This is a genomic window from Pseudomonas medicaginis (assembly GCF_965119365.1).
In the GTDB taxonomy this organism is placed as follows: domain Bacteria; phylum Pseudomonadota; class Gammaproteobacteria; order Pseudomonadales; family Pseudomonadaceae; genus Aquipseudomonas.
In genome coordinates this window covers 3,720,491-3,778,161 of record NZ_OZ221631.1, presented here as the reverse complement: position 1 = coordinate 3,778,161, position 57,671 = coordinate 3,720,491, and the positions used below count along the sequence as shown (strand labels likewise).

Sequence of the window (57,671 nt, the reverse complement as noted above, 5' to 3'; positions counted from 1 at the left end):
AAAACATAGCCGAGGGTAAACTTTCAAAGTCTGAAACACGCTTCTACAATTCGCTGTCCTACGAGACCGAGTCAGAAGCGCGGTTGTTCCTCTCCACCCGCTTGCGCTGGAACATGAGCGGCCAACTTGAACCCGGTGAACCTGGCCAGACGGCACTTTCATCGATCAGCGATGGGCGCAAGATTTATGACAACTACCCTTTGCAGTTCGACCTGCGTGAACTCTATTACCGACAGGCGTTAGGCCAGGAAGGCACCCTGACCCTGGGCAAGCAACAAGTCGTCTGGGGGCAGGCAGATGGGGTGACGGTGCTGGATATCGTCAACCCGATGAACTACCGCGAATTCATCCTCGAAGACCCGGAGGAAGCCCGCATTCCGACGTGGATGGCCAATATCGTCGTGCCTGTCGGCCCGTTCGATATGCAGGTGCTATGGATCCCCGACCAGACCTACACCGACTTTCCCAATTACAACGAAGGTGAGTTTGCCATTCGTTCGCGACGACTGATCCCCGCCGCGCCTACAGGGCTAAGCCTGCCGGTACAACGTCAGCGCGCCGAGCGGCCCGACCGGCCGATAAAGGATTCCGACGTGGGCATTGCCCTCACGTCCAGCGTCGACTCCTGGGATTTTTCCCTGAACTACATGTATCACTACAACGACGCGCCGTTTTTTGAAACGCACATGGTCATGACAGGCACAGGCCCGGTGATCAATGTTCGCGAACGCTACGAAAGAACCCACACGTTCGGCGGCAGTGCCAGTACTTCAATCGGCGATTATGTATTACGCGGCGAATTGGCTCATGCGACCCAGCGCTCAGTCATCGACTACGATCCGCGCAGCAAAGATGGTCGATTCCAAACCAACGACACCAGTTACGTGCTCGGACTTGATTATTATGGTGTCACCGACAGTGTCTTCAGCGCGCAGTTCTACCAAAGTATCCTGGGCGAAACTACGGGCTACCTACCGCGTAAAAAAGTCGACAACATAATGACATTCCTTTATCGGAAGGACCTGCGTCATCAACGCGACAGTTTTGAAGCGCGCTGGCTCACCAACAACAACGACGGCGACGGATTGGTTCGATTTCAATACACCTCCAAACTGACTGAAAATATTAAGGGCACTGTCGGCCTGGATGTGTTTTACGGAGACCGCAATGGTTTATTCGGACAATTCGAAAACAATGACCGTGTTCAAGTAAAGCTCGACTTCTACTTCTAATACCCAACAGCCAACGCCCCCAAACATACTTGGGAAAGACTGCCTGCGAGAATAAAAAATGCTGACCATCAATCATACATTCAGCAATGCACTTAAAAACAACACTGCGCGATGGACGTTCGCTGACACACAGCAGTCCTATAGCATTGAAGCACTCGGCTTGCTCGTAGATAAATGCGCAGCAAAACTGGCCACTCAAGGCTTGCAGGAGCAGGCCCGCGTCGGCTTGATCCTCAATAACAGTATCGAGTTGGTCGGTTATCTGATGGCGTGCTGGCGATTAAATCTGGTCGCCGTCCCGCTGCGGACCAAGTCAGGTAAATATGTGAATTACGCCGATTTCCTGTCCGGCTGCAATCAGTCGTGCAGCTTCCAGTTGCTGTTGTGCGACAAGGCAATCGGCAACGACGACATCGCGCTGTGGCGCACGGAAACCGGGCTGAATATTCACTCTGAACCGACATTCGACCCGCCTGCCCTGCCCACCGCGCCGGCAGTGGCCGTGGCTAAACCGCAGGACATGGCGATCATTCAGTTCTCGTCGGGCAGTACCGGTTTCCCCAAAGGCGTGATTGTGACCCACGCCATGATCATCAATCAGCTCCAGCACATTGAGCACTCCCATACCACCAGCCGCCATGGCGTCAGCGTGCAAAGCAGCGCCTCGTGGACGCCGATCCACCACGATATGGGCCTGTTCACCGGTGTGCTGTTCCCGATGTTCCGCGGCTGCAACCATCTGCTCGCCACCCCGGATTACTTTATGCGCAATCCGGCCCGCTGGTTCAAGCTGTTGTCTGAACATCAGGTCGACCTGAGCTTTATCACCAACTCCGCACTGGTGGCGGCTCTGCGTACGGTTAAGCGCTTGTACGACGATGAACACGTCGACCTGTCTCGCCTGCACCTCTACATCTCGGCAGAAAAAATCAGTGCCCTGGTACTCAGGAAAGTGCAGGAGCGCTTCGCCCCGCTCAAACTCGCCCCGGAGCATATCCACTCCGCCTATGGCATGGCGGAAAACAGCCTTGGCGCCAGCGCGAGCAAACGGGGCACGCTGAAGATCCTCGCAGTCACCATCAGCGCCGACGGGGAGGTGTGCTTGGCAAACGAAGCCGACGAAACGCGCATTGAGCTGGTTTCCTCCGGTGAAGCCAACCGCCACCATCTGATCAGCGTGCGGGATGCCAACGATCAGCCTCTGCCGGATCTCAGGCTCGGTGAAATCAATATTGAGAGCGACTGCCTCACGCCGGGCTATCTGAATATGCCCGAGGCAACCCTCGCCAAGCTCAAGGACGGCCGCCTGCGTACCGGTGACCTGGGGTTCATGCATGAGCAGGAGCTGTATTTCTACTCGCGTCAGGATGACTTGATCGTCATTGGCGGCAAGAACATCGTCCCCGAGGACATCGAAGAAACCATTGAAGATTTTGACTTTGTACGCGCGTCTGGAAGTGCGCTGCTGTCGATCGAAAACCCCCATACCGGCTTGATGGAGCTGCACTTGGTACTCGAGGGCGACGCCAACGACACCGGTAGTGAGCTGGCCAGAAAACAGCAAACCCTCACGCTGGCCGTGCTCGACGCACACGACGCGCTGTTGAACCGCGTGCACTTTTGCCCCAAGGGCAGCATCGAAAAAACCTCGAGCGGGAAAAAACGCCGGCGTGTCATTCGCCAACGCTTGATCGACAAGCAATTGGTGCCTTTTCGGCCTACCGCACCGGGGCTTGAGCCTCACGCTATTTCACACGGAGACGTGACCTGATGACCGCCCCTGCCGTTGATGCATTGAATTACACCCCACCGCCGTTGTCGTCCGTCACGCGAGATACCGTTGGCGATTGGATATACCGCTGGCTGCTTGATCGCGACTACGGCGAGGACTTGTCGATGTCGATTGATACACCTTTTTCCGAGGTGGGCATGACCTCCATGGACGCCGTGGAACTCGCCGCCGAGCTGTCCCAGGTATCCAAAGTTCCGCTGGACTCAACGATCGCCTGGCACTACCCGACTCCCGGCGAACTGGCGGGTTATGTAGCTGCCACGGCAAAGGCCGGCACGCCTGCGGTACAGCCGTCGCGCCCGATAGCCGAGCCTGCCGTCGACAAGGCCGGCCTGGGGCAGATGGATGAACAGGCAATGATGGCATTGCTGGAAAGCCTGCTCGGCCCCAAAAGCCCAACTGCTCACGGTTGACCGTCTCAAGCGGCGTGCCTGACGCCGCTCAAGACCTGCACACGCTCTAAAAATCCCTGCACGACTGGCGGCCATTGCGGCACGCCGGTCAGCTCGTGGCCACTGTTTGGCGATGCACACCGCTTTTTAATCACCCTGTTGCGGGTGAAGACTAACTTCTTGAGATCAAACCAATGAAATCGACAGACGCTAAACCCACGGGAATCAAGGAGCTTCTGGAAAACTCTGTCTACGAAATCCTCAATCTCAGGGAGCAAGTCCAGCACCTGCAATCAAACCTGAACGAACCGATCGCCATCGTCGGCATCGGCTGCCGGTTCCCGGGCGGCGCGACAACACCGCAAACCTTCTGGCAACAACTGAAGAACGGCGAATGCGCCGTGCGCAATATCAGCAATGAGCGCTGGTCGGCGGACGATTATTTCCATCCGGACGCCAGCATGGCCGGGAAGATCTACAGCCAGCACGGTGGCCTGCTGGACAACATCGATCACTTCGACGCCCAACTGTTCAAACTGCCGGCCCATGAAGCCAATCTGATGGACCCACAGCAGCGCCAACTGCTGATGGTCTGCTGGGAAGCGCTGCGCGATGCGAACCAGAACCTCGCTGACTTGAAAGGCAGCAATACCGGGGTTTTCCTTGGTTTGAGCACTAACGACTATGCGCGGCTGACCATCGACCCGCTGGCCCCGAACCTGATCGACGCCTATGCGTGCCTGGGCAATGCCCAGAGCGTGGCGGCGGGCCGCGTGTCGTACCTGTTTGGTTTCCATGGGCCAACACTGGCCCTGGACACCTCATGTTCGTCCTCGCTGCTCTCCGTGCACCTGGCCTGCGACAGCTTGCGCAAAGGCGAATCGAGCATGGCGTTGGCGGGCGGGGTGAATGTCATTCTCGGGCCGGAAAACAGCATCGGCCTGTCGCGTATGCAAGCCTTGTCCCGCCAGGGCCTGTGCCGCACCTTTGATGCTGAAGCCGACGGCTATGTACGTGGTGAAGGTTGCGGTGTCGTCGTGCTGAAGACACTGACGCAGGCACGCCTGGATAACGATCATATCTACGCAGTGATCCGTGGCTCGGCGGTCAACCATGATGGCGCCAGCAATGGCCTGACGGCACCCAACGGACGCATGCAGCAGGCCGTGATCGAAGCGGCACTCAAAGAGGCCCGGGTGAGCCCCGAGCACATACACTATGTCGAGACCCATGGTACCGGAACGCCCCTCGGTGATCCGATTGAAGCCAATGCATTACTGCGCGCGTTGCGCCAAGACGCCCCTGGCCTGCCACTGCTCGTTGGCTCGGTGAAAACCAATATTGGCCACCTGGAATCGGCAGCCGGCATCGCGGCCTTGATCAAATTGACGCTCTCGCTCAAGCACAACCTGATCCCGCCGCACCTGAATTTTTCCACGCCCAACCCTCATATCAATTGGGCGACAAACAATCTAGTGGTGCCTACCCACAGCCACGCCTGGCCACAACAGGACAAACCCCAATACGCCGGCGTGAGTGCATTCGGTTTGAGCGGCACCAATGTTCACATGATCCTGTCTTCGACGGATGACGACGGCCCGTCAGACCCGCCCGAAACAAGCCCCGGCGTCCTCAGTTTTACCGCCTCCTCGGCGCAGGCCCTCGCGCTGACCGCCACTCGCTGGCAAACGTACCTGAGCGATACCGAGCATCCTTTTACCGACGTCTGTCTCGCCAGCAATCGCTACCGCCAATCGTCGAAAAACCGCCTGGCGGTGGTGGCGGACAACGCACAGGACGCCAGCCAATTGCTCGCGCGATTTGTCACCGGCGAGTGCCCGGAAGCGGTTTATCAGGGTATTCCACCAGACAAACCCAGCGCCCCAAGCCTGATGTTCTCCGGCCAAGGCGCGCAATACATCGGCATGGGCGAGCCGTTGTACGCCAGCCAGGTGGTGTTTCAAGAGGCCTTGGACCAGTGCGACGCGCTCTATCAGCGTGAAGTCGGCCATGGCATTAAAGACGTGCTGTGGGGAAGCCTCGCATCTGAGTTGGCCGAAACCCACTACACCCAACCGGCGATTTTCTGCCTTCAATATGCATTGACCCGCCTCTGGGCCAGCCTGGGCATCACCCCCGCAGCGGTGATCGGCCACAGCCTGGGCGAATATGCTGCGGCTTGCGCCGCTGGGGTATTTTCCCTGGAAGACGGACTCAAGCTGATTATTCAGCGCGGTCAGTTAATGACGGCCCTCACCGCCCCCGGCGCCATGCTGGCGGTGCACGCCGAGCGCTCAGCCATCGAGCAACTGCTGGCACCCTTCACCGATCATGTATCGATTGCCGCACAGAACAGCCGCAACGATCTGGTGATCTCCGGCCAAGCCTTTGCTGTCACCCAGATACAACGCATGCTCGATGAGCAAGGAGTTCGCAACACGCCACTAGCGGTTTCACGGGCGTTTCACAGCATGTTGATGCAACCAATGCTGCAAGCGTTTGCTCGAGTGGCCGAGCAGGTTCACTACAGCGTGCCAACGGTACCGTTCTATTCGACCGTACTGGGGCGGCGCGTCGAAAATGAGGTATGCGAGGCTCAATACTGGGTCCGTCAGATCGCCGCGCCAGTGGAGTTCCATGCGGCACTCCAGGCTATGCTGGCGGAACAACCGCACCTGCTGCTGGAAATCGGCCCGAGTGCCACGCTGACCGACCTTGCCCGGCGCGAACTGGCCACTGACGATACGCGCGCGCTGCTCGCCTCGCTGCATAAGGGCCATGACGACAACCGCATGCTGCGTAAAAACCTCGCGCAACTCTATGTCCACGGCGTGCTGCCCACCCTCCCTGCCCCCCTGGGCAACGTGCGCAAGCTGGCACTGCCGTTTGAAGCGCTGGACGAAAAACCCTATTGGTTTGAAGGCGGTGCAAAACCTGCGGTCAAACGCCGAGCAGCCTCGGTGCCGGCGGCACCCGCCGAGTTGCAACTGTGCGTCCACCGCCAATGGCACCCCACCGGGAACTTCCGTGAACATCGACAGCCCTTGAGCGGCCGTTGGCTGCTGGTGTGCGACGTCCCTGACTTGATCCAAGCGATGCAGCACCCCGTGTTCACCCACGTGCTCGCCAGCGAGCTCGCAACGCTTGACTGCCTTACGGGCACGCCATTCGATGCCGTACTGTATGTCAGCACCGCCACAAGAACCGATGCCGGGCCGGCCGCCGTCGAGCATGTCCAGGATTTCGTTACCCTCAGCACACGCCTGTGTGCCGCGCCGTACCTCGCGTCGAATGCCCGTTTCGTCGTCGCCCATTACAACCCGAACCCTGCGGCCCGGTTGATTCATAGCGCCAGCGTCGGGCTGATCAAGACCCTGGCGCAAGAGTTCACGCACCTGCGGTTCAGCCAGGTCGACGTGCAGCCCGGCCCATCATTGGCTGAAGACGCTTTGCGACTGCTGGACTGGCTGGCAGCCCCCGCCAGCGCCGCCGTGCCCTTTGAAATGCGCCTCGAAGCCGATTACGCCTACGAATGTCGCCTCGTGGACGTGGCCTCTGCACATACGGCGCCCCTTGATATCCGGGCCGACCGCAGCTACTTGATCACCGGCGGCCTGGGCGCCCTTGGCCTGGAGATTGCCCAAGGCCTGGCGTCACAAGGCGCCGGCCAGTTGCTGCTGGTTTCCCGACGCAGCGCGCTGGACGCCTCCCAACAGGCCATCGTCGGCCGCCTGCGCGAACAAGGCTGCGATGTCAGGCTCATGTCCGTGGACATCGCCGACAGAACCGCCCTGGCCGAACTGATTGCCGAGTGCGGCCAAACGCTGTTGCCGTTGGCCGGCGTCATTCACGCCGCTGGTGTACTCAATGACTGCCGGATTGACGGCCTGAGCCGGGATGCCGTGGCCGCGATACTGGCGCCCAAGCTCGCGCCCGCCTGGTACCTGCATGAACTCACCGCTCACCTGGCCCTGGATTGCTTCGCACTGTTTTCCTCAGTGTCCGCCGTGTTTGGCAACTACGCCCAAGGGCCTTATTGCGCCGGCAACAGCTTCCTGGATGAGCTGGCGGCCTTTCGCAACGCTCAAGGATGGGTCGCGACCAGCTATGCCTGGGGCCCATGGGCCGGTGCCGGCATGGCCAGCTCCGATACAACCACCGCCGCCGCTCTGGCGGCCCAGGGCTTGGGCCTGATTACCCCTGCCGACGGGTTGAAGGCGTTCTTCTCGCTGTTGTCCGGGCCACACCACAACCCGCTGGTGTTCACGCTGCGCCAGGACGCCTTGGCCGCGTTCCAGCACAGCCCCTCCAGCCCTGCACTGATGAGGCTCTACAGCCTGTCAACCACCAAGGCGCCGGCGCCTTCGATCGTGCCGGCGGCGCAACCTCCGTTGCGCACCTACGTTGACAGAATGCGCCCCCTGCCCCCAAACGCCGCGATCGAGCGTCTATTGCGCCAGAGCATCGCCGAAGTTTCCGGTAGCCAAGAAGGCGAGCATTACAACGTCGACGCGCCGTTGATCGAAATGGGCCTGGACTCCTTGATGGCGGTGCAACTGCGCAATCGGCTATCGACCCTGACCGGCGAAACATTGCCAGTGAGCTTGCTGTTCGATTATCCAAGCCTGGGACAACTCACCGGATACCTGCTGTCGTTGCTCAAGGAACGCAGCCCGCAAGCCGTAGAGGCCAGCACCGCCGCGGATGCCTGCGCACTTGCGCGACAGGACATCGCGATTATCGGTATGGGCTGTCGCTACCCAGGTGGCGTGACCGACCCGGCGTCGTTCTGGTCGATGCTGGTGGAAGGGATCGACGGGGTTGGCGAAGTCGGCAATACGCGCTGGAACAGCGCGGAGTACTTTGATGCAGACCCTGATGCCCCCGGCAAAATGTATAGCCGATGGGGTGGCCTGCTCGACGATGTCGCCGGTTTCGATAACAGCTTTTTCAATATCAGCAGCCAGGAAGCCATCAGCATGGATCCCCAGCAGCGGCTGTTGCTGGAAGTCGGCTGGGAAGCGTTGGAGCACGCAGGCGTACTGCCTTCGACGGTGGAAAAAGGCGGGATTTTTGTCGGCTGCGGCCCCAATGAGTACAGCCACATCCTCAATGCCCCAGGTGCTCCAGCAACCAGCGCGTACTTCGCCACGGGCAATTCAATCAGCGTGAATGCCGGCCGCCTGGCCTATTTTCTCGGCTGGGAGGGCCCCGCGATTGCCATCGATACGGCCTGTTCATCCAGTCTGGTCAGCGTTGCACTCGCTTGCCAGAGCCTGCGCAGTGGCGAGTGCACGGTAGCGCTGGCTGGCGGTGTGAACCTGACACTGTCCCCCCACACCAACGTGGCGCTGTCCAAGGCCCGCATGCTATCCCATGACGGTCGCTGCAAAACGTTCGATCAAGCCGCCGACGGCTATGTGCGCTCCGAGGGCTGCGGCCTGGTGTTGCTCAAGCCGCTGGACGACGCGCTGCGCGATGGTGACAACGTGCTGGGCGTGATCAAAGGCAGCAGTGTCAACCAGGACGGACGAAGCCAAGGGCTCACCGCCCCCAATGGCCCGGCACAGGAGCGTGTGATGCGCGCCGCCCTGGCCAACGCAGGCGTCGCTGCGCACGCCGTGCAATATCTGGAGGCCCATGGCACAGGGACGCCGCTGGGCGACCCGATCGAAATGCGCTCCATCGAAGCCGTCTATGGGCAGCGGGCAGACCTCACCCCCCTGTATGTCGGTTCGGTCAAGACCAACATCGGTCACACCGAAGCCGCCGCAGGCGTGGCCAGCCTGATCAAGCTGGCGTTGATGCTGCAACACAGCACCATCGCGCGCAACTTGCACATGAACCAGCTCAACCAGCATTTCAGCGCAAATATCCTGGGCGATGCCCCCAGCGTCGTGGTCGCCGACCAACTGCGCCCATGGCCGGGCCAGCTGCCAGCAATTGGCGCGGTCAGCTCGTTCGGCTTCAGCGGAACCAACGCCCACCTGGTGCTTGCCCAAGGGTTCACTGCGCCCGTCGAGCTGTCAGCCGAACAGGACGAGCGGCCCTACTTGCTACCGCTTTCCGCGCGTACCCCGAACGCATTGGCCGCGCTCAAAGCCAAATACGTCCAGTGGCTGCAAAACAGCGAAGTGGACCTTGCCAGCCTGTGCTACGCCGCCAGCACCACACGCTCGCACTTCGAGATCCGCCAGGCGTACGTCGCGACGACGTCCCAGCAATTGTGCGAGCAACTGCAGGCCCCGTCACCGCAGGTGCCCCTAACCGACCTGCGCGGCACAACGGATACCGCGTTTCTGTTCACGGGCCAAGGCAGCCAGTATCTAGGCATGGGCCGCACGCTTTACGCCCAGGAACCGACATTCAAACAGGCGCTGGATGAATGCGCAGCACTCATGCAGCCGTTACTGCACGGCTCGATTCTGGACGTGATGTGGGCAGACGATGCGCGTCAGTTGAATGACACCTACTACACTCAGCCGGCACTGTTCGCCCTGCAATATGCCTTGGGCAAACAATGGATGGCATGGGGCGTCATGCCTGCCTACGTGCTAGGGCATAGCGTGGGTGAATATGCGGCAGCCTGCCTGGGCGGCGTGATGTCCCTTGAGGATGGCGCTCGCCTGATCTGTGCCAGGGCCAGGCTGATGGTCGAGCACTGCGAGAAGGGTTCGATGCTGGTAGTGCATGCCGACCACGCGACCACCCTGGGCCTGCTCGATGCCCTCGGTAACGTCACCGACACCCTGGCAATCGGTGCCCATAACGGCCCAGCGAACACGGTGGTCTCGGGGTGCTCGAAGACCATGCAGCGCCTGATCGCGCTGTGTGCCGAACGTGACATAGATGCCCAATCGCTGCGCGTCTCCCACGGTTTTCATTCACCGCTGATGGCGCCCATGCTGGAGGCGTTCCGCGCCGTGGCAGAGGGTATTGCGTTCCAGCCATCGTCCATCACCTTTGTGTCCACCGTCACAGGGACCGTGCTGAAGGACGAATATGCCTGCGCTGATTACTGGGTCCGCCACGTCCAGGCCCCCGTGCTGCTCGACGCGGCGCTCAACACCCTGCAAGCCCTGCAGCCACTGGCCGGGCTGGAAATCGGACCGTCCACCCAGTTTATCGGGATGGCCAGGCGCTGCCTCAACGACTCCAGCATCTACTGGTTGTCGTCCTTCAAGGCAAAAACCTGTGATCGCCAACAGATGCTGGACGCTCTCGCGCAGCTGTATATCCGCCAGCTCACACCCACCTGGCCGCAACTGTTTGCCCAGCAACGCACTTGGCCGCGCCTCACCCTGCCGACCTATGCCTTTGAGCACCGGCCGTTCTGGCCCAAGCACGACGGCCAGCAGCTTTATCCATCGCGCCAGCCCAACAGCCGAGCGCAACGTCCCGACCTGCCCAAACTGGGGCAAAAAACCACCAGTGCCACTGGCGACGTGATTTATCAATTGGGTTTTGGCGGTGAGACGCCCTTCCCGATCAATGACCACCAGCTCTACGGCACCACAGTCATTGCCGGCGCCACGCATTTGGCAATGTCCGCGCTGATTGCCGAGGACCTCAGGATTCCTCTCGGATACGAACTCAGCGATGTCACCTTTCCCGGTGCCATGGTGTTCGCGCCAGATGAAGTCAAAAGCTTCCAGTACATCGTTTCGCGCCAAGAAGGCGTCGTCGATATCGCCGGCTATAGCCGTACCGAAGACACTGAAGGTGCCTGGCAACATAACTTCGCCTGCACCCTGGCTGCGGCAACCCCGACGAAGGCAGTGGCCGTTGACCCGCAGTCCCTTGTGCAAGGCCTGGATCAGCAACTGGATGGGCCGGCGTTCTACCGCGAAATGGCGGCGGCCGGTTACGAGCTCAATGGCTGTTTCCGCTGGGTGGAACAGATCTGGCGACGCCCGGGTGAAGCCTTGTCGCGCCTACGTAAACCGGGCAGCCTGGAGCAAGGCTACGTCGTTGCGCCGGGGTTGATGGACGCGTTCTTCCAAACCACCGCGGCAGCCTCCTATGAGGCGCAGTTCAGCCTGGCGGGACGCGATACCCTATACATCCCTTTCGCAATCGACACGCTTGAGGTGCTCCAGCAGGTCAAGGGCCCGCTCTGGTGCCACGTGGTATGCCTGTCTCCTGCACCACTGAACGCCGACGATACCGCCCTTGAGGCCTACAGCCATCGGGTCAGCGTATACGACCAGCAAGGCCGGCCGGTGGTGGTCGTGGAAGCGCTGCGCAGCAAGCGGGCGCCCAAGTCGGTGCTGATCGACTCGCTCAACCAGCAACGCTCATTGGCCTATCAGCTCGACTGGGTGCCGGCTGTCGCACCTGTCGAATCAGCACGCCCGGTATCGACGGCGGCCAACCCGCTGTGGGTGATCCTCGCGGACAACCAGGGCCACGCCCCGGACCTGCAACAGCGCTTGCAGCACCTCGGCAAACGGGTGCTGTGCCTGAGCGCCGACATCGACGGTGAGCTTGATGACCACGCACGTTTTGAACCCGCGGCGTTGCCCGGGAGCCTGGCAGGTGTGATTGATCCGTGGGCCCAAGGGCAACTGATCGAGCACGTCATCGATTTGCAAGGCTTGAGCCATCCGGCAACCAGCCAGGAGAACCTGGCAGAGCAACAACGTGCCCTGCTGCTGCCCATCCTGGCGCTCCAGCAATATTGCCTGGGCACGGGAGCGGAGCCTGACTGGACCTTTGCCGTCAGCAGCACACCTTTGATCACGGACCAGCCGCCCTTGTCTGCCATGTTGCGAGGCCTGAGCAGCGTCATGGGTGAAGAACACCCTCAGGCGCGCAGCCGGCATATCGACCTGAGCACGAGTGCCCCTGCGAAGCGCATCGACCACCTGTTGGCCGAACTGGCTGTGGCGGATGACGAGCGCACTGTTCGCTACATCGACGGTGTCCGTCAGGTCGCGCGGCTGGCACACATGCCCCTCGACGCCGACGCGACGCAATCCGCCACGTTCAGAGCCGACCGCACTTACTTGATCACCGGTGGGCTGGGTGCCATCGGGCTGAGCCTGGCCGACCTGATCATCGAGCGCGGTGGCCGCCACCTGGTGCTGGTGGCGCGTAGCGTCAACCCCCAAGCGCTGACCCCGTACCTAGAGCGTTGGCAGGCACTGGATGTTTCGGTCGTGATCAAGCCCTGCGATATCGGCGAACGCGGCCAGATCACGCAATTGCTGGACGAGATCGACCGTACCTTACCCGCCCTCGACGGCGTGTTTCATTGCGCCGGGGTCTTGCGCGACGGTTTGCTGGGCGCCCAGTCCTGGGAGGATTTCCACGCACCGCTGCCCGCCAAGGTCGACGGCGCCTGGTGGTTGCACCTGGCAACACGGGAACGTGAGTTGAGCTGGTTTGTGCTGTTTTCTTCCGCCGCGACGGTGTTTGGCTCACCGGGCCAGGGCAACTATGCCGCGGCCAACGCATTCCTCGATCAGTTGGCACTCAACCGGCGTACCCAGGGCCTCGCCGGGCTCAGCGTCAACTGGGGGCCGTGGGATGGGCAAGGCATGGCGCACAGCGTCGCACGCCTGGCCAACTTCCAACGTGCCCCAGGTATCGGCCTGCTGCCGCCTCGCCGTGCCCTGGAGATGTTGTTAAGCCTGGCCGGCACCACGCAGGCCAACCCGACCGTTATCGATATCGACTGGAGCCAAGTCCACGTATCGATCAGCGAAGGTGCACAGCGCTCCACCCTGGCCAACCTCATCAGAAAGCCCGTCGGTGAACGCGAGTACCTGGCGGAGCTGGGCGTGCTGCGCAGCGACTGCGACGACCTCACGCCCTCCGAGCGCCAAACCTATATCGAGCAATTCGTGCTGCGGGTGGCCCGGGACATCATGGCGCTCAATGAGCGCCAACTGTTGGACGTCAACGAACCCTTGCAATCGGAAGGCCTGGACTCGCTGATGGCGCTTGAATTGCGTAACAAACTGGCGGGCATCGTGGGAAGAAAATTGCCTGCCACGCTGCTGTTCGACTATCCGACCGTTCGCAGCATGAGCACCTTCATTATTGAACAGTTGTACCCCGTCACCGAGGACGCGCGCGCCCTCACCCCACCACCACCCTCCGCCGGCCCCGTGCACGAAGTACACGACAACTTCAACCACCTGACCGACGAAGAACTCATCGCCCTCCTGGCAGATGAAGCACTTTGAGCCGACACGCACGCGAAAAAGGAATGCCAGCATGACGCAACACAACGATAGCCGCGCGCTCATGGAGAACGCGCTGAAGAAAATCAACCGGCTCAATGGTGACATCAAGGCACTGGACGAGCGTGCGCACGAACCCATCGCCATTGTCGGTATTGGCTGTCGCTATCCGGGCGCCGATGAAGGCGTCGAGCAGTTCTGGCGTAATCTGTGCGACGGAGTGGACAGCGTGTCGCCGCTCACCGATCAGCGCTGGAACCAGCAGCGCTTCTTCGATCCGCAGGCGCCGCGTCCGGGTAAAACCTACTCGCCCAACGCCGGGCTGCTCGCCGATGTGCTGCGTTTCGACGCCCAGCTCTTCGGCATCACGCCCCGTGAAGCCGAGTGCATGGACCCGCAACAACGCACCCTGCTCGAAGTCACCTGGCAGGCCCTCGAAGATGCCGGCATGCCGCCCGACAGCGTGCGCGGCGCGAATGCCGGGGTGTTTACCGGCATCATGAACAAAGACCACTCCGATTTGCTGGTGCGGCATCTGAGCCTCGATGAAATCGCGGCGCATATGAATGCCGGCAATCATGAAAGCGTGCACTCCGGCCGCGTGTCCTACACATTCGACTTCAAGGGCCCGTGCCTCACCCTCAATACCGCCTGCTCGTCTTCGCTGGTCACGGTTCACCTGGCTTGCCAGAGCCTGCGCCTGGACGAGTGCGATTTCGCCCTGGCCGGTGGCTGCAATGTGATCCTCGCGCCGACCACCTCGGTGGCCCAGTCGCAGGCCATGATGCATTCGCCGCAAGGCCTGTGTAAGGCATTCGATGCATCGGCCAATGGATATGTGCGCGCCGAAGGCTGTGGGGTGGTGGTACTCAAGCGCCTGTCTCGGGCCGTTGCGGACGGCGATCATATCTATGCCCTGATTCGTGGTTCGGCGGTCAATCAGGATGGCCTGAGCCAGGGCATCATGGCCCCGAACGGCCCATCCCAGGTGCGGGTCATTCGCAGCGCCTTGGCGAATGCCCGGGTCAACCCCAAGGATGTCGGTTATGTCGAGGCTCACGGCACCGGTACCAAGCTCGGCGACCCCATCGAACTGCAATCCCTGGGCGCCGTCTATGGCCGTGCAGCGGGGCGTGACACAGCGCTGCGCGTCGGCTCCCTCAAGACCAATATCGGCCACAGCGAATCAGCGGCCGGTGTCGCGGGCATCATCAAGGTTGCCAAAGCCCTGCAGCAAGGCGAAATTCCGCCGCAGTTGCACTTCAATTGCGTGAACCCGTTTGTCGATCTCGATGACGAAAACATCGCCATCTGCACCGACCGCCAGGCGTGGCCGTCCGGCACCAGCGCCTCTCGCCTGGCCGCGGTCAGCTCATTCGGCTTCAGTGGCACTAATGCGCACATCATCATGGAGTCTTACAGCCCGGTGCCGAGCACACCGTCCAGCGTTGAGCAGCGGCCTCATCTGTTGTTCATCAGCGCTCGGGAAAAGCTCGCGCTCGACACGTATGCGTCGCAACTACTTGCATTCCTGGAAAGCAGCGATGAGCAGGCGCTGGCCGATATCTGCTACTCGCAAAATGGCGGACGACGTCAGTTCGAACAGCGAATTGCCGTGAGCGGGAACAACCGCGCTGAGCTGATCCACACGTTGCAACACGCTCTGGATCGCCCCCCCCAAGCCACGCAACCGATAGAAGGGGCAGGCCAGGTCGGCTGGGTCATGGGCGTCCTCACCGCTTCGGACCGGGAGCGCTATCGCGCCGTGGGCCAGAGCAGCCTGGCGTTTCAATGCGCCTACACCGAGTGCATGGAGATCGCCGGACGAACCCTGGCGATCGACCTCGATGCCCCGGTGCTGAACCCGCAGGCACAGCGCTTGGCCGACGCGGCGCTGTTTTATGGTCACGCCATCATGTGGCGCTCGTTCGGCGTGCAGCCACGCTGGATCGTCGCCCACAGCACCATGCAGGGAATGGCCGCAGTGATTGCTGGCAACCTGTCCTTGGACAAGGGTCTGCAACGCATTGCCGCCGCATCCGAACAGGTCGACGCCTGTGCCTATGTATATCGCCCCGGCCACGACGGCGCACTGCCCTACGCCGCAAGTGGGTTGCTGGAACAGGCGCTCGAACGCGAGCCCGTACAGACCGTGATTGCCCTGGGAACACTCGACCACCCACTGTGGGACCAACCGGCTGCCGCACACGTTGCACAGCCTGTCTGGGCCACCATCGCGGCCACGCTCGCTGGCTTGTACGAAGCCGGCGCACCGATCGTTCCGGCGGCCTGGGACACCCATGCTCAACGGCGCAAGCTGCCATTGCCCACCTATGCTTTCCAGGGCAGCCGTTATTGGCTCAAGCAACTGGATGCCTTGAACGACCACACGCAGGCATGCAGCACCGCACCGCCCGCCCCCGAAGCGCTGGCAGCACCGGCCGGCATGACCACCCGCGACTACGTGAAGTACCTGATTCGGCACCTGGCCAAGATGGAAGACAAACCCTTGGATGAGGAAAGCCTACTGATTGACGACATCGGTTTCGACTCACTGATGCTGGCAGAGCTGCGCACGCGCATCGAACGGACGTACCCCAACGCCGGCAAGGTGTCCCTGGAACTCTTGCACACCCAGAAACTCGGGTTGCTGCTGGACTTCGTTGAACAAAACGCCGGCACGGACACACTGCAGCCGGACATGCCTCAGACCAACCACGCGCTGGACTTCGCGATCGGCTGGCTGACGCAATGGAACAGTTCGGGGCGCCACGGCGAGACCCGGCGCATGGACAAGCGCCATGTGCATAAATCCAGCGAAAGCAACGTACTGCTCGGCGACATGGCAGCCATTGGCGATACAGGCTGGTACGCCGCCGAGCTGTTCCATGACGCGAACCACCCGTTCTTCTACGAGCACGCCCAGGATCACATCCCCGGCCTGTACCTGATTGAGGCCGCACGCCAATTCGGCATCGCCTGCACACATGTGTTCCAGGGTGTACCCCGCGAGTTTCCGTTCGTGCTGGATGACATGCGCATTCGCTTCGACAGCTTTGCCGAGCATGACGCACCGGTTTACCTGCTGGCGCAGTACACCGACCTGATGTTCAAGAACGGGCACTTGCACCGCAGCCACAGCCACTGCCACATCGTTCAGAACGGCGTGGTACTGGGCACGATTGAAGGCCGCGGGCTGATTTTGCCGCCCGCCGACTACCAGGCCGCTCGCGCACTGGAAACTACCCATTAACGCATTCCCCAGAGGGATCATTTGTGCTTGATCAAACGCAAGGTAAACCCGTCGTCGCCGTCTTCGATTTTGACCGCACGCTCACCGACCGCCACACATTCTGGCGTTTTCTGCGCCGGCTGATAGGCGGTCCACGCTTCACGCTGATCGCCATCAGCCTCATCCCTACGGCCGTGCTCCTCGCACTCAGGATCATCCCCTTGATGGCCGCCCGTGAAGTGATGATTCGCCGCTGCATGACCGGCGTCAGCGCCGAGCGCTACCGCGCCCTGGGTGTGCTGTTCGCACAGCAGGACATTCCGGGTTGGCTGAACCCCGAGGCGCTCGCTCGCCTGAAGTGGCACCAGGCCCAAGGGCACCGCTGCCTGCTGGTCAGCAACTCGGCGGATGTGTACCTGGAACCCTGGGGTAAAGCGGCCGGCTTCGACGCCACCAGCGGTTCGCGCTTCAAGGAACATGAAGGTCGGCTGACCGGAGAGCTGGATGGCCCGCACTGCCAGGCCGAGGAAAAAGTCATCCGCGTGCAGCAGATTCTCGGAACCCCCCAGGACTATGTGATTCATGCCTATGGCGACAGTGAGGGTGATCGCAATCTTCTGGAGATGGCCCAGTACCCCTATTACCGTTCGTTCGCACAGCCAGCTCAGTGACCAGGGAGGCCCGAAATGAGCCACACAGCCAATACTGCTACACCCGTACTGATCGTCGGCGCAGGCCCGGTAGGGTTACTGATGGGCTTGCAATTGCAGCGCTATGGCATCGCGCATCGACTGATCGACAAACGCCGGCAACGTCAGTCGTTCTCCAAAGCCTTCGCCATTCATTCGCGGTCCATGGAGGTGCTGGAAGACCTGGGCTTGCTGGAGCCGTTGCTGGCGCGTGCCGTTCGGGTCGAGCAGATGAATATCTACAGCAACCGCAAACGCTTGATTACCTATAATCTCGATCAGCTCGAGGTGCCCTACCCGTTCACGGCCAGCATTCCCCAGAACAGCGTCGAGGACATCCTCGAACAGCGTTACCTGGCCTTGGGTGGCCATGTAGAGCGCGGCCTGGAGCTTTACAACCTGGTGCAACATGAGCAGGCCGCGCACGCCACGCTGGTGGATCAGCACGGCCAGCAACAGGAGGTGGAGTGCAGTTGGCTGGTGGGCTGCGACGGCGGCGCGAGCCACGTCAGAAAGCTTGCGGGCATTGCCTTTGACGGCGGCGCTTATCCACGGCCGTACATCATTGCCGACGGCACGCTGTCGTGGGCCGGGGACAACCGCAGCGGGCATGTCTTCACTTCAGGCGATGGCTACATGATGCTGTTCCCTCTGCCCGACGGCAGGCACCGGGTGGTGATCGATTGTGAGGATGTCACCCTGACGACGGAAGACCTCAGCATCAAGCAGGTCAATGCCCGGTTGCATGAGCGCGGCTTCAACGACATCAGCCTGGCTGATCCGGTATGGCTGTCGGTGACGACGTTTCAACATCGCCTCGCGGCGCAGTATCGCCTCGGCCGCGTATTTCTCGCTGGCGATGCCTGCCATGTGCATAGTCCGATTGGCGGGCAAGGGCTCAACACCGGGCTGCAGGACGCCTACAACTTGTCGTGGAAGATCGCCCATGTGCTCACGGCGCGTGCGCGCCCGGCCTTGCTGGACAGTTATCAAGTCGAGCGCCGCCCCGTCGCGCAGACCGTGTTGAAAAATACCAACCAGCAAATGCGCATGCTCAATCTGAAGAATTCGCTGCTGCGTTGGCTGCGCGACACTGTCGTCCCGCGCCTAGCGACGACCCGTCGCTTTCAGGCGCGGATCATGAAACAGGCCACCGGCTTCCAGATCGACTACGCAACCGCCACCAAGGCACGGCACAGCAACGGCCTTGGCACCGGCCAGCGCATGCCTGACGGCGTAATCACCGATGCCGCCGCCGGCAGCCGGCGCGTATTCGACCTGCTCAAGGGCACTCATTTCTGCGCGCTGGTGTTCGAACCGCGCTCAGCCGCCAGTGCCTCACAACTGGAACAACTGAGCCGGGCCTTGTACGCCGAGATGCGTCATACGGATTTCCTGCGGACGTTCTTGCTGGGCGGTCCCACCATGGCAGCCCTGACGCCATCCCATGGTTTTACCGCGACGTATGCCATCGACGATGCGTTGCGCGAACAACTGGGCGTCGAGGATGGCGGGCTGTTCCTGGTTCGACCCGATGGCTACCTGGCGCTGCGTTGCGAGCTCTCGCAGGTTGAACAGTTGAAGGAGTACTTCCAGGAGTTCTATCCCTCGCCTGCCCATGCCGAACAGCGTGATGACCTTCGCGCCGCGCAACCGATCATCGGTTGATTGGCCCCTCTCATGCCCACACTTACGACTCAAACAAGGAACCGTGCTGTGACGTCCCTTTCCCTGCGCTACGCCAACTTCATATTGAGGCACAAGAAGGCCACCCTCGGGCTTCTGGTCCTGACCACCCTGTTTTTCTGCGTGCAGTTGCTGTCCCTGCAAGTCAACCCCTCCCTGTTCTTGCTTGGCAAAGACTTCAAGGGCCGGGTCTTGACGGCCGAGGCGCGCAACCACTTCAGCGGTTCGGGTGAACAGATCCTGGTAGGTGTGGTGACCCAGCAGCCGTCTATTTTCAATCCGGCCTCGCTGGCAACGATCAAGACGCTGACCCAGCAATTCTCCAAGTTGACACTCATCGACGAGAACGACAGCGAACAACTCCAAGCTGCATCCGTGGATGCACAAAGCAAAGGCCTGGTGGATCACATTCTGCAGGGAGGCTTGAATGCACAGGACAAAGCCAGCCTGAAAGAGCTGTCGGCGTATCTGGCGACACGCCAGGATTGCCCGCAAGGCACCAAGGACTACGTGACGGACCTTATCGTGCGGGTCGCACCCGTGATTAAGGTGCGCAGCCTCGCCGATGTCGAGAATATCGAGTTGGACGGCGACGCCCTGGATGTTCACGACCTGATGGTCGAGGTGCCTTCAGACCCGCAGGCACTGAACAAACTGTCGGAAGAAGTCTTCGGCAACACGATGTTCAGTAACTCGCTGATCTCGCCCAAGGGCAAAGCCTCCATGATTCAAGTCGAACTGGCGGTGGATGAAGAGGACTCGCGCAATTTGCAGCGCGCGTATGTGGAGATCCTCAGGCAGGTCAATGAAATCCCCTCCAAAGACTCCTTCCATATCGGCGGCACCGCCACGTACTACGCGGCGATCACCGATATCGTCGAGAAAGACAACAACAAGTTTCTGCCCTTTGTCGTGGTGGTCATTTCGCTATTGCTGTATATCAGTTTCCGTCGCTGGCAAGGCGTCTGGATTCCGTTGCTGATTTCTATCCTGTCGCTGATCTGGACCATGGGCCTGGTGAGTTTGGCCGGCTACAAGCTCAACATCATCACCAACATGATTCCGGTGTTTATCATCTCGATTGCGGTGGCGGACTCTATCCACTTCATCACCGCCTACTACGAGCGTGTGGTCGAGAGCGATTCGGAAACCGCCATTCGCGGCACGATGGACTACCTGTTGATTCCCATGGGCATCTGGTCGTTCACGACGTTTGTCGGCTTTATCGCCATGGCATTTACCAACCTGACGTTCATCCAGGAGTTCGGCATTTTCGTTGCCATCGGTGTGGCGTTTGCGTTTGTCATCACCATCACCCTGCTGCCGGCGATGCTGACGTATTTGAAGTTACCCGAACAACAGGTCCGTCAAAGCAACGACAACGGTTTCATGCTGCTGGTGGATCGCTTCAGTAACCTGTCCAACCGCCTGTCTCGCAAAAGCCCCTGGCCTTTGTTGAGCCTGAGCTTGGTAATGCTGGTGGGCGCGACCTACATGAGCTTGCAGGTGCGGGTTGATAACGAAAATATTTCGTCGTTTTCCAAGTCGACGTCGGTGCGCCAGGACAACGACGTCCTCAACCAACACTTTGGCGGTACGGTGCCGGTGTCGATCTGGCTGAAATCCGACACCCCGGACATGGTCAAGCGTCCTGACTTTATCCAAGCCCTGCGCTTGATCGAACAACGGCTCAAGAGCCACACCCAAATCGGCTACACGATTTCACCCGTCGACTACTTGAACCGGATCAACGAGGTGATGGCCGACGAAGCCGTCGCGCAACTGTCTCCCAGCGCATCAGAGGAGCTGATTTCCCAATACTTCCTGCTCTACGAGTTCGGTAACGGCAGCGAGATCAAGGACGTTGTGGACTACACCTACAGTAGCGCCCGCATCATCGGCATGGCCTATACCGACCGAGGTACGACCTGGGAAGCAATCATTGCCGATGTGCGTGACTACGCCACTACCGTGCTGCCCAAAGGCGTTACCCTGGAAGTGTTCGGCACCGGGGAACTTCAAGCAAGCAACATCCCCGAGATCGTCAAGAGCCAGGTCTACAGCTTTGTGTTCTCGTTCGTCCTGATTGCCTCGATGATGATTGCGATTTTCCGTTCGCTGAAATTCGGCATGGTCAGCATAGTCCCGATGATCTTTACGCTCACCTTCATTGGCGCACTGATGCATACCTTCGATATTCCGATGGATATCGGCACCGCGATGATTTGCGGCATCTGTTTCGGCGTAGGCGTTGATTACACGATCCACTTCCTCACGGTCTACCTGAGCAATTCGAAAGAACCGGGAAGCGACCATGAAGAGGTTCTGAGCAAGACCGTCAACGAAGTGGCGCGCCCGATCATGATCAACTCACTGTCGCTGGCGTGCGGCTTCGCCATTCTGTGTCTATCGAACTATGCGGCCATCGTCAACTTGGGCCTGCTGACGGCCGTGTCCATGGTGGCCTGTGCCGTCTTCACGCTGATTCTGATCCCAGCCACCTTGAGGGTAGTGGTCACGTTCGTGCCCGTCGCACACGCGACAGGAACACTTGAGCCCACTCCCCAGTAACCCACGGGCGATGCTCATGGTATCAGCGGCTATCAGGACCTATTGATGAAGCAAACATTTGTATCTTTTACCGAGCGACCCTCATCGGGCCCGGTGTTGCTGTGCTTCGGCCCGGCCGGGTGCGGCGCAAGCTTCTACCGGCGCTGGGCGAAACAGCTCGACGCGACCATTAAGGTACTGGCCATTCAACTGCCGGGGCGTGAGAGTCGCCACAAAGAGCAGCGCCCGACGACATTTACGGCGGTGGTAGAACACTTGGCCGACACCATCCACCAGCATTTGCCTGGGGACTATTCCATCTTCGGCCATAGCCTCGGCGGCGCACTCGGGTTTGCAGTCAGCCAGGCGCTGGAGGAGCGCCACGGCCGCCCTGCGCAGACGGTGATCATCTCGGCACGCACGGTACCGGATGAGACCCGCCTGACCGATATAGACCCGGAATCGTCCGACCCGCAGTTGACCGAATTCCTGATGTCCCTGGGCTGTCTGCCGCCTCAACTGGCGGCTGACGCGGAAGCCATGGCGGTGTACCTGCCGATCATTCGCGATGACTTACGTTTGAACGCCGATGCGCAGCGTCATGGATTTGGCCAGGTCAGCTCACGGTTGGTGGCTCTCTCGGGCGAGTCGGACCTGTTGGCAACACCTGCTCAAATGCAGCGCTGGTCTGAACACACCTCGCGGGATTTCACCTTGCATACCTGCCAGGGCGGACACTTTTTCATCCTCGAACAACAACCCGACATCGTCGACTTGTTGAGCCGGATCGTCACTGGTCACGACCACCTCCCTGCGGCTCGCGCACTCACCGGACACGCCCATTGAACAGCATGAAACGAACCGCCTGGATCGCAGGCGCCAACGGCCAAGTGGGCAGTGAATGCGTCGCCTTGCTGTGCAATGACGTGCGATATGAGCGGGTGCTGGGATTGGTACGACGCCCGACGACTTTTGTCCACCCGAGCTACCAGGAAAAAGTCATCGACTTTGACAACTTGCCGGCTACTGTCGAGTGGGGGCCGTGCGACGATCTCTACATAGCCCTGGGGCAATCAAGCCAGGACAAGGCGTTGTTCTTCAAAGTCGACTGCCAATACCCCGTCGAACTGGCGCTTCATGCCCAACGTCATGGCGCCAAGCACGTGAGTTATGTCTCGACCCTGGGAGCGAACTTGCACGCGCAAAACGACTATTTCCAAGTCAAGGCTCAGGCAGAAACCCAACTCAGTCAACTGGGGTTTGAAATCTGCTGCTTCGTGCGCCCGTCAATGACGTACGGAAACAAGGATAGCCGCCGTCCGCTTCAACGCCTGAGTCGCTATATCGACCACGGTTTGGGTTGGGCCTTTCTCGGCCCGTTGAAAAAATACCGTCCCGTGTCGGCCGTCTCAGTGGCCGCCAGCCTGATAGAAGCCTTGAACAGCCAGGTACTCGGTAACCGACTCATAGAGTCCAATGAAATAAACCGCTGCGTCGCCTGAATAGTGCGCAGCCCCACTTTTGCCAAATGGAATGGTACTTCGATGAAAAAACTCAGCCTTATCGCATTGATCATGAGCGCAGCAGCCTCCTCTGCCTTTGCCCAGACCTATACCGCCGAGCAGATCATGCTGCTCAACGAAGACTCCCGAAAAAGCCTGACAGAGACCAGCGACGTCTTCATTAAAATGACCGATGCCCAAGGCAATACGCGCGAACGGACGTTGAAATTGAGGATTGACGACGGTGACAAAGCCGCGCGCAAATCCTACTTGGAGTTTGTAGAACCCAAGGATGTCAAAGGCACACGTGTGCTGGCCCTGGAGAAATCCAATGCCGACGAAGACCCGGACCGCTGGATCTACCTGCCGGCCTTACGCAAGGTCCGGCGCATTGCCGGGGCAGACCAGACTCAAAGCTTCGTGGGCACCGACTTCACCTATGAGGACATGTCGATCACCGATGGCGTGGTAGGTGTCAAACATCACACCTATAAGTTGCTAAAAGAAGAAACGATCAAGGACAACAGCGGCGTCGAGCGCAAATGCTGGGTCGTCGAGGCGATTCCCACCACCAAGAAGCAGATTGAGCAAGGCTTGTACGGCAAGCGAATCATTTGGGTCGAACAGCAGTACTACACCGCGATCCAGGAACATTATTACAATAAGGCGGGTGAGTTCTTCAAAGTCCGCACCAGCTCGGACATCCGCCAGTTCCCTGCTGCAGGCGGCGCACTCGAGTGGCGGCCTAACCTCTTCTCGATGAAAAATCTCGAAACCGGGCACAGCACCCAGGTTCGCTTCGAACAGGTCCTGGATCAGCCGATTGACGCGAAGATATTCACCCGGCGCTTCATGGAAATCGGCCTGTAACCCTAGGGCTTGCACCAGGTTCGGAACGCACAGCGCCGTGTCGACCTTGAAACAGGTTTGCGGCGGTTTTAATCCCAAAACGCCGGATGCACCGCATCGGGCGTTTTGTATTTCTGGGACAAGTGCGGCCACTCCCCGTTGTAGATCAGCTAAGAAACCGACCGCTGGCAGGCATTGATCGGTGAGATCCGCCCCCTCCAGGGCTGGGCGCGCTCCAACTGTGCATCGAGTGCCAACAGGGTACTTTCCTCGTCAAAAACGAACGGCAAAGTGCGCCCCCATCGACAAGCCCGCAGCACGCCAGTGAATCAAACCCGAACAGCGCAACGCGTCATGGAAAATTCTGCGAGTCACTACCCGCCCGCTCCCAGAAATCTTCCGCAGACTGACTGAGGATTGCCTTCGGGCGGGTCAGATGAATTTCCAGCGGTATATCCCAGCTTTCGTCGAGCGCTCTGACCAAGCGCCCATCCTGGATTTCCTGCTCGGTAAGACTTTTAGGCAACCACGCCACGCCTTTGCTTTCCAGAGCCATGGACATGAGTACGGCTGCGAGATGGCTGCTGAAGAGTGGTTTGAGGTGAAGGTAATCTTCCTTGCCACGCAGTCTGTGGGCGACGATACGCCCCAGTCCAGACTCATGGGTGTAAGCGAGATAAGGCAATGCCGCGGGCGAGGTGCCAAAGTCAGTGGAAGCGCTCGCAAGCGGAACGAGGACGTCCTCCCCTACCTTCTTGCTGGTGAACTGATCAGGCGCCAGCAAAGGCGGAACGTCGGGATGGCGGTGACAGAGCAGAAACTGAACCTGACCATGTATCAGCATCTGCTCACAGACTGCCATGCTGTCCGAGTGCAGCTTCACGGCCTCGATGGGGGCACCGTTTTCCGAGCTTCGAAGCCACTTGGGGAAAAACGTAAACGACAGCGAATGAGTCGCCGCGAATTGCAACGATTTGGCGGCGACGCCAGCGACCTCTTGAGCCTCGTTACGCATTCTGTACAAGTGCCGGGCTGCTTCCTGAGCACTGGGCAAAATTTGCCTTCCTGCCTCGGTAAGGGTGGCTCCTTGTGGTGTGCGCACAAACAACTCGACGCCCATCCAATTCTCCAATGAACGCACTCTTCGACTGAAAGCTGGCTGAGTCACATGACGTGCCTCAGCGGCACGGACAAAGCTGCCGTACTCCGCAAGCGCTGAAAGATCTTCGAGCCAAACGAGTTCCAAGGGCCATGCCTCCTGTGCATAGGGTGAGGCATTAATAGCATTGGGCGGGAGACATCGCAAAGCCTAACGTGGGGCCACAAACAACAAGAGGACCCCGTCATGCGTATCGTAGACATTCGTGAAAAAACCGTTTCCATTGCCTCCCCCATTGCCAATGCCTATATCGACTTTTCCAAGATGACCTGCTCGGTCGTCGCTGTCATCACAGATGTAATGCGCGATGGCAAACCAGTCGTCGGCTACGGTTTCAACTCCAATGGGCGCTATGGCCAGGGCGCTCTGATGCGGGATCGTTTCCTGGCGCGTATCGCGGAAGCGGATCCTGACACGCTCGTCGACCCTGAACACAACAACCTGGATCCGTTCGCCATCTGGAAAACCCTGATGACCAACGAAAAGCCAGGCGGCCACGGCGAGCGCTCGGTCGCCGTTGGCACCATCGACATGGCGGTGTGGGACGCCGTCGCCAAGATTGAGGGCAAACCGCTGTATCGCCTGCTGGCTGACCGCTACCGTAACGGCGTGGCAGATGACAAGGTCTGGGTCTACGCGGCGGGCGGGTATTACTACCCAGGTAAAGACCAGACCAAGCTCAAAGCAGAAATGCAGAGCTATCTGGATCGTGGCTACGACGTCGTCAAGATGAAGATTGGGGCAGTACCGCTGGATGAAGATATCCGTCGCATCGAAGCGGTGCTTGAGGTGGTGGGTGACGGTCGTCGACTGGCGGTCGATGCCAACGGCCGTTTCGATCTACAGACCGGTATCGCTTACGCGGAAGCGATCAAGCAGTACAACCTCTTCTGGTACGAGGAGATCGGCGACCCGCTGGACTATGCACTTCAGGCTGAGCTCGCCAACCACTATGAGCTGCCCATGGCCACCGGGGAAAACCTGTTCTCCCACCAGGATGCCCGCAACCTTCTGCGTCACGGTGGAATGCGCCCTGATCGCGACTTCCTCCAGTTCGACTGCGCCCTGTCCTACGGGCTAGTGGAGTACATGCGCACCCTGAAAGTGATGGAAGAAATGGGTTGGTCTTCCCGCCGCGTCGTTCCCCATGGAGGTCACCAGATGTCTCTGAACATCGCTGCCGGCCTGCACCTGGGCGGCAACGAATCCTACCCCGATGTGTTCCAGCCTTTCGGCGGCTTCGCCGACGGAATCAAGGTGGAACACGGTTATGTCGGCCTTCCGGATATTCCGGGTGTCGGCTTTGAAGCCAAGTCCGCCTTGTACGCAGTCATGCGTGAGTTAGGCGAAGGCTGATCAATCGCTCTCTGCGGTTTCTCAAGAAGCCGCAGACTCAGGCGTCATCCACTGGCGCCAGCCACATGCCCATCACAAAAATAAAATGAGGTGCTTCCGTGGAAACTTCCAAATCCCGCTGGTACAGCCAGCTGTATGTGCAGGTGCTGATTGGTATCGTCATCGGCGCAGCAATCGGTCACTTTGAACCGCAATTGGGAGCCAAGCTCCAACCTTTTGCCGACGGCTTCATCAAACTCATCAAAATGCTGTTGGCGCCTATCATTTTCGGTACCGTCGTCGTTGGTATCGCCAAGATGGGCAGCATCAAGGAAGTCGGGCGGATCGGGGTCAAAGCGCTGATCTACTTTGAAATCCTTTCAACCATTGCCCTGGTCATCGGCCTTGTCGTGGTCAACATCGCCAAGCCTGGCGTCGGGATGAACATTCATATAGAGGCACTCGATGGCGGTGCTATTGCCAAGTACAGCCAAGCCGCCACGCAGCAGGGTGGCACGATAGATTTCTTTCTCAACATCATCCCGAGCACCTTCATTGGCGCCTTCTCGAATGGCGTCATGCTTCAGGTCATCTTGATTTCGGTATTGATGGGCATTGCCCTCGTTCAAATGGGCGAAACCAGCAAACCGCTGATCAATACCCTCGACTTGTTTCTGCAAGGGCTGTTCAAGATCGTGGCAATGGTGATGCGCCTGGCTCCGATCGGTGCCGGTGCAGGGATGGCGTTCACCATAGGCAAGTACGGAATTGGCACCTTGCTGTCACTCGGCCAGTTGCTGATCGCACTGTACGTCACGACCTTGATTTTCATCGTGGTCATACTGGGCACGGTTGCGAGATGGTCGGGCATGCCGCTCATGCAATTTCTTCGCTATTTCAAAGATGAAATTCTCATCACGCTTGGCACCTGCTCAACCGAGGCCGTGCTTCCGCGAATGATGGTGAAGCTTGAAAAACTGGGCTGCAAGAAGTCCGTGGTGGGCATGGTGCTACCCACGGGATATGCCTTCAATGCGGATGGCACCTGCATTTACCTCACCATGGCGGCGATTTTTATCGCCCAGGCCACTAACACACCGCTGACGTTTATGGATCAGATGATTCTCTTGGGAGTCTTCCTGCTGACCTCGAAAGGTTCGGCTGGCGTGGCGGGAGCCGGGTTCATCACCCTAGCGGCAACACTCACCACCATCCACTCCATTCCGCTGGTAGGCCTTGTCCTGCTTTTGGGCATCGACCGATTCCTCAACGAAGCGCGAGCTGTCACCAATTTGATCGGCAATGGTATCGGCACTATTGCCATTGCCAAGTGGGACAATGCCTTTGACGTCGAAGCCTGCGAGCGTGAGATTGCCGCAATGAAGCACGAAAAGGCCGCGCGAAAAGCATTGCTGCCGCAAAAATAATCAGCAGCGTTTACCGGTCACTTCCATTTCACCCATGGCGATGGCCGGTAGTGATCTCGTTCCCAAGAATGTCTCGAATGAATTTGGTGGAGCCGAAAAGAAAATGCCCACATTTTATCGAGCAGCACCGCCGCCAGCAGATTGGGTCGACATCATGCCCTGCCGCCCCATTCTGCGGCCTGCTACTAGAGCTTGTGACTGCCCAGCACCAGATACCGCTGCGGTGCCGCCTTGCGCAGTCGCGCTGCTAGGAACACGCCAACCAGCAGCGCTGCGGGAATGATCGCGCAGAGGCCGTATGACAAGGCCTTGCTCGCGCCCGTCAGCACATCGAAATGCACCACCGCGATAAACAGCACCGCCAATAGCGCCAGGCAAGAGAAGCCCGGGAAAATCCGCCCACGCCAGATCCCCAGCTTGAGCTCGGGGTGGCGCCGGGCAAAGACCCAGACCGCCGCGGAAGTCAGCGCCATCAACAAAATCACGCACAGCGTCGCCAGGTTGGACAGCCAGGCGAACAGTTGCAGGATCGGATCGGCATCCATGGCAGCGAAAATCAGTACCACCACGGCGGAGATCAAGCTTTGCAATGCCGACCCCATGTGCGGGCTCTGGTGGACCCGATGGGTCGTGCCCAAGCGGCTGGGCAGCAAGCCGTCACGCCCGATGGCGTAGAAGTAACGCGCCGCGGCATTATGAAAGGCCAGCAGCCCGGCGTAGATGCTGACCATGAATAGCACGCGGATGACCTGGGTCAACTGCGGGCCGACAAAATGGTCGGACATGCCATAGATAAACGTCGTGGGGTCCTGCAAGGCCTGGAGCGTGGAGACGATCTTGTCCGCCCCGACACCGATCACCATCGACCAGACCGACAGCGCGTAGAAACCGCCGATCAACAAGACCGAACAGTAGGTGGCAATCGGGATCGTGCGTTGCGGGTTCTTGGCCTCTTCGCCATAGATGGTGGTGGCCTCGAAGCCGATGAACGCCGCGAAGCAGAACAGCAAACCGATCGACGGCGTGCCGCTGAACACGTGGCTGCGATCAAACGCATCGAGGTTGATGCCGCTGTCGCCGCCTGCCCTGAGAATGGCGAAATCCAGGAGCAGGATCGCCAGGTATTCGGCGATCACAATGACCGACAGCACCCGGGCCGACAGGTCGATCTTGCGGTAACCGAGAATCGCAACGCTGGCCATCGCCATCAGCGAGTACGACCACCAGGGCAGTACCAGGCCAAAGACGCTTTCCATCGTACCGCTGACCACGCCCCCGAACATGCCATACAGCCCGACCTGCAGGATGTTGTAGGCAAACATCGCCAGGACCCCCGCCGCCCCACCGGCCAAGCCACCCAGACCGCGAGACGTGAACGCATAGAAGCCACCGGCATTGGTCACGTGCCGGGACATGGTGGTGTAGCCCACCGAGAACGCCAGTAACACTAGCAAGGCCAGGATCAGCAACGCCGGTGTGCCGGCGCCGTTGCCCAGCATGATGCCAATGGGAAAACCGCCGGCGATGACGCTCAAGGGGCTCGCCGCCGAGACCACGAAGAAGATGATGAAGCCGACACCCAGGGCCCCACGCTTGAGCTCCGTGGAGCTGTTGACCGGGAGAGGTACGCTCATGTTTTCTTGACCTTATTGTATGAGGCAGGCGTTGTAGGATCGATGCAGTCAACCGCTCACCGTCACCGAATGGCGTTATTGTTCTTGTTGCACGCTGGATTCGATCCTATGCCGCTCCCCGAACACCCCACTATCCCAAATCGGTAACCAGAGACCTCTTCTCAAAAAAACAGATGACCGTTATCCATCCGCCCATATTCAGGCATGCGCGCGGTCGTTGATGGCCGCACGGGCCGTATGGGAAGGTAATTCGGCGAACAGTTCCTGATATTCCGCTGCAAAATGGCTGAGGTGATAGAAGCCCCATTGGGCGGCGGCATCGCCGATCGAGAGATGCGACGCCCGGGTGGACATCAAGGTCCGGCGCACACCGTTGAGCCGCACGGAGCGCAAGTAATTGATCGGGGTCGTCTCGGCAACCGAGCGGAAGCTGTTCTGCACGGTACGTCGACTCACCTGGAGTCGCTGGCACAACTCGTCCACGCTGGGCACATTGTTCAGTTCCGCGGTCGCCAGGCGATGGCACTTCTCGACAATGAAGCTGCGCGTGGAACTTGGCGAACGCTGCTGCTTATCACAGGCCGGGTCCGTCATGAGTTGCAGCAGCTCATCGAGCATGGCCTGTTCCAGCTCCCGATCTTGCGCATTGTCGAGTTCTTCGTTCGAGAGCGCCTGGGAGAATGCCGCCAGCATCCGACGTCGAGCGTCAGCGTAGCGTTGCGTGGGGAGCCTGATTACCGGTTGGCGGAGTAACTGGCTGATTTCCTTGGCCGACGCAGTTTGAGCCAACGCCTGTTCGAACAATTCACGTTCGAAGGTAATGGCCAGCAGCTCCATGCCCATCGGCATGTGGAACATGAACTCTTCGCCGCCATGAAGAAAGAACAGGCTGCTCTCGTCCACCTCCCGACCCTGCATCCGAATCGAACCCGGGACGGTGATGGGTACGGCAAAACACATTTTGCCTCGGGGGGCCACGCCATGCTGCACCACGCGTTGGTTGATCTGCTCGCGGAATACATGGCACCGCCCCGTCGTCAACTGGATGAGCGAACTCTCGGCCGAACCGGCGGTTAACTGGCTGTAATCCTGGTTCCACTCCTGGACGGTGGCGGCGTGGACATGGATGTCACGAAAATGGCTGATGTTCTGATTTTTCATGATGTCGAAAGCCTCGGCCAAGATTCTTGTTTTTAGAATGCCTTGTTACGCGATATTCTCACGTTAAGAGAATTCTGCAAATTTTCTTTGCTTCATGTCAGCGCTCTGGTACTGACGCTCTAGGCGGCGCGTCCAATGTGCCGATTCGGGCTACCGGCCAGGAACGGGCCACGGGGATGATCGGGGCACTGAAACCGACATCCTGAGAGACCGTCATGATTGAAGCCAAGCTAGAATCCCTCCATTTCGCGGATGCCCCGCGGATAACCTCCACCATTCCCGGCCCCAGGACCACCGAGGCCCTGGCGTTGTCGGCGCGTACCGAATCCATGGCTCGTGGCGGCGGACGGATGCCCGTGGCCATGGACCGGGCGTTCGGTGCGACCTTCAAGGACGCCGATGGCAACACCTACATCGACCTGTCCGCTGGCGTGGGCGTCAGCAGCGTAGGTCGCTGCCACCCCGAAGTGGTACAGGCCATTCGCGAACAGTCTGAAGTGCTGATGCACGCCTTGGAGGTCAATAGCACCCGGCGCACCGAACTGGCCGCCAAGCTCTCCGAGATCGCACCCGACGGCTTGCGCGGCGACTGCATCACCTTCTTCACGCAAAGCGGCAGCGATGCGCTGGAGGCGGCGATCAAGTTCGCCAAACGCGTCACCGGACGGCACCAGATCATCGCCTTCCACGGCGGCTACCACGGCGTGTGGAACGCTTCTGGTGCGCTGACCACAGGCACGGCCTATCGCAAGGGCTACGGTGCCCAGATGGGGGGTGTCATTCACGCCCCCTACCCTTATGCCTACCGTTTTCCCTTCGACACCACCCACAAGAGCGCCGAGCAGATTGCCGGTGAGTACGTGGATTACCTGCTGAACACCCCTTACACCGCCGCCGATGACGTGGCTGCCGTGATCGTGGAACCGGTACAAGGCGAAGGCGGCTACGTGCCGCCCTCGCCAGAATTCCTGCAGCTGTTGCGCAAGGCCTGCGACCGCAGCGGCGCGCTGCTGATCGTCGATGAAGTGCAATCCGGCGCCGGACGTACCGGCAAGATGTGGGCGGTCGAGCACTCCGGCGTGAAGCCCGACATGCTCACCTTCGGCAAGGGCATTGGCAGCGACTTGCCAATGGCCGGCCTGATCATGCGTTCGGACCTGGCGGCGGCGATTCCTGATGGATCAATGCCCAACACCTTCGCCGCCAACTCGTTGTCCGCGGCGGTGGCGCTGACCAACATCGGCATCCTCCAGGACCCGGAGCTCGATCTGATCAACCGCGCTCATACGCTGGGGCTGGAAGCGCAGGAACGCATCCGTGGCTTCGACAGCCCATTGGTCGGTGAAGTCCGCGGTCGCGGCCTGATGATCGGGATCGAGCTGGTCGAGGACCCGGTCACCAAGGCGCCACTGGCACCGGACAAGATCGGCCAACTCATGGGTTACCTGTTGAGCCACGGGGTACTGATGATTCCCTGTGGACGCTACAGCAACGTGATGCGCGTCATGCCGTCGCTGACGATCTCACGCGCGCTGTTCTTCAAGGCACTGGACATCTTTGGCGACGCCCTGGCCTCCCTCAAGGGATGAGGTGTGTATACCCCGACTATTCCACATCACTCAGGGACTGCAAGATGACTCAACACTTGAACCACTTCATCGAAGGCGCGTCCTTCGAGGCCTCCGACGGCCGTCGCATCACACTCGTCGACCCCGTGACAGAACAGATCTACGGCAGCTGCGCGCGCGGCACCGCCGAGGACGTGGACCGCGCCGTAGCAGCGGCACTCACCCAACTTGAGGGTGGCGCCTGGAGCCAGCTCGACGGCGCCCAGCGTGGCCGGCTGTTGTCGAAGCTGGCGGACCTGGTGGAGCGCGACACCGATGTGTTGGCGGACCTGGACGCCAATGCCATCGGGCGCTCACCGATCGAGCCGCGCCGGCTGGACGTCCCCAACGCTATCGCCAACCTGCGCGCCGCCGCTGGCTGGGCCAATCAGCTGGAGGGCCGCACCATTCCCACCGGCGGCTACTTCGGTACCAAGGCCCTCTCGTACACGGTCCGCGAGCCGGTGGGCGTGGTCGGCGCCATCGTTCCCTGGAACTCGCCGCTGATGATCACGGTCTGGAAGCTCGCCACCTTGCTGGCAGCCGGCTGCACCGTGATCGTCAAGCCTTCGGAAGAGACGCCACAGTCTGCCCTGCACCTGGCGGCGCTGGCTCAGGAAGCGGGCTTTCCTGACGGGGTGATCAACGTGGTCACCGGCTACGGCAACGAGGTGGGGCGCGCCTTGTGCGAGCACCCGCACGTTGCCAAGATCAGCTTCACCGGCAGCCCCGAGGCCGGACGCGAAATCCAGCGCACCGCTGGCGTACTTTTCAAGCACGTGGCACTGGAGCTGGGCGGCAAGAGCCCACAGATTGTCTTCGACGACGCCTCGTTCGAGGACGCGCTGTTCGGCTGCTCGCTCGGCCTGTTCGCCAACCAGGGACAGATCTGCGCGGCTGGCTCGCGCATCCTGGTCCAACGCAACATCGCTGATCGCTTCGCCGCGGCGCTTGCGGATGCCGCGCGAGCGGTCAAGGTCGGCGATCCTCGCCAACCCGACGTACAAATGGGACCGGTGGCCAAGAAGGCGCAATGGGATCGCGTCAACCGTTACATCCAACTGGGCATCGACCAAGGTGCCACCCTGTTGGCCGGCGGCGTATCGAGCCCTGAGCGGGGCTGGTTTGTCCGGCCGACGATCTTCGCCAACGCCCGCAATGACATGGCGATCGCCCGGGACGAGATCTTCGGTCCCGTCGGCACGGTGATCACATTCGACAGCGAAGATGAGGCGATCGCACTGGCCAACGACTCCACCTACGGCCTGGCGGCCACGGTCTGGACGAGCGACCTGGTGCGAGCCCACCGCGTCGCCGCGGCGGTCAAGGTCGGCGCCGTGGGCATCAACTGCTGGAGCCCGCTGGACGCCAACCTGCCCTGGGGCGGCGTCAAGGCCAGCGGCGTTGGCCGTGAAGGCGGGTTTGGCGGCGCGTTGGCCTATACCGAGGAGAAAGTCATCACCGTACTGCTACCCAGCTGAGAACAAAAAACCGCACTGACCGGACCACCCTCCAAGCCCCTGTGTCGTAGAGGGTGGCCGTTCAAACGTGCATTCCGATGCCTTGATGATCGATGGAGAGACCGCGATGAATCCGGTAAATCAAACAACAGTTGATCGGTATCCGACGTCCCTGCGTATGTTGCACTGGGTGCGTGCCGTGCTCATCGCCGGCCTCCTCTGGGCAGGCTGGCACATGACCGGGCTCGATGACGAAGTGGCGAGCAAATATGAGCTCTACTACCCGTGGCACAAATCCTTTGGGGTGCTGGCGTTTCTGCTGGCCCTGATTCAGATCACCCTGCGGGTGCGCACTCCCAGGCTGCCGCAGCCACCAGAGACACTGGCCCGGTATGAAAGAGTTTCGTCAAGGCTTGCGCACCGTACTTTGTATGCACTGCTGGTGATCGTGCCGTTGATGGGCTATTCGATGTCGAGCACCTACACGATGAGTGACGGGGTGTTCTTTTTTGGGGTGAACCTTCCCGAGCTGCTGGGCAAGAATGACGACTGGTTCGCTGTCTTCCAATGGCTGCATAAAGTGCTCGCCTACACCCTCCTCGGCCTGATCGTGGTGCACATTGCCGGCGCCCTCAAGCACCGGTTCTTCGACCGGGACCCTCGAAGCGACGTCCTGCGCCGTATGCTGTGACTGTCACTGCTCCAGGCCCTTGCCGCTACGACACTCACTGGCTTGGCCGGCGCGGCACAGGCTCATTTCCAGATGATCTACCTCGAGGAAACGGCGCTGCAGTGCGCAGAAAAACTCGAGTTCGCCCTGGTGTTTACCCACCCCTTCTCCGGTGGCCCCACCATGAACATGGGTCCACCTCGCGCCTTCAGCCACACGAGCTCCTACGGAGGAGAAAAAATTGATCTGCGCAAATACTTGCGCCCCGTCGAGTGCCAGAGGCGCGACAACCGAACGACGGCTATCGTGCCTCGATTCCACGGGAGTTGGTGCGCTCACTGGGTGACCATATCTTCGTCCTCGAACCCGAGCCCTAACTGGAGACCGAGCTCGGGAAAAACGCCTTCGGCCAGCAAGACCATGTCACAGCCCCCAAGCGTCATTCAAAGCCCAGAGCACCTAAGCGGACGCCCAAGGTATCCTGACCATCGGCCTGCCCCGGGCCGGCTGGTGGGGCTCACCCTCAGATGTTTACCAGTGAGTCTTGGCCCTTCCTTCAGCACCTGCGACAAACAAGAACGCCAGCGCCAGGGCAACTTCGACCAGCACCGCCGGCAAGATGCCCGACTCGACATTGTCCATGGCCCATTCGACCAGCCCCAGCAACGCCAGCAGCGAGCACGTAGTGACGAACCCCGCCACCACGGCGGTTCGTCCTGGCGACGGCGGCGCATTGCGGGCCAACAACAGCGCAACCCCAATGCCCGCGTAGAGCGGTGCCGCACGCCGGCCTACCAATCCCGTGACACCGCCATCGAAAACCACACCCCAATTGGCCAGCAACGCGGCCGGCGCGAACAGCCAGATGGCCGCCAACACGAAAAACAACAGTGCCGAAAAAGTCGTCAGGTAGCGGAAGGCGCGGGAAGCATTGTTCATGCGTTCACGTCCACGACAGTGCGCCCGCGCACCTTGCCTTCCAGTACTCGAGCGGCAACGGCCGGCACCTCTGCCAACCCAACCATTTGGGTGGTGCGGGTCAGCTTGCTCAAATCAAGGTCCTGGGCGAGTCGCGACCATGCCTGCAGGCGCACCGCTTGCGGAGCGTTGACCGAATCGATACCGGCCAGGGTCACGTTGCGCAGGATGAAAGGCAGCACCGAGCCAGGCAGATCCGCGCCCTGGGCCAGGCCGAAGGCAGCGACAACGCCGCGATACTGGGTTTGAGCCAAGGCATTGGCCAGAGTGTGACTGCCCACCGAATCAATGACGCCAGCCCAGCGTTCCTTGGCGATCGGTGCGCCCGGCTGCGACAAGGTGTTGCGGTCGATGACCTGCGTCGCCCCAAGGTCGCGCAGGTAGTCGCCCTCCTCTAGCCGTCCGGTCGAGGCGATCACTCGATAGCCCAGGTCCGACAGCAGTGCGATAGCCACCGAGCCGGCGCCACCGCTGGCACCGGTGACCAGGATATCGCCTCGATCAGGGGTCAGCCCGCCATGCTCCAATGCCAGGACGCTGAGCATCGCCGTGTAGCCCGCGGTGCCGATGGCCATGGCCGCCTGGGTCGAGAATACTTGAGGGATCTTTACCAGCCAGTCACCGCTCACCCGCGCCTTCTGCGCAAAACCACCGTGGTGGGTCTGGCTCAGCCCCCAACCGTTGACCAGCACACGGTCGCCGGCCTCGAACCCCGGGTGGCTGGACGTCTCGACGATACCGGCGAAGTCGATGCCCGGAATCAGCGGAAACTGGCGAATGACGGGGGAGCGTCCGCTGAGGGCCATGGCGTCCTTGTAGTTCACGGTCGAGAACTTGATCGCGACAGTGACGTCACCGGGCATCAGGTCCTCGTCCTTGAAGTCGACCAGATGGGTCGAGATCGCTTCGCCGGTTTTGGTCGTGAGCAGCGCCTTGAATGTCATGGTTTTTGTCCTGTTCGTTCAAACGGATCGTCATCGCTGCCCTGCAGATGCAACAGACACGGCAACGGGTATGGCCAGGCCGAGTCAGTGTGCCTGAGAAGGCCGTTTGGTTTCGAGCTGCAGCGCCCTGCGGATGCCCGTGTCCAGCAAGCGCGCCGGAGCGAAGCTGCGCATGAACTGCAACTGGCCGGCCGCTTTGCCAGCGGTATAGCGCAACTTCGGATGCTCGGCACGCGCGACCTGGAGTACCACCTCAGCCACCACGTCGGGGCCGTCGGCGGTCGCCATGGCCTGGTTCACCACTTTCGTCACCTTTATCCGAATGTCTTCGTACACGTCGAGCTTGGCATCGGGTTGGAGGTTGTTGCTCTCGAATTGAGTCTTGGTATAGCCGGGCTCGACGACGGTGACCCTGATGCCGTGGGTGCGCAATTCGTGATCCAGCGCTTGCGAATAACCTTCCACCGCATGCTTGCTGGCTGAATAGAGGGCTGCGTAAGGAACAGGCACGACGCCGAGGATTGAGCCGATGTTGATGATGCGGCCGGCACCCTGGCGTCGCATGTGCGGCACCACCGCGCGCGTCGTGCGTACGATGCCGTGGAAGTTGGTATCGAAAAGGGCCTTGGCCTGCTCGACAGAACTCTCCTCCGCTGCTGCGGGCGCGATGCCGAAGCCGGCATTGTTGACCAGCAGATCAATGCGCCCCTCCAACGTCAGCAACTCGTGAATGGCAGCTTCGACGCTGGCATCGTCGGTAACATCTAGCACCAACAGTGGGAACCCCCGCTGCCCCGCCTGCCCGCCTCGTCGACTGGTGCCGTAGACGCTGTAGCCTGCGGCCACGAGCTTGTGCGCAATGGCTTCCCCGATACCGGATGAAGCGCCGGTCACTAACGCTACGCGTTTGTTGATCATCATGAATGTCCTTCCGGTTATCGACGTTATCCGGTCAGAGATCGCAACTGGGGTCCTGGATCATCGACCGGCAGCCTTATGATGATGATCATAATCGTAACGGTCAATATTTTTGATGCTGATCGACATCAATAATACCGACGGCAGCACTGCTCCAACACTTGAATGAATCAGTGCGCATGAAATCAACGAATTAATAAGGCAGTCGACGAACTCGTGGCGAGGACGCTTGTTCGCGCTTGAACGGAAACGGTTCCGGGCCCTGAATTCTTTCCCGCAGGGCCCGAAACCGTTACATCAAGCGAGGTACGGCCCCAACTCCTCCCTACGCCATTGGCGGATGTCCGCGCCGTCCAGACGTACGGTGCCGGCCAGGCTTGGCCAGACGCCGAGCAGTGCCCTGGCCAGGGTCGACTTTCCGGCGCCGCTGGGACCAATGATGCCCACTGCTTCGCCCGCGGCGACCTGAAAGCCCACGCCGCGAATAATCGGCTTGCGAGCGTCGGGGGATCCGACCGAAAGGCCCTCGACGCGAATCGCCCCCTCAGGAGCCGGTAGCGACATGCGTTCAGGCTCGGCGGCAATCTTGAGCAGCAATTCGTGCAGCCGGGCATATTGCGAGCGGGCCCCCAGAAAGCCTTTCCATACGCCGATCAACTGATCGATAGGCGCCAGCGCGCGCCCTAGCAAAATCGAGCCGGCAATCATCAGTCCGGACGAAATCTCGTGATTGATCGTCAGATAGGCGCCCAGGCCCAGCACCAGCGACTGAACGATCTGCCGGAATGTCCTGGAAACCGACGTCATGGTTGCGGCGCGGTCGCTGGCCAGACTTTGCAGCACAAGGACCTTGTGGATTCGCCCACTCCAGTGCTGGCGCAGGCTGGCAAGCATGCCCATGGACTGCACCACTTCGGCATTGCGCAAGCTCTTGTTGGTGAAGGCGGTGGCCGCCATCTGTTCGCGGTTGGCCGCTTGCAGCGGTGAGTGGGTAAGCTTTTCGTTGGCAAAGGCCAGCGCGCCCAGCAACGCTGCACTCACGACCCCCATCCAGCCGTACCAGGGATGAAACATGAACATGACAGCCAGGTAGATCGGGATCCACGGCGCGTCAAAAAACGCAAACAGGCCGTTGCCGGTCAGGAACTGGCGCAAACCGTTCAGGTCGCTCAAAGGCTGGGCCGTGGCATTCATGCCACTGGTATTGAGCGCCTGCTTGAAACTGGCGTCGAACAGACGCTGGCTCAGCAGCGTGTCCAGGCGAGTGCTGATCCGCACCATGATCCGCGAACGGACCCACTCCAACCCTCCCATTGTGATCATCAACAGCAACATGATCAGGGTCAGCATCAACAGCGTCGACAGGCTGGCGCTCCCTACCGCGCGGTCATATACCTGCAGCATGTAGAACGAAGGAACCAGCATCAGCAAGTTGACGAAAAAACTGAAAAAAACAACGGAAAGAAAACTACCTTTGCAAACGGCAAGGGCGCCTTCCAGTTCGGTCCTGGCGAGGGCTGACATGGTTCATTACCTGAGGTCCGATTCTGATCAAACCTGAAAAATCACAAGGGCACAGGTGCGTGAGCGCCTGGAATATCTTTCGGCGGGACACCACCGGAGCGCCCGCACAATCGGATCTACCGCGCTGTATCGGCACGTTTGGGCGGTTCTTAAGGGAAATTGGCGTAACGGGTATGGGTCATGCGATTACGTCGAGGTTGTGTTGAGGAAGCCTGGTAGCGAGCTTGCTCTCGATAGCGGTGGATCAGCTCCCAGGGCCGGCATTTCGAAGTGAGCCGCCGCAAGCGCGGAACCATAAGCGGCCGTTACCGCAGCTACGGATATACACACCGCCCCCAACTACCCACACTCACACCTCCCAACGACGAAACAACACGCTGGCATTGACCCCACCGAACCCAAATCCATTGGAGAGCGCATGGGTAATCGGCATCTTCCTGGCCTTCAGGCCTACCAGATCAAGCCCCGCAGCAGCCTCGTCAGGATGAACCAGGTTCAGCGTGGGCGGTACGACCTGGTCACGCAGCGCCAGCACCGTGAAGATGGCTTCAATGCCCCCGGCCGCGCCCAGCAGGTGCCCGGTAGCGGATTTGGTAGAGGTAATCGCCACACCGGAGTCCGTGCCGAACACCGAGCGAACGGCGGCCAGCTCCCCGCTATCGCCGACCTGGGTGGACGTCGCGTGGGCGTTGATATGTTGCACGTCCGAGGGGCTGACAGAAGCCTGGCGCAGCGCCTGCTCCATCGCACGCCGAGCGCCATTGCCGTCTTCCGGGCCCGCCGTCAGGTGATAGGCATCAGCGCTGGTGCCATAACCCACCAGCTCCGCCAGGGGCTTGGCGCCACGAGCGAGGGCGTGCTCCAGCGACTCGATCACCAGCAACCCGGCGCCCTCGGCCATGACAAAGCCGTCGCGATCACGATCAAAGGGCCGCGAGGCCTCTTGCGGGCGCTCGGCAAAACCGGTGGACAGTGCGCGGGCCGCCGCGAAGCAACCCAGGGTCACACGATCGATCGCCGCCTCGGTGCCACCGCAGACGGCGATGTCCGCCTCCCCGCTCCTGATCATCCGCGCCGCATCGCCAATGGCCTGGCCCCCGGCAGCGCAAGCGGTGACCGGCGCGCCCAGCGGGCCCTTGAGGCCGTGGCGGATGGAAACGTGCCCGGCCGCCATGTTGGCGAGGAATGCCGGCGCAGAGAACGGTGACAGTCGACGCGGCCCGCGAGAGTCAGTGGTGCGTATGGCATCGGCAATCGCACCAAACCCACCCACGCCGGATGAAACGATTGTCGCGGTCCGCTCCTGGTCGGCAGTTTCAGTAGGATGCCAGCCAGCCTGGTCCAGGGCCTCTTGCGCCGCTACCAGGGCGAACTCGATGAAGCGGTCCATTTTCTTGCGGTCTTTGGGCGCGATGAAGCGCTCCGGGTCGTAACCGGCAACGGGATCCTCTTCCAGGGTCGGCACCTGACCACCGACCGCGACGCCGGTGCCCTCGGCGAACACTTCGGGCAGGCTACGGATCCCGGAACGGCCGGCCAGCAGCCGTTTCCAGACCTCCTCTACGCCACAACCCAGGGGGCTGACAACGCCGACGCCCGTAACCACGATACGTGTTTGACCTGCTGGAATACTCATAGAAACCTCTTCATGTCTGTAGTCGCCCACTGGAGCGGCAAGCGATTGATCGGTTATGCCAACTTGACTGTTTCAGTTTGCACGGTCTTCGCCGGACGGATCTTGAACCAGATGGAATACATAGCCGGCAGGAACACCAGTGTCATGATCGTGCCAACGAACGTGCCGCCAATCAGTGTGTAGGCCAGCGTCCCCCAGAACACCGAATGCGTCAGCGGGATAAACGCCAGGATCGCTGCCAGCGCCGTCAGCAGCACCGGGCGGGCCCGCTGGACCGTGGCTTCGATGACCGCGTGGAACGGGTCCAGGCCTTCCTGTTTGTTGTGATGGATCTGCCCGATCAGGATCAGTGTGTTGCGCATCAGGATGCCCGAGAGTGCGATCAGGCCGACCAAGGCGTTGATCCCGAACGGCTGATTGAAGATCAATAGCGTCGGCACCACACCAATTAACCCCAGCGGTGCGGTGAAGAACACCATGATCATGGCCGAGATCGAACGTACCTGGAGGATGATGATCAGCAGCGTCAAAGCAATCATGATCGGCACCAGCGGCACGATGGCCTGGCCGGCCTTGCCGGATTCCTCGATGGCCCCCGCCTGCTCAATCCGGTAACCATCGGGCAGCGTGTCGATGATCGGTTGCAGTTGCTTGATGACGGCTGTCGATACGTCCGGCGGTTGCAGGCCTTCGGCGATGTCGCCGCGTACGGTAATAGTCGGGGTCCGGTCACGTCGGCGCAGGATCGGATCCTCCATGCGCACGTCCACTTCGCCCACCTGAGACAGCGGAATCCGCTGCCCCGCCGCCCCCACCAAGGTGAAGCCTTCGATCTGGGCCGGATCGAGGCGGATATCGCCGGCGGCGCGTCCCACCACCTGCACCGAACGGATGTCCTCGCGTACCGCCGTGATCGGCACCCCAGCCAGGAGGAATTGCAGTTGCTCGGCGACGGCACTGGAGGTCAGGCCGACCGCCTGCAAGCGATCCTGATCCAGGTTGAAATGCAGCGTCGGCGTCAGCGGCCCCCAGTCGCTGTTGACGGTCCTCATCATCGGGCTGGCTTGCATGACGTCCTGGACGCGAGCGGCGATCTCCCGCAGTTTCGACGGGTCAGGCCCCATCACCCGGTAGGCCACCGGGAAGGGCGAGTACGGACCAAAGACAATTTGCGTTGCCCTGACCCGAGCCTCCGGGGCCAGCCCTTCGGCGACCGCTTCGCGCAGACGGAATTTGAGGGTTTCCCGTGCATCCTGGCTGTCGGTCAGCGCCACGATCTTGGCGAATGATGGATCCGGCAGTTCCGGGGCCATTGCCAGGAAGAAGCGCGGCGCGCCCTGCCCGATGTAGGCCGTGACGATCTTGGCTTCCGCCTGCTTTTGCAGCCAGGCCTCGACCTTGGCGGTGGTGGCGCTGGTCTGCTCGATGGAGGTGCCATAGGGCATCTGCACTTCGATCATCACCTCCGGGCGGTCCGAGGTCGGGAAGAACTGTTTCTTCACCAGGCCCATGCCCATGATGGACACGACAAACAGCGTGGCGACCGTGCCGGCCACCAGCCATTTACGGGCGATGACCCGCGTCAGGATCCGCCGGAAGCGGTTATAGCGCGGAGTGTCGTAGATGGCCGCATGCCCGCCTTCGACCTTCTTGATGTCCGGCAACATTTTCACCCCCAGGTAAGGAGTGAACGCCACCGCGACCACCCAGGAGGCAATCAGCGCGATGCCGACGATCCAGAACATGTTGCTGGTGTATTCGCCGGCAGTGGACTGGGCGAAGCCGTTGGGCATGAAGCCAATCGCCGTCACCAACGTACCGGACAGCATCGGTGCGGCCGTGTGGCTCCAGGCATACGCGGAGGCCTTGATCCGGTCGTAGCCCTCCTCCATTTTCACCACCATCATTTCGATCGCGATGATGGCGTCGTCCACCAGCAACCCGAGGGCCAGGATCAGTGAGCCGAGGGTGATCCGGTCAAAGTTCTTGCCAGTGGCTGCCATCACCACGAACACGATGGCCAGGGTCAAGGGTACAGCCGCCGCGACCACGATCCCGACGTGCCAGCCCATGCTGATAAAGCACACGACCATCACCACCAGCAACGCGACGAAGAACTTGACCATGAACTCGTCGACCGCCGAGTTGATGTTCACTGCCTGGTCAGTGACTTTGGTCAGCGTCATGCCCAGCGGCATGCCTGCATTGATCTTGCTTGTTTCTGCATCGAGCGCCTTGCCCAGGTCCAGGCCGTTCCAGCCCTCGCGCATAATCACGCCCAGCAACAACGCTTCTTCACCGTTGTTGCGCACCAGGAAGGTGGCCGGATCTTCATAACCGCGCTCAACCGTCGCCACGTCCGAGAGCTTCAAGGTGCGGCCCTGGATAGCCAGCGGTGTGTCACGGATTTTTTCCAACTTGTCGAAGGCGCCATCCACCCGCAGGAAAACCTGTGGCCCATTGGTTTCAATGGAACCGGCGGGCGTGAGCACGTTCTGGCTGTTCAGGGCGGCGAAAATGTCCTGGGGAGATACACCCAGAGTCGCCAACCGGTCATGGGAAAAGGAAATGAAAATGCGCTCGGCCTGCTCGCCGATGATGTTGACCTTCTTCACCCCCGCCACATGCAACAGGCGCTGGCGCAGAACCTCGGCGTCACGCACCAGCCGGCGCTGCGGCTCGCCCTTGGCCTTGAGGGCGAAAAGCGCGAACGTCACGTCCGAGTACTCGTCGTTGACCAATGGCCCGATCACGCCCGCCGGCAGCTTGGTGGCTTCGTCGTCGAGCTTTTTGCGCGCCTGATAAAACTCTTCCTGCACCTGCGAAGGCGGCGTGCGGTCCAGCAGCGAGACCATGGTGAACGCCAGGCCCGGTCGGGTGTAGGTTTCCGAGCGGTCGTACCATTTCAATTCTTGCAGGCGTTTCTCCAGGGGCTCGGCGACCTGGTCTTGCATCTCCTGCGCCGTCGCGCCCGGCCAGGCCGTGATGACGGTCAATTGCTTGACCGTGAACGGCGGATCCTCTGCGCGACCCAACTTGAAGAAGGCCAGGGTCCCGGCGACAGCTATCAGAAAAATCAGAAACACCGTGATGGAGCGCTCGCGCACCGCGAGGGCTGAAAGATTGAGGCTCATTGGCGGCTCCCGGCGACCTTCACATCGTTTTGTGGAAGCAGCCTGACGGGCTCGCCTTCACGCAGCAGATGTGCGCCCAAGCCAATGATCTGTTCGCCGACATTGAGGCGACCCGTGACACGTGCTGCGTCGTCGCTCAAGCCCAGGACCTGCACTGGACGCCAAGTGACTTTTGCCGGTTCGCCGTCGATGGCCCATACGCCGGTGCCGGTGCCCGGGTCGTACAACGCAGCGATCGGCACCTGTACCACCTGCCCCTGGGTCGCGCCTTCGGCGATGCGCAGGGTGACGGTCGAACCCAACGGTGCATTGGCAAGTGCGCCTTCGAGCACATAGCGCGCTTCAAAGGTACGGGTCACCCGGTCAGCCGAATCGGACAGCAACCTCAGTTTCGCGGTGACGGCCCCGTTGGAGCTGCCGTACAGCGTCGCTTGCGCACCGGACCCGACGGTGGGCCGCAGGGTCTCGGGCAGTTGCACGACCGCTTCGCGCTGCCCGGCTCGCGCCAGTCGAACCACCGGTTGGCCGGGGCTGACGACCTGCCCCGGCTCGGCCAGCGTTTCCATCACCACGCCGTCGGCGTCGGCGACAAGCACCGCGTAGCCGGACGCATTGCGGGCCACGTCGGCCTGCGCCTCGGCGGCACTGAGTTGGGCCTTGGCGGTGTCGGCTGCGGCTTTGATCTGGTCGTAACCCGACGCCGAAATCGCCCCGGCGGCCACCAGCTCGCGATATCGAGCTTCATCATCGGCGGTTTGCTTGGCCCGCGCCCGCGCGGCCGTAACGGCTTCTTGCTGGGCTCGCGCCTGCAATCCCAGATCGATCGGATCCAGGCGCATCAAAGGCTGGCCTTTTTTAACGGTCTGGCCGGCATCCACCAACCGTTCCAGCACCTTGCCGGAAACACGAAAGCCCAGGTCACTCTGGACCCGTGCCGCCACGACGCCGGTGAAAGAGCGAGCGCTGGCTGACGAACCCTGCACTTGCGCGACCCTGACCAGCGGGGCAAGCGTGCGTGGGTCGGTGGCGTTGGATGACTCGCCACATGCCGTGAGGACGAGAGGTAACAAGCAAGCGGCAAGGGCGACAGGTCGGAGCCAGATCATAGGTTCCCTTTATTGAGCAGAGGACTGGGAGTTCATTCTTACGCTCGTGACCAATACTGTCAATGGTCACAAATCAGAGTTTCGTTTCTAGAAGACTCCTTATCCAAACAACACTCTGTAAACATGGACCAATCGATAAATGAAGGCAGCTCCTTTACCGATTGACAGCATGTGACCAATCTATAACATGGTCACAAATGACGATCCTGAGGAAACCTCGATGCCACCTCTCCGCCCCCTTGCTCTTTTAGTAAGCGCCAGTTTGATGGCCGGCTGCGCAGTCGGTCCGGACTATCAGCGCCCGGACGCCGCGCTTTCGGATCGTTTCCTGGGCCAGTCTTCTATCGAGCAAAGGAGCGGCACAACACAAGCCAGCCTCACCACCTGGTGGGAGGGGTTTGGCGACCCGATGCTGAGTGATTTCATCGCCAAGGCCCTGGAGCAGAATCTTGACCTCGCCCAGGCGTCCGCACGCGTTGCCCAGGCACGGGCCGGCCTTGGCGCGGCCAACGCCGCCCTGTTGCCCTCGGGAACTGTCAGTGGCCAGGCCGCACGCGCTTATCAATCGGTCGAGACGCCGCTGGGCCAGGTGCTCGATTCGAACCCTGGTTTTGATCGATATGGGAACAGCTACGAGCTGGACCTGGGCGCAAGCTGGGAACTCGATGTCTTTGGTGGCCTGCGACGCGGACGCGAAGCTGTATTGGCCGAGTACCAGGCCTCCGAGGCCGGTGCCGCCGCCACGAGACTGGCCGTCGCCGCGCAGACCGCTGACATCTACATCACCCTGCGCGGCTTGCAAGCGCGGCTGGACATTGCGAATCGCCAGGTCAAGACCCAGCAGGACCTGCTGGAGAAAGTCCAGTTGCTCTACAGCAAAGGCCTCGCTGCCAGCTATCAGGTCCGCCAGACCGAGGGTGCACTTGCTCAGGTCCAGGCAACGGTGCCCGTCCTGCAGACCGGCCTGGATGCCGCCATGAATGCATTGGATGTCATGCTCGGCACACCGCCGGGCACCCATCGCCAGCAAGTGGCCGAGACCGGCAGGATTCCCCTGCCCCCACAAATCAGCGGGATGGGTACGCCGGCTGATCTGTTGCGCCGCCGGCCGGATCTCATTGTCGCCGAACGCCGTCTCGCCGCCTCCAATGCCCGCATCGGCGAAGCCATCGCCGAGTACTACCCGAAATTTTCCCTCAGCGGGTTGCTCGGCAGTGCCACGGCCGTATCGGCCGGACACCTGTTCTCCGGCGGCGCCAGCCAGGCGTCGGGGGCGCTGGGTCTGCGCTGGAGGCTGTTCGATTTTGGCCGGATCAACGCGCAGATCGACCAGGCCAAGGGACAGGAAGCCGAAGCGCTGGCTGCCTACCGCCAGTCGGCGCTTCGGGCCACCGAGGATGTCGAGAACGCATTCTCCGCGCTGGTGAACCGAGAATCCCAGGCCACCACGCTCACCGCCGGCGAAGCGTCACTGAGCGAGGCTCGCCAGTCGTCCTTTATTGCCTATCAGAAAGGCACGGCCAGTCTGATCGATGTGCTCAATGCCGACCAGACGCTGCTCCAGGCATCCGATGCCCGGGCGCAGGCACGGACCGAATCAGCGCGCGCGGCGGTCGCGGCGTTCAAGGCCCTCGGTGGTGGCTGGCAAGCGCCGCAGCCAGCACAGCCCGTAGCGAGCCGATGACCTGACATGAACACCAGGCCTTCATCGCGAGCAAGCTCGCTCCCACAGGATTAGCACCCATTCCCTGTGGGAGCGAGCCTGCTCGCGATGAGGCAATCACATTCACTGTTGTTTCAATCCTTACAACCGGAGTCCAGCCACATGAAAACCAACGAGAATTCCTGGGTGCTCATCACGGGTGCTTCCAGCGGCTTTGGCGAGGAGTTCGCCCGGCAATATGCAGTACAGGGAAAATCCCTCGTTCTAGTGGCTCGCAGACTCGACAAGCTAGAAGCGCTATCGAAAGAACTGCGTGAGCGTTTCGGCATCGAGGTAATCAACGAACAAGTCGATTTGTCTTCGATCCCGGCAGTCATCGAACTGCACAAACGGCTGGTTCAACAGGGTGTTGCGGTTGATGTGCTCATCAACAACGCCGGCCATGGATTGCAGGGCCCGTTCGTGGACCACGCCATTGACCAATCCCTGGCAATGATCAATCTGGACATCGCCAGCCTGACCACCATGACGCGCCTGTTTGCGGAAGACATGCGCATCCGCCGCCGCGGCCACATTTTGCAGATCGCCAGCTTGCTTTCTTATCAGGGGGTGAAGAACTTCGCGGTCTATTCAGCGGCAAAGGCCTACGTGCTTCGCTTCTCCGAGGCGCTGCATCAGGAACTCAAGGGCGACGGCGTCGTCGTGACCGCGCTGTGCCCGGGTATGTCGGACACCGGGTTTGCGCAGAGCGCCAGTCAGAAAATCACCCCAGCGTTGAAGATGGTGATGATGCAACCACAGCCAGTGGTTCGTGCCGGCATCCGCGCCCTGCAAGCCGGACGCATGAGTGTCGTGCCCGGTTTCGGCAACAAGGCGCTCACGGTGTTGACTTGGGCTACACCACGCTGGCTGCACCAACGCCTGATGGCCAATGTCATGGGTGCCTGAGTTGGGATTTGGCCAAGACCGGGAGCCGCGCTGGCTCCCGGTCCGAGCCATGTTGCGTTAGAACCGATAGGTGACTGAAGTACCGAAACCGCTGGCACTGTTCCGGTATTTGGCACTGTATGACCCGCGAGCCGCAGAGGACTGATCGACTCGCACGCTCTCTTCCTGCAAGTAGGAATAAGCCACGTCGATCGTGACATCTTCCACCGGCGTCCAGCCCGCACCGAAGCTCAGAATCTTCCGGTCCCCCGTCGGAATACGCGGTCCTCGGTTGGTGTTGTTGGCCGGCGACTGGTCGACCGTCAAACCTGCTCGCAGCACCCACTGGTTGTTCAGCTTGTACGCCGCACCGATCGCGTGAGCCCAGGTGTCATGCCAGTTCTCTTCTTCAGTGACAGTGCCCAGCGCGCCACTGAGCAGAGGCGGCAAGCCTGAGTTCTCGATGGTCAGCTCCTTGAAGCGACTCCAGCGCGTCCAGGTGCTCCCCAGGTACAGCGTCCAATCGTCATTGAGTTGATGGGTAAGCGAGAGATCAACCGACTCTGGAAGGTCCACATCCAGCGACGAGTCATAGCTACGCCCGCTGACCCCTACTACGCTGAAAATACCGCCAGTGAGCTTGGACTTGGCGTCCAGGTGATAACTGACCTTGGAGTGATAGGTCAGTCCCAGGCGGGTCTGGTCCGTGGCCTGCACCAGGATGCCGGCGTTGAAGCCAAGCGCCGTATCGTCACCGTTGCTTTTCAGCTTCCCATCGTTGCTGCCGGGGCTCAGAGGGTTGGGCACCATCCCGGAGATCTCACCGCTGATCCGGTTGATAGTCGGACCGAACCCGATCGACACCTTGTCGTTGAAGGCATAGCTGACGGTGGGTTGGAAGGTCAGCGTCGTCACTTCGCTTTTGTTGCCGTAGTAGCGTCCGGCAAAATCGCTGCCGTAATCGGTAATCAGACCGAACGGCACGTAGAAGCCAACGCCGAACGCCCAGTGCTCATCGACGGGCTTGACGTAGTAACCCATCGGTATCGTGGTGGTCGGTACCATGTCGCCGTCTTCCCGGCCACCGAAGGTGCTGCGGGTCTGGCTGATATCACCTTTGGCAAACAGTGTCGCAGCCCCCACGCTGACCTGCTCTTTCTTCAAGCGAGACATGCCCGCCGGATTGCCAAAGACCGTGCTTGCATCTTCAGCTGAGGAGGAGCGCCCGGCAAAGCCCAAGCCCATCCCGCTGATGCTTTGTTCATTCAGCGCGAAGCCGCTTGCCAATACCTGGGAAGTTGCAAGCGCAACGGCGAGCCCCAAGGGAGCCTTGAGCAAGATTTTTTTCATTATTAGAACTCTAGGAACAATTGCTGAAAGGTGGAACGGTTTGTTTTTCTGCTAGGTGAAAATCGCCACGGTCTGACGCGCCCAAAGTACTCGCCGACCGCTTTCGTCCCAGACTTCCATATCCTGTAGCGAGTAGCCTTCCAAGGCTTGCTGACTGAAAGAGCTGATGAGGAACCATTCGCCGGTAACGGCCGGCTGCGGCAGATCGATCGTCCATGACGCCGAGCTGATGGCAGCCGGTTCGGTGAAGCACGTCATGGCAGCGGGCGGCAGGCTGTCAGCCAGTGCAATCAACGCCACTGCGGGATTCACCCCTTGGGCATCCAAATGACGGACCCACATCAATAATTCAGGATTTTGCGCACCGGACACCGGCAGCGAACCGCCTGCGGGGCGCATCTCGAAGTTGAAGGCACAGGCGGGCGCAATGCGGTTGTCCAGCTCCAGCGTGGTGCACCGCGACGGCCCCTCTACCAACGGGCATCCCCACGCCTCATGGGTAATTCTGCTGGCTCGTGGTTGAGCGAACAGCAAGGTCGTGCGCAACGCCAGCTCATCACCCGACTTACAGTCGACCGACACCGACGTCACGGATCGCCCTTGGCGCAACACGCTTGTATCGAAAGTCTGAGGCTGCGTGACCGGCCCTATGAATGACACCTGCGCAGACTTGAACGGCGGAAAATCCTTCGGGCGCTCGCGCAGAACCGCCTCCAACGACAACGCCGCCGACAGGCCGCCAAAGATCGTCCTACCCTGCTGCCAGTTGGCCGGAGCAACAAACGGCACGCTCGGATCAAATTCCGCCAGCACCTGAGCAAAGCTGGTCATATCGCTGTCCTCCGACTGGCCTGAACGTGAGTCCGCAACAGCGTCGCGATTGATGGCGACAGCAATCGAAGGGACCACTTGAAACGCGATGTCATATTTATTCATGTGACCATTTATGTCAATAGTCACTCAATAGGCAAATAGAGACCCGTCAGTCAGGTAACAACCGAATACAAGGAAGTCGTGTGAATCGGGACGGCTGCAGTCAGCAGCCATCCCCTCAGGGCATCAGGCTACGCAGGATGAGATTTGCGGTCAGCGTCGGGGCAACCTCGACGTGATCGAGGCTGTACTGCAGCAACAGAGGATTGACGAAAGGCCGAAGCGTCAGGTGGATCGATTCGACGGTTTCATCCAGCGGCGTCTTGCGCTCGAACTCACCGCTCTCACGCCCTTCGCGCACCACCTGCACCACGAACTGCTTGATCCGAGCGTCATACAGCTGGGAACTGGGCCAGCGCTCCGATGCAGAGAATGCGGCAATGTCATAGAGCTTGCGATCATTGAAGAATAGGTCGATTCCGGTGGTAATCAGGGTCTTGACCAGGCGGCGGAAGCGCTCTGTCGAAGTGAGCCCTTCCTCGCTGACGGCCTCTTCCACGGCCTCCACGATCCTTGCAAGACAGCCGGCACAGATGGCTTCGCCAATCGCCTGCTTGGAATCGAAGAACTTGTAGATGTACGCCTTGGAAAAGCCGATGGCCTTGGCCAGGTCGGACACCGTGGTCTTGGCGTAACCGTATTGACTGAAATGCTCTTTGGCCGCCGCGACAATCTGGTCGCGAATATCATGATCGGCGGGGCCGCGAGTGCTGGGCGAAGGTATTGAGGGCTGGTTCATGAGGGCAGCTTACGCATCCTGAAGATAGTTGACAACTTGTGACCAGCAATAAACATAGTCACAAGTCAACCACTATCAAGCTGTCGGTACGCCCCTTTCTTCTATTTAGCGAAGAGCTGGCTCATATCCTTGAACGCCTTGAATTCCAGCGCATTACCGCAAGGATCGAACAGAAACATCGTGGCCTGCTCCCCCACCTGCCCTTTGAAACGTATGTAAGGCTCGATCACAAACTCGGTACCAAAGGATTTCAGCCGCTCGGCCAGCGCTTCCCACTCCTGCCAACCCAGAATGATGCCGAAGTGAGGCACCGGCACGTCGTGCCCATCTACCGGGTTGCTGTGGACGCTCTCTTGGGAAGCGGTCTTCGGCTGTTCATGGATCACCAACTGATGGCCGTAGAAGTTGAAGTCGACCCAGTGGGCGCTGGAGCGGCCCTCTTGCAACCCAAACACCTCGCCATAAAAGGTCCGAGCGCCTGGAAGATCATAAACAGGGATTGCGAGATGGAAGGGAGAAAGGCTCATCATGGCTCCTGTTGCTTTTATAAGGACCGGGCCATCGTAAGGCCGGGCTCAAAACAAGAAAAACAATGTATTTCTCTCAGTAACACAATTAATATTTGTGAATGATCAAAGAACTCAAGACCCTTATCGCCGTAGCACGGGAAGGTACTTTCGCTGCCGCAGGCAATAAAATCGGCCTCACCCAGGCGGCGGTCAGCGCACAGATCCAGCGCCTGGAGGCCGAACTTGGCTTCGAGATTTTCGACCGCAAGGGACGCTCGGCTCATCTCAATCGGATGGGCCATCAAATACTCTTGCAAGCCCAAGAGTTGTTGCGCCTTTACGACAATCTTGGCGCGAGTCCCGCCGGGCTTGCCCCCAGCGTCCTGGTGAACGTTGGCGCTATCGCTTCGGTGCAGCGCTCCTTCCTGCCAGACGCGCTCGCCAGGTTTCACCAACAGTGTCCCCAGTGCCGCACGCGGGTCCTTCCTGGCGTATCGATGGAGTTGATCAACCTGGTGGATGCCGGCGAAATCGACATGGCCGCCATCATCCGCCCGCCTTTCTCGCTGCAAAACGATCTGCGCTGGATGACGCTGGCGCTGGAGCCGTATCGACTGATCGTTCCGAGCACGCTCCCCGGAGATGACTGGGCTGAACTACTTGGCAGCCAACCCTTCATTCGTTATGACCGGGCGTCGTTCGGTGGCCGGCAGGTGGACCGTTTCCTGCGCAAGATGCATTTCGCCTTGCATGAAGTCAGCGAGCTGGATGAACTCGAGGCCATCATCAAGCTGGTTGGAAACGGCGTCGGTGTGGCCCTGGTGCCGCAAGCCGCCACCCACCACAAATGGCCAGAGGGTGTGCGCGCACTCGACCTCGCGGAGCACACCTTCCACCGTGATGTCGGGCTCGTCCATCGACCTCGACAAAGCCTCACCGAACCCGCGGGGATACTGGTGCAATTGATTGCCGAGCGCGCTCGAGCCAACCCTGTATGAATCGTACCTCTTTGCGGACAAACAAAAACCATGCGCAGGCTCAAGGTTTTTGTCGACCGGATGATCTATACCTCAAGTACACGCAATCAGGCCAAGGCAACAGACTGGCGTGTCCTGATAAAACGACTGTGGCAAACCCGCTTCGGACGCGCTGCATGACATAAAACGTTGGCCTGCAAGACGCTGTTTCCGCGCCCCCTTTGAATGGCGCACCACTTTCCAATGCCTGAAGTATTGATCATGAGCCCGAACAAACGCGTCTTGAATGCACCCACCAGAGCGCTGTCCAGGCTTTGTCTGTTGCTACCGCTGTTGGTTGTCAGCAACGCACGCGGTGAGCCCTTGGAGATAGAACTGCATATCCTCGACGCGCCGCCGCTGACATTCGTCGACGACCCCAGGGGCCACGGAATCGTCGGCGATGTCGCTGTGGCGGCCATGACCAAGGCCGGGTACACCGTGAAAATCCATGTGCTCCCCTGGGCCAGGGCACAGAAGCACGTCAGTGAAGAACATGACCACTTGATCGCGCCCCTCTCGCGCATCCCCACCCGTGAGGATCGCTTCACCTGGGTCGCTTCGATCATGCCTATGGAGCGTGCTTTTTTCAGCCTTGAGCGGCGGGTGAGCAGCTTTGCCCAAGCGAAGGAAACCTACCGCAAGATCGGCGTCGGCCTGGGCAGCGCACAGGAAGATATCCTGCGCACCGAAGGGTTCAGCGATGAACAGATCTATCCGCTGGTCATTGGCGACAACCCCGCCCAGTTGCTCTTGATGGGGCGCATCGATGCGTGGTTCAACGGTGTACCGGAGAGTCGATACATCTGGCCGAAGGTGTCTAAACGCAAACTGCTCATGAGCTCGGTCGGCAGCAGCGCCGATCTATACCTGGCCTGCTCGAAGCAATGCTCGCCAAAAATGGTCGAGGATTTGCGCGAAGCGGTTGAAGCGCTTCACGCGGATGGGACAGTCAAGCATATCCATGACCTCTATTTGCCGCGATAGGCCGCGACCATCAATACATTTGATGGCAAAGACCAAAGTCCACACGCGCCCAAGACTTGGCTGAATCATTCTGACGAGGGAGCTTGCTCCCCGTAGCGGCCCCTCTTTGTGAGCGCTCAAGCGGGAGCAGGCTCCCTCGCCATGGCCGGATTAGAGGCCTTATCGATGGCTTATATCATTCTGAATGATAGTTACCTTTGCTTCATTCGATTCGTCCCTCTGCCTTGCGCCACGCATCATCCGCCCATTCTCAATACATTGGCGGATGCTATCCATGGAACATTCACTTTCAAAACTGCGTTTTCCCCTCGCGCTGCTGGCGGTGCTGGTGATGAGCGCCTGCGGCAAGACTCCCGACACGGCAGCGTCCATGCCGCCGGCCAAAGTCAGTGTGGCCAAGGTATTGGAGCAACCTGTCAACGAATGGGATGAGTTCACCGGGCGCCTTGAAGCGCCGGAAACCGTCGAGATCCGACCGCGGGTTTCCGGGCAAATCGACGAAGTGGCCTTCACGGAAGGCGCGTTGGTCAAGAAAGGCGACCTGCTGTTCCAGATCGACCCACGCCCCTTCCAGGCTGAAGTCCGTCGTCTCGAAGCCCAACTGGCCCAAGCCCGCGCCACCGCCACCCGCAGCGAGAACGAAGCCCAGCGTGGCGAACGCCTGCGCTTGAGCAATGCCATTTCCGCCGAGCTGGCGGATTCGCGCACCAGCGCCGCCCAGGAAGCCCGTGCCGCCGCCGCGGCCATCCAGGCGCAATTGGACCTGGCGAAACTGAACCTGAGCTTTACCCGGGTCACTTCGCCCATCAGTGGTCGCGTCAGCCGGGCGGAAATCACCGCCGGCAACCTGGTGACCGCCGATGTCACGCCACTGACCAGCGTCGTGTCCACCGACAAGGTCTACGCCTACTTCGACGCCGACGAGCGTGTCTTCCTCAAGTACACCCAACTCGCCCGCCAGGGCCAGCGCGGCCAGGCCACGCCGGTCTACATGGGGCTGTCCAACGAAGACGGCAACCCGCACCTGGGCCAGATGAACTTCATCGACAACCAAGTCAACCCGCAGACCGGCACCATCCGTGGTCGCGCGGTGTTCGACAATAAGGACGGCGCCTACACGCCAGGCCTGTACGCCCGCCTGAAGCTGGTGGGCAGCGGCACTTACGCCGCCGTGCTGATCAACGACGAAGCCGTGGGCACCGACCTGGGCAAGAAATTCGTGCTGGTGATGGACGCCGACAACAAGCCGGCCTACCGCGCCGTCGAGTTGGGGCCGAAGATCGAAGGCCTGCGTATCGTGCGCAGCGGCCTGAGCAAGGACGACACCATCATCGTCAAGGGGCTGCAACGGGCGCGCCCGGGTTCGCCGGTCACCCCTGAAACCATACCGATGGCCAGCGACGAGACCCTCGCCGCCCTGGCCCAACAACGTAAAGCGCTCGAAGCCAGCAACCTGCCCCAAGTCGCGCCCTCCAAGGCGGCGTCCAGCTCGGCAGGCAAACTGGCCGCTGCGACCCCACGCGGTTAAGGGACTGAATCCAAGATGAAATTTTCCCAGTTCTTCATTTCCCGGCCGATCTTTGCAGCGGTGCTCTCGCTGCTGATCCTGATCGCCGGCGCCATCTCGCTGTTCCAGCTACCGATCAGCGAATACCCGGAAGTCGTGCCGCCGACCGTGGTCGTACGCGCCAATTTCCCCGGCGCCAACCCCAAGGTCATCGGCGAAACCGTGGCCGCGCCCCTGGAACAAGCCATCACCGGCGTCGAGAACATGCTGTACATGTCCTCGCAGTCCACCGCTGACGGCAAGATCACCCTGACCATTACCTTCGCCCTGGGCACTGACCTGGACAACGCCCAGGTGCAGGTTCAGAACCGCGTCACCCGGACCGAGCCCAAGCTGCCCGAAGAAGTGACGCGGATCGGCATCACGGTGGACAAGGCCTCGCCCGACCTGACCATGGTCGTGCACTTGACCTCGCCGGACAAACGCTACGACATGCTCTACCTGTCCAACTACGCCCTGCTCAACATCAAGGATGAGCTGGCGCGCCTGGGCGGCGTGGGTGATGTGCAACTGTTCGGCATGGGCGACTACTCCCTGCGGGTCTGGCTGGATCCGAACAAGACCGCCTCGCGCAACCTGACCGCCACCGACGTGGTCACCGCAATCCGTGAACAGAACCGCCAGGTGGCAGCCGGTGCCCTGGGGGCCCCGCCAGCGCCGAATGCCCAGGCCTTCCAGTTGTCGATCAACACCCAGGGTCGCCTGGTGAACGAGGAAGAATTCGAGAACATCATCATTCGCTCCGGCGCCAACGGCGAGATCACTCGCCTGAAGGACATCGCCCGGGTCGAACTGGGATCCAGCCAATACGCCCTGCGTTCGCTGCTCGACAACCAGCCGGCCGTGGCGATCCCGATCTTCCAGCGTCCGGGCTCCAACGCCATCCAGATATCCAACGACGTTCGCGAGAAGATGGAGGAATTGAAGAAAGGCTTCCCGGCCGGGATGGACTACAGCATCGTCTATGACCCGACGATCTTCGTCCGCGGCTCCATCGAAGCAGTGGTCCACACCCTGTTCGAGGCCCTGATCCTCGTGGTGCTGGTGGTGATCCTGTTCCTGCAGACCTGGCGCGCCTCGATCATTCCCTTGGTGGCGGTGCCGGTATCGCTGATCGGTACGTTCGCGGTGATGCATCTGTTCGGCTTCTCGTTGAATGCCCTGTCGCTGTTCGGCCTGGTACTGGCGATCGGTATCGTGGTGGACGACGCCATCGTGGTGGTGGAGAACGTCGAGCGAAACATCGAACTGGGCCTTACCCCCGTGGAGGCGACCAAGCGCGCCATGAGCGAAGTGACCGGCCCGATCATCGCCACCGCTCTGGTGCTGTGCGCGGTGTTCGTTCCGGCAGCGTTCATCAGCGGCCTGACCGGGCAGTTCTATAAACAGTTCGCCCTGACCATTGCCATCTCCACGGTGATTTCGGCAGTCAACTCCCTGACCCTGTCGCCAGCCCTGGCTGCGGTATTGCTCAAAGGCCATGACGCGCCCAAGGACCGTTTCTCCAAGTTCCTCGACAAGCTCTTCGGTGGCTGGCTGTTCCGTCCGTTCAACCGTTTCTTCGAGCGCGCCAGCCATGGTTATGTGGGCACCGTCGCTCGAGTGATTCGCAGCAGCGGCATCGCCCTGGTGCTCTATGCGGGCCTGATGGTGTTGACCTTCTTCGGTTTCTCCACCACCCCGACCGGCTTCGTGCCCGGCCAGGACAAGCAGTACCTGGTGGCCTTCGCCCAATTGCCGGACGCCGCGAGCCTGGACCGTACCGAAGACGTGATCAAGCGCATGTCGGACCTGGCGCTCAAGCAACCGGGTGTTGAAAGCGCCGTGGCCTTCCCGGGCCTGTCGATCAACGGGTTCACCAACAGCCCGAACGCCGGCATCGTATTCGTGACCCTCAAGCCCTTCGACGAGCGCAAGGACCCGAGCATGTCGGCCGGCGCCATCGCCGGTGCCTTGAACGGCCAGTACTCGGAGATCCAGGAAGCCTATATGGCGATCTTCCCACCGCCGCCGGTACAGGGCCTGGGCACGATCGGTGGTTTCCGCCTGCAAATCGAAGACCGGGGCAACCTGGGCTACGACGAGTTGTATAAAGAAACCATGAACATCATCACCAAGAGCCACAGCGTGCCGGAACTGGCCGGGTTGTTCACCAGCTACACCGTGAACGTGCCCCAGGTCGATGCCGCCATCGACCGTGAAAAAGCCAAGACCCATGGCGTGGCCGTCAGCGACATCTTCGACACCCTGCAGATCTACCTGGGTTCGCTGTATGCCAACGACTTCAACCGCTTCGGCCGTACCTACCAGGTCAACGTCCAGGCCGAGCAGCAGTTCCGTCTCGAGTCGGACCAGATCGGCCAGCTCAAGGTGCGCAACAATCGTGGCGAGATGATCCCGCTGGCGACCTTCATCAAGGTCAGCGACACCTCGGGGCCAGATCGCGTGATGCACTACAACGGCTTCATCACCGCTGAAATCAACGGTGCCGCCGCCCCGGGGTACAGCTCCGGCCAGGCTGAAAAGGCCATCGAGAAACTGCTCAAGGACGAACTGCCGAACGGCATGACGTACGAGTGGACCGACCTGACGTACCAGCAGATCCTCTCGGGCAACACCGCGCTGTTCGTGTTCCCGCTCTGCGTATTGCTGGCGTTCCTGGTGCTCGCGGCACAGTACGAAAGCTGGAGCCTGCCATTGGCGGTGATCCTGATCGTACCGATGACCCTGCTGTCGGCGATTACCGGGGTGATTCTCTCCGGTGGCGACAACAACATCTTTACCCAGATCGGCTTGATCGTACTGGTGGGGCTTGCCTGCAAGAACGCGATTCTGATCGTCGAGTTCGCCAAGGATAAACAGCTCGAAGGCATGAACCCGCTGGCGGCGGTCCTCGAAGCGTGCCGCCTGCGTCTGCGGCCGATCCTGATGACCTCCTTCGCCTTCATCATGGGCGTGGTGCCCCTGGTGTTTTCCAGCGGCGCGGGTGCGGAAATGCGCCATGCCATGGGTGTGGCGGTGTTCTCCGGGATGCTCGGCGTGACCTTCTTCGGCCTGCTGCTCACCCCTGTGTTCTATGTACTGATCCGCAACTTCGTCGAGCGCAGCGAGGCCCGCAAGGCGGCCCGGGCTTTGAAACTGGAGGCGCAACAATGAGCTTGAAAGTGTTTGTG

Annotated in this window: 37 protein-coding genes and 2 pseudogenes (2 of these 39 running past the window's edge); 23 read left to right on the top strand and 16 right to left on the bottom strand. The window is 60.5% G+C overall.

All coding sequences use genetic code 11. From position 1 onward, the window contains the following. The 11 genes from ACMTA2_RS16490 to ACMTA2_RS16440 form a co-directional block, all read left to right on the top strand. On the top strand, positions 1 to 1,232 hold the 3' portion of the coding sequence (locus tag ACMTA2_RS16490; RefSeq protein ID WP_413790845.1) for a DUF1302 family protein. Its footprint begins 19 nt before the window's first position; 1,232 of the gene's 1,251 nt are visible here — the last part of the coding sequence; its start codon lies beyond the left edge, outside the window; the stop codon is at positions 1,230 to 1,232. Between the two features lie 58 nt (positions 1,233 to 1,290). Beyond that, positions 1,291 to 3,003, top strand: a complete 1,713-nt coding sequence (locus tag ACMTA2_RS16485) for an AMP-binding protein (protein WP_413790844.1) — start codon at positions 1,291 to 1,293, stop codon at positions 3,001 to 3,003. Next, on the top strand, positions 3,003 to 3,437 hold the full coding sequence (locus ACMTA2_RS16480) for an acyl carrier protein (RefSeq protein WP_413790843.1): 435 nt from the start codon (positions 3,003 to 3,005) through the stop codon (positions 3,435 to 3,437). Before ACMTA2_RS16485 ends, ACMTA2_RS16480 begins: the two co-directional genes overlap by 1 nt. 173 nt (positions 3,438 to 3,610) lie before the next feature. Beyond that, positions 3,611 to 13,609, top strand: coding sequence for an SDR family NAD(P)-dependent oxidoreductase (locus tag ACMTA2_RS16475; RefSeq protein ID WP_413790842.1), 9,999 nt, complete (start codon positions 3,611 to 3,613; stop codon positions 13,607 to 13,609). Between the two features lie 31 nt (positions 13,610 to 13,640). Next, a complete protein-coding gene (locus tag ACMTA2_RS16470) occupies positions 13,641 to 16,859 on the top strand; it encodes a beta-ketoacyl synthase N-terminal-like domain-containing protein (protein ID WP_413790841.1) in 3,219 nt (1,072 codons plus the stop codon). 23 nt (positions 16,860 to 16,882) lie between these two features. Further along, complete coding sequence (locus ACMTA2_RS16465) at positions 16,883 to 17,509, top strand: HAD family hydrolase (protein WP_413790840.1); 627 nt, start codon at positions 16,883 to 16,885, stop codon at positions 17,507 to 17,509. 15 nt (positions 17,510 to 17,524) lie between these two features. After that, positions 17,525 to 19,195, top strand: a complete 1,671-nt coding sequence (locus ACMTA2_RS16460) for an FAD-dependent monooxygenase (RefSeq protein WP_413790839.1) — start codon at positions 17,525 to 17,527, stop codon at positions 19,193 to 19,195. Between the two features lie 48 nt (positions 19,196 to 19,243). After that, positions 19,244 to 21,784 (top strand): efflux RND transporter permease subunit, encoded by a 2,541-nt coding sequence (locus ACMTA2_RS16455; protein WP_413790838.1) that lies wholly within the window; start codon positions 19,244 to 19,246, stop codon positions 21,782 to 21,784. A gap of 45 nt (positions 21,785 to 21,829) precedes the next feature. Beyond that, a complete protein-coding gene (locus ACMTA2_RS16450; protein WP_413790837.1) occupies positions 21,830 to 22,609 on the top strand; it encodes a thioesterase II family protein in 780 nt (259 codons plus the stop codon). A 5-nt stretch (positions 22,610 to 22,614) separates the two neighbouring features. Beyond that, positions 22,615 to 23,265, top strand: coding sequence for a Rossmann-fold NAD(P)-binding domain-containing protein (locus ACMTA2_RS16445; protein ID WP_413790836.1), 651 nt, complete (start codon positions 22,615 to 22,617; stop codon positions 23,263 to 23,265). A gap of 42 nt (positions 23,266 to 23,307) precedes the next feature. After that, on the top strand, positions 23,308 to 24,135 hold the full coding sequence (locus ACMTA2_RS16440; protein WP_413790835.1) for an outer membrane lipoprotein-sorting protein: 828 nt from the start codon (positions 23,308 to 23,310) through the stop codon (positions 24,133 to 24,135). A 149-nt stretch (positions 24,136 to 24,284) separates the two neighbouring features. On the opposite strand, the pseudogene ACMTA2_RS16435 reads toward ACMTA2_RS16440, so the two are convergent. Both ACMTA2_RS16435 and ACMTA2_RS16430 read right to left on the bottom strand, forming a co-directional pair. Beyond that, positions 24,285 to 24,444, bottom strand: a pseudogene (locus ACMTA2_RS16435) (amidase); the annotation flags it as partial. A 22-nt stretch (positions 24,445 to 24,466) separates the two neighbouring features. Next, positions 24,467 to 25,360 carry a LysR family transcriptional regulator gene (locus tag ACMTA2_RS16430; protein WP_413790834.1) on the bottom strand — a complete coding sequence of 298 codons (894 nt, stop codon included), beginning with the start codon at positions 25,358 to 25,360 and terminating at the stop codon, positions 24,467 to 24,469. A 99-nt stretch (positions 25,361 to 25,459) separates the two neighbouring features. Between ACMTA2_RS16430 and ACMTA2_RS16425 the strand changes: the two genes are divergently transcribed. Continuing rightward, the gene (locus ACMTA2_RS16425) at positions 25,460 to 26,629 is read left to right on the top strand and encodes a mandelate racemase/muconate lactonizing enzyme family protein (protein WP_413790833.1); all 1,170 of its coding nucleotides are present in this window, start codon (positions 25,460 to 25,462) and stop codon (positions 26,627 to 26,629) included. Between the two features lie 98 nt (positions 26,630 to 26,727). After that, positions 26,728 to 28,035 carry a C4-dicarboxylate transporter DctA gene (gene dctA, locus ACMTA2_RS16420; protein WP_413790832.1) on the top strand — a complete coding sequence of 436 codons (1,308 nt, stop codon included), beginning with the start codon at positions 26,728 to 26,730 and terminating at the stop codon, positions 28,033 to 28,035. 185 nt (positions 28,036 to 28,220) lie between these two features. On the opposite strand, the gene ACMTA2_RS16415 is transcribed toward dctA, so the two are convergent. Both ACMTA2_RS16415 and ACMTA2_RS16410 read right to left on the bottom strand, forming a co-directional pair. Further along, positions 28,221 to 29,669: an APC family permease gene (locus ACMTA2_RS16415; RefSeq protein ID WP_413790831.1), complete on the bottom strand. Its 1,449-nt coding sequence runs from the start codon at positions 29,667 to 29,669 to the stop codon at positions 28,221 to 28,223. A 198-nt stretch (positions 29,670 to 29,867) separates the two neighbouring features. Continuing rightward, positions 29,868 to 30,830, bottom strand: coding sequence for a helix-turn-helix domain-containing protein (locus tag ACMTA2_RS16410; protein WP_413790830.1), 963 nt, complete (start codon positions 30,828 to 30,830; stop codon positions 29,868 to 29,870). A 215-nt stretch (positions 30,831 to 31,045) separates the two neighbouring features. Between ACMTA2_RS16410 and ACMTA2_RS16405 the strand changes: the two genes are divergently transcribed. The 3 genes from ACMTA2_RS16405 (at position 31,046) to ACMTA2_RS16395 (ending at position 34,588) form a co-directional block, all read left to right on the top strand. Then, entirely contained in the window at positions 31,046 to 32,419 is a 1,374-nt protein-coding gene (locus tag ACMTA2_RS16405) for an aspartate aminotransferase family protein (protein ID WP_413790829.1), read from the top strand. A 44-nt stretch (positions 32,420 to 32,463) separates the two neighbouring features. Continuing rightward, a complete protein-coding gene (locus ACMTA2_RS16400; protein WP_413790828.1) occupies positions 32,464 to 33,918 on the top strand; it encodes an aldehyde dehydrogenase family protein in 1,455 nt (484 codons plus the stop codon). A gap of 106 nt (positions 33,919 to 34,024) precedes the next feature. Next, a complete protein-coding gene (locus ACMTA2_RS16395; RefSeq protein ID WP_413790827.1) occupies positions 34,025 to 34,588 on the top strand; it encodes a cytochrome b in 564 nt (187 codons plus the stop codon). Positions 34,589 to 34,591: 3 nt separating this feature from the next. On the opposite strand, the gene ACMTA2_RS16390 is transcribed toward ACMTA2_RS16395, so the two are convergent. The 8 genes and pseudogenes from ACMTA2_RS16390 to ACMTA2_RS16355 form a co-directional block, all read right to left on the bottom strand. Next, positions 34,592 to 34,729: a hypothetical protein gene (locus ACMTA2_RS16390; protein WP_413790826.1), complete on the bottom strand. Its 138-nt coding sequence runs from the start codon at positions 34,727 to 34,729 to the stop codon at positions 34,592 to 34,594. Positions 34,730 to 35,098: 369 nt separating this feature from the next. Continuing rightward, entirely contained in the window at positions 35,099 to 35,506 is a 408-nt protein-coding gene (locus tag ACMTA2_RS16385; RefSeq protein WP_413790825.1) for a hypothetical protein, read from the bottom strand. Further along, positions 35,503 to 36,489, bottom strand: coding sequence for an acrylyl-CoA reductase (NADPH) (gene acuI / locus ACMTA2_RS16380; protein ID WP_413790824.1), 987 nt, complete (start codon positions 36,487 to 36,489; stop codon positions 35,503 to 35,505). The genes ACMTA2_RS16385 and acuI overlap by 4 nt, the downstream gene beginning before the upstream one ends. Positions 36,490 to 36,573: 84 nt before the next feature. Then, on the bottom strand, positions 36,574 to 37,407 hold the full coding sequence (locus ACMTA2_RS16375; protein ID WP_413795669.1) for an oxidoreductase: 834 nt from the start codon (positions 37,405 to 37,407) through the stop codon (positions 36,574 to 36,576). A 303-nt stretch (positions 37,408 to 37,710) separates the two neighbouring features. Continuing rightward, positions 37,711 to 38,931 (bottom strand): annotated as a pseudogene (locus tag ACMTA2_RS16370) (type I secretion system permease/ATPase); the annotation flags it as partial. Between the two features lie 349 nt (positions 38,932 to 39,280). Further along, a complete protein-coding gene (fabF, locus tag ACMTA2_RS16365; RefSeq protein ID WP_413790823.1) occupies positions 39,281 to 40,567 on the bottom strand; it encodes a beta-ketoacyl-ACP synthase II in 1,287 nt (428 codons plus the stop codon). A gap of 53 nt (positions 40,568 to 40,620) precedes the next feature. Next, on the bottom strand, positions 40,621 to 43,701 hold the full coding sequence (locus ACMTA2_RS16360) for an efflux RND transporter permease subunit (RefSeq protein WP_413790822.1): 3,081 nt from the start codon (positions 43,699 to 43,701) through the stop codon (positions 40,621 to 40,623). Beyond that, positions 43,698 to 44,807, bottom strand: a complete 1,110-nt coding sequence (locus ACMTA2_RS16355) for an efflux RND transporter periplasmic adaptor subunit (protein ID WP_413790821.1) — start codon at positions 44,805 to 44,807, stop codon at positions 43,698 to 43,700. Before ACMTA2_RS16355 ends, ACMTA2_RS16360 begins: the two co-directional genes overlap by 4 nt. Positions 44,808 to 45,027: 220 nt before the next feature. Here ACMTA2_RS16355 and ACMTA2_RS16350 point away from each other — a divergent pair, with 220 nt between their 5' ends. Then, entirely contained in the window at positions 45,028 to 46,491 is a 1,464-nt protein-coding gene (locus ACMTA2_RS16350) for an efflux transporter outer membrane subunit (protein ID WP_413790820.1), read from the top strand. Between the two features lie 141 nt (positions 46,492 to 46,632). Next, entirely contained in the window at positions 46,633 to 47,418 is a 786-nt protein-coding gene (locus ACMTA2_RS16345; RefSeq protein ID WP_413790819.1) for an SDR family NAD(P)-dependent oxidoreductase, read from the top strand. Positions 47,419 to 47,475: 57 nt separating this feature from the next. Here ACMTA2_RS16345 and ACMTA2_RS16340 read toward each other — a convergent pair whose 3' ends face one another. The 4 genes from ACMTA2_RS16340 to ACMTA2_RS16325 form a co-directional block, all read right to left on the bottom strand. After that, positions 47,476 to 48,747, bottom strand: coding sequence for an OmpP1/FadL family transporter (locus ACMTA2_RS16340; RefSeq protein WP_413790818.1), 1,272 nt, complete (start codon positions 48,745 to 48,747; stop codon positions 47,476 to 47,478). Positions 48,748 to 48,798: 51 nt separating this feature from the next. Beyond that, on the bottom strand, positions 48,799 to 49,683 hold the full coding sequence (locus ACMTA2_RS16335; RefSeq protein WP_413790817.1) for a thioesterase family protein: 885 nt from the start codon (positions 49,681 to 49,683) through the stop codon (positions 48,799 to 48,801). 115 nt (positions 49,684 to 49,798) lie between these two features. Continuing rightward, the gene (locus ACMTA2_RS16330) at positions 49,799 to 50,419 is read right to left on the bottom strand and encodes a TetR/AcrR family transcriptional regulator (protein WP_413790816.1); all 621 of its coding nucleotides are present in this window, start codon (positions 50,417 to 50,419) and stop codon (positions 49,799 to 49,801) included. Between the two features lie 101 nt (positions 50,420 to 50,520). Then, complete coding sequence (locus ACMTA2_RS16325) at positions 50,521 to 50,946, bottom strand: VOC family protein (RefSeq protein WP_413790815.1); 426 nt, start codon at positions 50,944 to 50,946, stop codon at positions 50,521 to 50,523. A 101-nt stretch (positions 50,947 to 51,047) separates the two neighbouring features. Between ACMTA2_RS16325 and ACMTA2_RS16320 the strand changes: the two genes are divergently transcribed. From ACMTA2_RS16320 to ACMTA2_RS16300, 5 genes are all read left to right on the top strand, one after another. Further along, on the top strand, positions 51,048 to 51,926 hold the full coding sequence (locus ACMTA2_RS16320; RefSeq protein ID WP_413790814.1) for a LysR family transcriptional regulator: 879 nt from the start codon (positions 51,048 to 51,050) through the stop codon (positions 51,924 to 51,926). 240 nt (positions 51,927 to 52,166) lie between these two features. After that, a complete protein-coding gene (locus tag ACMTA2_RS16315) occupies positions 52,167 to 52,931 on the top strand; it encodes a substrate-binding periplasmic protein (protein ID WP_413790813.1) in 765 nt (254 codons plus the stop codon). A 274-nt stretch (positions 52,932 to 53,205) separates the two neighbouring features. After that, a complete protein-coding gene (mexE, locus tag ACMTA2_RS16310; RefSeq protein WP_413790812.1) occupies positions 53,206 to 54,459 on the top strand; it encodes a multidrug efflux RND transporter periplasmic adaptor subunit MexE in 1,254 nt (417 codons plus the stop codon). A 15-nt stretch (positions 54,460 to 54,474) separates the two neighbouring features. Further along, positions 54,475 to 57,654: an efflux RND transporter permease subunit gene (locus ACMTA2_RS16305; RefSeq protein ID WP_413790811.1), complete on the top strand. Its 3,180-nt coding sequence runs from the start codon at positions 54,475 to 54,477 to the stop codon at positions 57,652 to 57,654. Further along, positions 57,651 to 57,671, top strand: the start of a protein-coding gene (locus ACMTA2_RS16300) for an efflux transporter outer membrane subunit (RefSeq protein ID WP_413790810.1). Its footprint extends 1,401 nt past the window's final position; the window shows 21 of its 1,422 coding nt (coding positions 1-21); it begins with the start codon at positions 57,651 to 57,653; its stop codon lies beyond the right edge, outside the window. Before ACMTA2_RS16305 ends, ACMTA2_RS16300 begins: the two co-directional genes overlap by 4 nt.

Coding starts and splice junctions, on each gene's coding strand:
- ACMTA2_RS16485 (WP_413790844.1), top strand. CDS start 1,291: ATGCTGACCATCAATCATACATTCAGCAATGCACTTAAAAACAACACT.
- ACMTA2_RS16480 (WP_413790843.1), top strand. CDS start 3,003: ATGACCGCCCCTGCCGTTGATGCATTGAATTACACCCCACCGCCGTTG.
- ACMTA2_RS16475 (WP_413790842.1), top strand. CDS start 3,611: ATGAAATCGACAGACGCTAAACCCACGGGAATCAAGGAGCTTCTGGAA.
- ACMTA2_RS16470 (WP_413790841.1), top strand. CDS start 13,641: ATGACGCAACACAACGATAGCCGCGCGCTCATGGAGAACGCGCTGAAG.
- ACMTA2_RS16460 (WP_413790839.1), top strand. CDS start 17,525: ATGAGCCACACAGCCAATACTGCTACACCCGTACTGATCGTCGGCGCA.
- ACMTA2_RS16450 (WP_413790837.1), top strand. CDS start 21,830: ATGAAGCAAACATTTGTATCTTTTACCGAGCGACCCTCATCGGGCCCG.
- ACMTA2_RS16445 (WP_413790836.1), top strand. CDS start 22,615: ATGAAACGAACCGCCTGGATCGCAGGCGCCAACGGCCAAGTGGGCAGT.
- ACMTA2_RS16440 (WP_413790835.1), top strand. CDS start 23,308: ATGAAAAAACTCAGCCTTATCGCATTGATCATGAGCGCAGCAGCCTCC.
- ACMTA2_RS16425 (WP_413790833.1), top strand. CDS start 25,460: ATGCGTATCGTAGACATTCGTGAAAAAACCGTTTCCATTGCCTCCCCC.
- ACMTA2_RS16415 (WP_413790831.1), bottom strand. CDS start 29,669: ATGAGCGTACCTCTCCCGGTCAACAGCTCCACGGAGCTCAAGCGTGGG.
- ACMTA2_RS16410 (WP_413790830.1), bottom strand. CDS start 30,830: ATGAAAAATCAGAACATCAGCCATTTTCGTGACATCCATGTCCACGCC.
- ACMTA2_RS16405 (WP_413790829.1), top strand. CDS start 31,046: ATGATTGAAGCCAAGCTAGAATCCCTCCATTTCGCGGATGCCCCGCGG.
- ACMTA2_RS16400 (WP_413790828.1), top strand. CDS start 32,464: ATGACTCAACACTTGAACCACTTCATCGAAGGCGCGTCCTTCGAGGCC.
- ACMTA2_RS16395 (WP_413790827.1), top strand. CDS start 34,025: ATGAATCCGGTAAATCAAACAACAGTTGATCGGTATCCGACGTCCCTG.
- ACMTA2_RS16385 (WP_413790825.1), bottom strand. CDS start 35,506: ATGAACAATGCTTCCCGCGCCTTCCGCTACCTGACGACTTTTTCGGCA.
- acuI (WP_413790824.1), bottom strand. CDS start 36,489: ATGACATTCAAGGCGCTGCTCACGACCAAAACCGGCGAAGCGATCTCG.
- ACMTA2_RS16375 (WP_413795669.1), bottom strand. CDS start 37,407: ATGATCAACAAACGCGTAGCGTTAGTGACCGGCGCTTCATCCGGTATC.
- fabF (WP_413790823.1), bottom strand. CDS start 40,567: ATGAGTATTCCAGCAGGTCAAACACGTATCGTGGTTACGGGCGTCGGC.
- ACMTA2_RS16360 (WP_413790822.1), bottom strand. CDS start 43,701: ATGAGCCTCAATCTTTCAGCCCTCGCGGTGCGCGAGCGCTCCATCACG.
- ACMTA2_RS16355 (WP_413790821.1), bottom strand. CDS start 44,807: ATGATCTGGCTCCGACCTGTCGCCCTTGCCGCTTGCTTGTTACCTCTC.
- ACMTA2_RS16350 (WP_413790820.1), top strand. CDS start 45,028: ATGCCACCTCTCCGCCCCCTTGCTCTTTTAGTAAGCGCCAGTTTGATG.
- ACMTA2_RS16345 (WP_413790819.1), top strand. CDS start 46,633: ATGAAAACCAACGAGAATTCCTGGGTGCTCATCACGGGTGCTTCCAGC.
- ACMTA2_RS16340 (WP_413790818.1), bottom strand. CDS start 48,747: ATGAAAAAAATCTTGCTCAAGGCTCCCTTGGGGCTCGCCGTTGCGCTT.
- ACMTA2_RS16335 (WP_413790817.1), bottom strand. CDS start 49,683: ATGAATAAATATGACATCGCGTTTCAAGTGGTCCCTTCGATTGCTGTC.
- ACMTA2_RS16330 (WP_413790816.1), bottom strand. CDS start 50,419: ATGAACCAGCCCTCAATACCTTCGCCCAGCACTCGCGGCCCCGCCGAT.
- ACMTA2_RS16325 (WP_413790815.1), bottom strand. CDS start 50,946: ATGAGCCTTTCTCCCTTCCATCTCGCAATCCCTGTTTATGATCTTCCA.
- ACMTA2_RS16320 (WP_413790814.1), top strand. CDS start 51,048: ATGATCAAAGAACTCAAGACCCTTATCGCCGTAGCACGGGAAGGTACT.
- ACMTA2_RS16315 (WP_413790813.1), top strand. CDS start 52,167: ATGAGCCCGAACAAACGCGTCTTGAATGCACCCACCAGAGCGCTGTCC.
- mexE (WP_413790812.1), top strand. CDS start 53,206: ATGGAACATTCACTTTCAAAACTGCGTTTTCCCCTCGCGCTGCTGGCG.
- ACMTA2_RS16305 (WP_413790811.1), top strand. CDS start 54,475: ATGAAATTTTCCCAGTTCTTCATTTCCCGGCCGATCTTTGCAGCGGTG.